The 57,671-nt window shown below is 45.1% G+C and carries 57 protein-coding genes and 3 tRNA genes (2 of these 60 cut by a window edge); 17 read left to right on the top strand and 43 right to left on the bottom strand.

The window, feature by feature from the left end; genetic code table 11:
- From HFN16_RS15000 to HFN16_RS14980, 5 genes are all read right to left on the bottom strand, one after another.
- Nucleotides 1–869, bottom strand: the beginning of a protein-coding gene (locus tag HFN16_RS15000) for an ATP-dependent RecD-like DNA helicase (protein ID WP_168891528.1). 1,339 nt of this gene lie to the left of the window's left edge; the window shows 869 of its 2,208 coding nt (coding positions 1–869); it begins with the start codon at nucleotides 867–869; its stop codon lies off the left edge, out of view.
- A 17-nt stretch (nucleotides 870–886) separates the two neighbouring features.
- The gene (gene recR / locus HFN16_RS14995) at nucleotides 887–1,492 is read right to left on the bottom strand and encodes a recombination mediator RecR (protein ID WP_168891527.1); all 606 of its coding nucleotides are present in this window, start codon (nucleotides 1,490–1,492) and stop codon (nucleotides 887–889) included.
- Nucleotides 1,493–1,606: 114 nt separating this feature from the next.
- Complete coding sequence (locus tag HFN16_RS14990; RefSeq protein WP_210772269.1) at nucleotides 1,607–1,909, bottom strand: YbaB/EbfC family nucleoid-associated protein; 303 nt, start codon at nucleotides 1,907–1,909, stop codon at nucleotides 1,607–1,609.
- A gap of 43 nt (nucleotides 1,910–1,952) precedes the next feature.
- Nucleotides 1,953–3,893, bottom strand: a complete 1,941-nt coding sequence (gene dnaX / locus HFN16_RS14985; protein ID WP_168892384.1) for a DNA polymerase III subunit gamma/tau — start codon at nucleotides 3,891–3,893, stop codon at nucleotides 1,953–1,955.
- Between the two features lie 255 nt (nucleotides 3,894–4,148).
- Nucleotides 4,149–5,072 (bottom strand): branched-chain amino acid transaminase, encoded by a 924-nt coding sequence (locus HFN16_RS14980; RefSeq protein WP_168891525.1) that lies wholly within the window; start codon nucleotides 5,070–5,072, stop codon nucleotides 4,149–4,151.
- A 219-nt stretch (nucleotides 5,073–5,291) separates the two neighbouring features.
- Here HFN16_RS14980 and HFN16_RS14975 point away from each other — a divergent pair, with 219 nt between their 5' ends.
- From HFN16_RS14975 to HFN16_RS14950, 6 genes are all read left to right on the top strand, one after another.
- A complete protein-coding gene (locus tag HFN16_RS14975; RefSeq protein WP_168891524.1) occupies nucleotides 5,292–6,503 on the top strand; it encodes an aminotransferase class I/II-fold pyridoxal phosphate-dependent enzyme in 1,212 nt (403 codons plus the stop codon).
- Between the two features lie 2 nt (nucleotides 6,504–6,505).
- On the top strand, nucleotides 6,506–7,804 hold the full coding sequence (locus tag HFN16_RS14970) for a homoserine dehydrogenase (RefSeq protein WP_168891523.1): 1,299 nt from the start codon (nucleotides 6,506–6,508) through the stop codon (nucleotides 7,802–7,804).
- 10 nt (nucleotides 7,805–7,814) lie between these two features.
- Nucleotides 7,815–9,011, top strand: coding sequence for a cofactor-independent phosphoglycerate mutase (locus HFN16_RS14965; RefSeq protein WP_168891522.1), 1,197 nt, complete (start codon nucleotides 7,815–7,817; stop codon nucleotides 9,009–9,011).
- Nucleotides 9,011–9,430, top strand: a complete 420-nt coding sequence (locus HFN16_RS14960; RefSeq protein ID WP_168891521.1) for a thioesterase family protein — start codon at nucleotides 9,011–9,013, stop codon at nucleotides 9,428–9,430. The genes HFN16_RS14965 and HFN16_RS14960 overlap by 1 nt, the downstream gene beginning before the upstream one ends.
- A gap of 62 nt (nucleotides 9,431–9,492) precedes the next feature.
- On the top strand, nucleotides 9,493–10,278 hold the full coding sequence (locus HFN16_RS14955) for an amidohydrolase family protein (RefSeq protein ID WP_168891520.1): 786 nt from the start codon (nucleotides 9,493–9,495) through the stop codon (nucleotides 10,276–10,278).
- 102 nt (nucleotides 10,279–10,380) lie between these two features.
- The gene (locus HFN16_RS14950; protein WP_168891519.1) at nucleotides 10,381–10,605 is read left to right on the top strand and encodes a YgdI/YgdR family lipoprotein; all 225 of its coding nucleotides are present in this window, start codon (nucleotides 10,381–10,383) and stop codon (nucleotides 10,603–10,605) included.
- Nucleotides 10,606–10,646: 41 nt separating this feature from the next.
- Here the strand turns inward: HFN16_RS14950 and HFN16_RS14945 are convergent, their stop codons facing one another.
- The 14 genes from HFN16_RS14945 to HFN16_RS14880 form a co-directional block, all read right to left on the bottom strand.
- Nucleotides 10,647–11,060: a bacteriohemerythrin gene (locus HFN16_RS14945; protein ID WP_168891518.1), complete on the bottom strand. Its 414-nt coding sequence runs from the start codon at nucleotides 11,058–11,060 to the stop codon at nucleotides 10,647–10,649.
- A gap of 54 nt (nucleotides 11,061–11,114) precedes the next feature.
- Complete coding sequence (gene dgt / locus HFN16_RS14940; protein ID WP_168891517.1) at nucleotides 11,115–12,389, bottom strand: dGTP triphosphohydrolase; 1,275 nt, start codon at nucleotides 12,387–12,389, stop codon at nucleotides 11,115–11,117.
- Between the two features lie 94 nt (nucleotides 12,390–12,483).
- Nucleotides 12,484–13,194, bottom strand: a complete 711-nt coding sequence (locus tag HFN16_RS14935; RefSeq protein WP_210772206.1) for an amino acid ABC transporter permease — start codon at nucleotides 13,192–13,194, stop codon at nucleotides 12,484–12,486.
- A 59-nt stretch (nucleotides 13,195–13,253) separates the two neighbouring features.
- Complete coding sequence (locus tag HFN16_RS14930) at nucleotides 13,254–14,015, bottom strand: basic amino acid ABC transporter substrate-binding protein (protein ID WP_168891516.1); 762 nt, start codon at nucleotides 14,013–14,015, stop codon at nucleotides 13,254–13,256.
- A gap of 63 nt (nucleotides 14,016–14,078) precedes the next feature.
- A complete protein-coding gene (locus tag HFN16_RS14925) occupies nucleotides 14,079–15,614 on the bottom strand; it encodes an ABC transporter ATP-binding protein (protein ID WP_168891515.1) in 1,536 nt (511 codons plus the stop codon).
- A gap of 4 nt (nucleotides 15,615–15,618) precedes the next feature.
- Nucleotides 15,619–16,536 (bottom strand): ABC transporter permease, encoded by a 918-nt coding sequence (locus tag HFN16_RS14920; protein WP_168891514.1) that lies wholly within the window; start codon nucleotides 16,534–16,536, stop codon nucleotides 15,619–15,621.
- Nucleotides 16,537–16,546: 10 nt separating this feature from the next.
- Nucleotides 16,547–17,611 (bottom strand): ABC transporter permease, encoded by a 1,065-nt coding sequence (locus HFN16_RS14915; RefSeq protein WP_168892382.1) that lies wholly within the window; start codon nucleotides 17,609–17,611, stop codon nucleotides 16,547–16,549.
- A 16-nt stretch (nucleotides 17,612–17,627) separates the two neighbouring features.
- Entirely contained in the window at nucleotides 17,628–18,764 is a 1,137-nt protein-coding gene (locus HFN16_RS14910) for a BMP family ABC transporter substrate-binding protein (protein WP_210772205.1), read from the bottom strand.
- Nucleotides 18,765–18,884: 120 nt separating this feature from the next.
- On the bottom strand, nucleotides 18,885–19,367 hold the full coding sequence (gpt, locus tag HFN16_RS14905) for a xanthine phosphoribosyltransferase (protein ID WP_168891513.1): 483 nt from the start codon (nucleotides 19,365–19,367) through the stop codon (nucleotides 18,885–18,887).
- Between the two features lie 65 nt (nucleotides 19,368–19,432).
- Complete coding sequence (locus tag HFN16_RS14900) at nucleotides 19,433–20,884, bottom strand: FAD-dependent oxidoreductase (protein ID WP_168891512.1); 1,452 nt, start codon at nucleotides 20,882–20,884, stop codon at nucleotides 19,433–19,435.
- Nucleotides 20,877–21,572: a TVP38/TMEM64 family protein gene (locus HFN16_RS14895; protein WP_168891511.1), complete on the bottom strand. Its 696-nt coding sequence runs from the start codon at nucleotides 21,570–21,572 to the stop codon at nucleotides 20,877–20,879. The genes HFN16_RS14900 and HFN16_RS14895 overlap by 8 nt, the downstream gene beginning before the upstream one ends.
- 8 nt (nucleotides 21,573–21,580) lie before the next feature.
- Nucleotides 21,581–22,525 (bottom strand): glucokinase, encoded by a 945-nt coding sequence (locus tag HFN16_RS14890; RefSeq protein ID WP_168891510.1) that lies wholly within the window; start codon nucleotides 22,523–22,525, stop codon nucleotides 21,581–21,583.
- Between the two features lie 94 nt (nucleotides 22,526–22,619).
- Nucleotides 22,620–23,486: a MotA/TolQ/ExbB proton channel family protein gene (locus HFN16_RS14885; protein WP_168891509.1), complete on the bottom strand. Its 867-nt coding sequence runs from the start codon at nucleotides 23,484–23,486 to the stop codon at nucleotides 22,620–22,622.
- Nucleotides 23,487–23,503: 17 nt separating this feature from the next.
- Complete coding sequence (locus tag HFN16_RS14880) at nucleotides 23,504–24,226, bottom strand: OmpA family protein (protein ID WP_168891508.1); 723 nt, start codon at nucleotides 24,224–24,226, stop codon at nucleotides 23,504–23,506.
- A gap of 186 nt (nucleotides 24,227–24,412) precedes the next feature.
- On the opposite strand from HFN16_RS14880, the gene HFN16_RS14875 reads away from it, so the two are divergent.
- Both HFN16_RS14875 and HFN16_RS14870 read left to right on the top strand, forming a co-directional pair.
- Complete coding sequence (locus HFN16_RS14875; protein WP_168891507.1) at nucleotides 24,413–25,030, top strand: Maf family protein; 618 nt, start codon at nucleotides 24,413–24,415, stop codon at nucleotides 25,028–25,030.
- A 2-nt stretch (nucleotides 25,031–25,032) separates the two neighbouring features.
- Nucleotides 25,033–25,506 carry a phosphatidylglycerophosphatase A gene (locus tag HFN16_RS14870; protein WP_168891506.1) on the top strand — a complete coding sequence of 158 codons (474 nt, stop codon included), beginning with the start codon at nucleotides 25,033–25,035 and terminating at the stop codon, nucleotides 25,504–25,506.
- Nucleotides 25,507–25,622: 116 nt separating this feature from the next.
- On the opposite strand, the gene pal is transcribed toward HFN16_RS14870, so the two are convergent.
- From pal to cutA, 12 genes are all read right to left on the bottom strand, one after another.
- Nucleotides 25,623–26,183, bottom strand: a complete 561-nt coding sequence (pal, locus tag HFN16_RS14865) for a peptidoglycan-associated lipoprotein Pal (RefSeq protein WP_168891505.1) — start codon at nucleotides 26,181–26,183, stop codon at nucleotides 25,623–25,625.
- A 123-nt stretch (nucleotides 26,184–26,306) separates the two neighbouring features.
- On the bottom strand, nucleotides 26,307–27,617 hold the full coding sequence (locus HFN16_RS14860) for a PD40 domain-containing protein (RefSeq protein WP_168891504.1): 1,311 nt from the start codon (nucleotides 27,615–27,617) through the stop codon (nucleotides 26,307–26,309).
- 5 nt (nucleotides 27,618–27,622) lie between these two features.
- Nucleotides 27,623–28,477 (bottom strand): TonB family protein, encoded by an 855-nt coding sequence (locus tag HFN16_RS14855; RefSeq protein ID WP_247648349.1) that lies wholly within the window; start codon nucleotides 28,475–28,477, stop codon nucleotides 27,623–27,625.
- Between the two features lie 33 nt (nucleotides 28,478–28,510).
- Nucleotides 28,511–28,927, bottom strand: coding sequence for a protein TolR (gene tolR / locus HFN16_RS14850; protein ID WP_168891502.1), 417 nt, complete (start codon nucleotides 28,925–28,927; stop codon nucleotides 28,511–28,513).
- A gap of 9 nt (nucleotides 28,928–28,936) precedes the next feature.
- A complete protein-coding gene (gene tolQ, locus HFN16_RS14845) occupies nucleotides 28,937–29,644 on the bottom strand; it encodes a protein TolQ (RefSeq protein WP_168891501.1) in 708 nt (235 codons plus the stop codon).
- Between the two features lie 103 nt (nucleotides 29,645–29,747).
- On the bottom strand, nucleotides 29,748–30,398 hold the full coding sequence (locus HFN16_RS14840) for a histidinol phosphate phosphatase domain-containing protein (RefSeq protein WP_168891500.1): 651 nt from the start codon (nucleotides 30,396–30,398) through the stop codon (nucleotides 29,748–29,750).
- A gap of 6 nt (nucleotides 30,399–30,404) precedes the next feature.
- Complete coding sequence (locus HFN16_RS14835; protein ID WP_168891499.1) at nucleotides 30,405–30,896, bottom strand: bifunctional nuclease family protein; 492 nt, start codon at nucleotides 30,894–30,896, stop codon at nucleotides 30,405–30,407.
- On the bottom strand, nucleotides 30,890–32,239 hold the full coding sequence (gene miaB, locus HFN16_RS14830; protein WP_168891498.1) for a tRNA (N6-isopentenyl adenosine(37)-C2)-methylthiotransferase MiaB: 1,350 nt from the start codon (nucleotides 32,237–32,239) through the stop codon (nucleotides 30,890–30,892). The genes HFN16_RS14835 and miaB overlap by 7 nt, the downstream gene beginning before the upstream one ends.
- A 73-nt stretch (nucleotides 32,240–32,312) precedes the next feature.
- Nucleotides 32,313–32,897, bottom strand: a complete 585-nt coding sequence (locus HFN16_RS14825) for an adenylyl-sulfate kinase (RefSeq protein ID WP_168891497.1) — start codon at nucleotides 32,895–32,897, stop codon at nucleotides 32,313–32,315.
- 3 nt (nucleotides 32,898–32,900) lie between these two features.
- Nucleotides 32,901–33,983 (bottom strand): phosphotransferase, encoded by a 1,083-nt coding sequence (locus HFN16_RS14820; protein ID WP_168891496.1) that lies wholly within the window; start codon nucleotides 33,981–33,983, stop codon nucleotides 32,901–32,903.
- A gap of 32 nt (nucleotides 33,984–34,015) precedes the next feature.
- Nucleotides 34,016–34,948, bottom strand: a complete 933-nt coding sequence (locus tag HFN16_RS14815; RefSeq protein WP_168891495.1) for a carbohydrate kinase family protein — start codon at nucleotides 34,946–34,948, stop codon at nucleotides 34,016–34,018.
- 78 nt (nucleotides 34,949–35,026) lie between these two features.
- Nucleotides 35,027–35,341, bottom strand: coding sequence for a divalent-cation tolerance protein CutA (cutA, locus tag HFN16_RS14810; RefSeq protein WP_168891494.1), 315 nt, complete (start codon nucleotides 35,339–35,341; stop codon nucleotides 35,027–35,029).
- A 133-nt stretch (nucleotides 35,342–35,474) separates the two neighbouring features.
- Between cutA and nth the strand changes: the two genes are divergently transcribed.
- Genes nth through HFN16_RS14795 form a run of 3 tightly spaced genes read left to right on the top strand, consistent with a single transcriptional unit; the run spans nucleotide 35,475 to nucleotide 37,883 of the window.
- Nucleotides 35,475–36,110: an endonuclease III gene (gene nth, locus HFN16_RS14805; protein ID WP_168891493.1), complete on the top strand. Its 636-nt coding sequence runs from the start codon at nucleotides 35,475–35,477 to the stop codon at nucleotides 36,108–36,110.
- A complete protein-coding gene (gene tgt / locus HFN16_RS14800) occupies nucleotides 36,111–37,229 on the top strand; it encodes a tRNA guanosine(34) transglycosylase Tgt (RefSeq protein ID WP_168891492.1) in 1,119 nt (372 codons plus the stop codon).
- A 3-nt stretch (nucleotides 37,230–37,232) separates the two neighbouring features.
- Entirely contained in the window at nucleotides 37,233–37,883 is a 651-nt protein-coding gene (locus tag HFN16_RS14795; RefSeq protein WP_168891491.1) for a YdcF family protein, read from the top strand.
- Here the strand turns inward: HFN16_RS14795 and HFN16_RS14790 are convergent.
- The 12 genes from HFN16_RS14790 to lysS form a co-directional block, all read right to left on the bottom strand.
- Entirely contained in the window at nucleotides 37,880–39,259 is a 1,380-nt protein-coding gene (locus HFN16_RS14790; protein ID WP_168891490.1) for a YhjD/YihY/BrkB family envelope integrity protein, read from the bottom strand. The two genes, HFN16_RS14795 and HFN16_RS14790, sit on opposite strands and share 4 nt — an antisense overlap.
- 78 nt (nucleotides 39,260–39,337) lie before the next feature.
- Complete coding sequence (locus tag HFN16_RS14785) at nucleotides 39,338–42,490, bottom strand: AsmA family protein (RefSeq protein WP_168891489.1); 3,153 nt, start codon at nucleotides 42,488–42,490, stop codon at nucleotides 39,338–39,340.
- A gap of 2 nt (nucleotides 42,491–42,492) precedes the next feature.
- The gene (locus HFN16_RS14780; protein WP_168891488.1) at nucleotides 42,493–43,380 is read right to left on the bottom strand and encodes an ARMT1-like domain-containing protein; all 888 of its coding nucleotides are present in this window, start codon (nucleotides 43,378–43,380) and stop codon (nucleotides 42,493–42,495) included.
- 129 nt (nucleotides 43,381–43,509) lie between these two features.
- A complete protein-coding gene (lpxI, locus tag HFN16_RS14775) occupies nucleotides 43,510–44,343 on the bottom strand; it encodes a UDP-2,3-diacylglucosamine diphosphatase LpxI (protein WP_168891487.1) in 834 nt (277 codons plus the stop codon).
- Nucleotides 44,344–44,351: 8 nt separating this feature from the next.
- A complete protein-coding gene (gene lpxA / locus HFN16_RS14770; protein WP_168891486.1) occupies nucleotides 44,352–45,161 on the bottom strand; it encodes an acyl-ACP--UDP-N-acetylglucosamine O-acyltransferase in 810 nt (269 codons plus the stop codon).
- A complete protein-coding gene (fabZ, locus tag HFN16_RS14765; RefSeq protein ID WP_168891485.1) occupies nucleotides 45,161–45,631 on the bottom strand; it encodes a 3-hydroxyacyl-ACP dehydratase FabZ in 471 nt (156 codons plus the stop codon). The genes lpxA and fabZ overlap by 1 nt, the downstream gene beginning before the upstream one ends.
- Nucleotides 45,612–46,658, bottom strand: coding sequence for a UDP-3-O-(3-hydroxymyristoyl)glucosamine N-acyltransferase (gene lpxD, locus HFN16_RS14760; protein ID WP_168891484.1), 1,047 nt, complete (start codon nucleotides 46,656–46,658; stop codon nucleotides 45,612–45,614). Before lpxD ends, fabZ begins: the two co-directional genes overlap by 20 nt.
- 5 nt (nucleotides 46,659–46,663) lie before the next feature.
- Nucleotides 46,664–47,182, bottom strand: a complete 519-nt coding sequence (locus HFN16_RS14755; RefSeq protein ID WP_168891483.1) for an OmpH family outer membrane protein — start codon at nucleotides 47,180–47,182, stop codon at nucleotides 46,664–46,666.
- A 32-nt stretch (nucleotides 47,183–47,214) separates the two neighbouring features.
- The gene (gene bamA / locus HFN16_RS14750; RefSeq protein WP_168891482.1) at nucleotides 47,215–49,932 is read right to left on the bottom strand and encodes an outer membrane protein assembly factor BamA; all 2,718 of its coding nucleotides are present in this window, start codon (nucleotides 49,930–49,932) and stop codon (nucleotides 47,215–47,217) included.
- Complete coding sequence (locus tag HFN16_RS14745; RefSeq protein WP_168891481.1) at nucleotides 49,922–50,605, bottom strand: ABC transporter ATP-binding protein; 684 nt, start codon at nucleotides 50,603–50,605, stop codon at nucleotides 49,922–49,924. The genes bamA and HFN16_RS14745 overlap by 11 nt, the downstream gene beginning before the upstream one ends.
- Nucleotides 50,598–51,827 carry a lipoprotein-releasing ABC transporter permease subunit gene (locus tag HFN16_RS14740; RefSeq protein WP_168891480.1) on the bottom strand — a complete coding sequence of 410 codons (1,230 nt, stop codon included), beginning with the start codon at nucleotides 51,825–51,827 and terminating at the stop codon, nucleotides 50,598–50,600. The genes HFN16_RS14745 and HFN16_RS14740 overlap by 8 nt, the downstream gene beginning before the upstream one ends.
- Before the next feature lie 29 nt (nucleotides 51,828–51,856).
- The gene (lysS, locus tag HFN16_RS14735) at nucleotides 51,857–53,365 is read right to left on the bottom strand and encodes a lysine--tRNA ligase (RefSeq protein ID WP_210772268.1); all 1,509 of its coding nucleotides are present in this window, start codon (nucleotides 53,363–53,365) and stop codon (nucleotides 51,857–51,859) included.
- 277 nt (nucleotides 53,366–53,642) lie between these two features.
- On the opposite strand from lysS, the gene HFN16_RS14730 reads away from it, so the two are divergent.
- The 6 genes from HFN16_RS14730 to HFN16_RS14705 form a co-directional block, all read left to right on the top strand.
- Nucleotides 53,643–53,718 (top strand) — tRNA-Asn (locus HFN16_RS14730).
- A gap of 152 nt (nucleotides 53,719–53,870) precedes the next feature.
- Nucleotides 53,871–53,946 (top strand) — tRNA-Asn (locus tag HFN16_RS14725).
- Between the two features lie 182 nt (nucleotides 53,947–54,128).
- Nucleotides 54,129–54,204: transfer RNA gene (locus HFN16_RS14720), tRNA-Asn, on the top strand.
- Between the two features lie 438 nt (nucleotides 54,205–54,642).
- A complete protein-coding gene (locus HFN16_RS14715) occupies nucleotides 54,643–55,629 on the top strand; it encodes an HlyD family efflux transporter periplasmic adaptor subunit (RefSeq protein WP_168891478.1) in 987 nt (328 codons plus the stop codon).
- Nucleotides 55,626–56,564, top strand: a complete 939-nt coding sequence (locus HFN16_RS14710) for an ABC transporter ATP-binding protein (protein WP_168891477.1) — start codon at nucleotides 55,626–55,628, stop codon at nucleotides 56,562–56,564. The genes HFN16_RS14715 and HFN16_RS14710 overlap by 4 nt, the downstream gene beginning before the upstream one ends.
- A protein-coding gene (locus tag HFN16_RS14705) for an ABC transporter permease (RefSeq protein ID WP_168891476.1) crosses the window boundary here: on the top strand, nucleotides 56,564–57,671 show its 5' portion. Its footprint extends 26 nt past the window's final position; 1,108 of the gene's 1,134 nt are visible here — the first part of the coding sequence; the start codon lies at nucleotides 56,564–56,566; its stop codon lies off the right edge, out of view. The genes HFN16_RS14710 and HFN16_RS14705 overlap by 1 nt, the downstream gene beginning before the upstream one ends.

Raw genomic sequence — 57,671 nt, 5'->3', positions numbered from 1 at the left:
TAGAAATGCATGAGATACACGGCGTCATTTAAGTGCTGCTCTGGCAAATCCTCTATGCGAACCCGTTTCTTTTCTTCCAAAGAGAACAAGGCCAGTTCAAGCTTATTAAAATCTCCAGCACCTAGCATCTTGGCCACTTCGTCCAACAGCTTGTCCTTAAGGATAAACATGTGTCCACCGCGCTCGCAATACTGGAATAGGTGATACACAATTGCAGCCTCGAGCCTCTGGGCACAGTCAGAAGCAAATCCTAACTTCATAGCCATTTGATCAGCTGTTCGAAAACCAACACCTCTTATTTCATATGCAAGATCATATGGATTTTCACGTAGCTTAGACTCAGCCTGTGCACCATATATATGGAAAATTTTCCCAGCAAATGTAGTCGGCACTTTGTGGGTTTGAAGGAAAACAAGCAGATTTTTGATTTCCCGCTGCTTCCCCCACGACTCAATGATATCTTTAAGTTTTTTCTTTGAAATGCCTCTGATGTTGAGCAATTCTTCGGGGTCTTCATCTAGTAGATCAAGAACTTCAACACCATACTCTTCCACCATGATGGAGGCAGTTTTTTCACCTACGCCTTTAATAGAGGACTGAAGGAACTTGATGACTCCATTTTCAGTGGCAGGACGAGCCTCTTCAAAAGTTTTAACCTCGAATTGCCGTCCGAACTTTGGGTGGGTAGTCCATTTTCCATGTAAATCTAGTGTTGAGCCGCCAACTAGCTCACCCATAATGCCCACGATGGAGATTGACCCCGGTTCATCTTTAACTCGCACACGGGCTATGGTGTAACCATTATCCTTGTTATGATATATGACGGATTGAACTTCCGCGCCGGAAATATAGGTAAGTTCTTCGTTCATGTAGGTCGTTGTCCACGCTAAATTTTTTGTCGATGTACCAAGGATTGCTTTAAAGTTTCCTTGTCCATGAACTTGACCTCGCCTCCCATGGGGATGCCTTGAGCCAAGCGACTTACGTTCACATTGTGGAAATCTGTTTCAACCATGTTTTTGATATACGAAGCCGTGGATTCAGCATCTAAGGTAGCACCGAGAGCCAGAATCAACTCATGGACGCGACCGCTACTAAGATGACGTCGCAAACGATCTATCTCCAACTGACCAGGATCTACTCCATCCAACGGAGACAGCAAGCCCCCCAATACAAGATATTTCCCTTTATAGATGCCCATCGCTTCCATGGCGAGCAATGCATCCCACTCCGGGACCAAACAGAGTTGGTCGTCGTCACGGGTTGAATCGGCACAGATAGCACAAGGGCTGGATTCGGCAAGACAGGCACAATCGTCACACAGACAGAGGCTTTTTCTGAGGTCAAGAATAGACTGACCAACAACGCTAGCCTTTTCCATGGGCATTTTGAGTAGAGTCAGGGCTATACGGAGTGCGGACTTTGGGCCAATGCCCGGCAGAGAGGACAATTGCTCCACCACCAACTTAAGTGGGCCAGGAAGATTCTGCAATGACAACTCCTTAGAAATGACGCACGCAGCGTTGTAAGACAAAAGCTAGAAACGAAAGTACCGTGCGCATGGCGCACGGTACCATCCTAAACGATCAAATAGTTCTAGCGACCTTTAAAACATGCCAGGGATGCTCATGCCCCCGGTAATGGAGGACAACTCCTTTTCCATCACTTCCTTGGACTTTTTGAGTGCTTCATTAGTGGCAGTCAGCACCAAATCCTGAAGCATTTCTTTGTCGCCGGATTCCATAACAGAGTCTTCTATAATAATTTCAGACACCTCCTGACCACAGTTAGCCTTAACAGTAACCATGCCGCCACCACTGGATGCTTCCACGATGGTCTGCTTTAACTCTTCCTGCTTATCGCTCATTTTGCGCTGCATAACCTGGGCCTGACGGATCATTTCTTTCATGTTCATCGTATATTCTCCTAAAAATTATATATTGAAGTTACTGCTAATTACGTGAAGCAACAGACATCAGCTGTGCACTGAATTCTTTCATAATCTTGTTCACTCCAGGATGAGCTTCTGCCTCTTCCCGCAATAGCTTGTCCGACTTGCGGACAGCAATATCACCTGTTTCGACTTTAACTTCAACCATGGGACCAAAGTACTCCCTAGTAAATCCATCCAAAGCCAAAAGCACTTGTTTATCCGAAAGCTGTTCACAAAGCATGCGCGACGTACAACGGATCACCAATTCCTTCCCCTTGAATTCCCCAGCGGCAGCTCTAAGTCGATTAGCCTTGACCGGCGACTGCCCGTTTTTGGACTCCACGTATTGCAGAAAACCAGACCAATTGCGTGATCCGGGAGGAACAGAAACCGACTGTTTTGCCATAGCCTCTGAAGCTGGATCCTGTATTGTTTGACCTGCTACGGAGATGGTCTCAGATGATGAGACTTCCTTGGATTCAAGAGTTGACTCAGGTTGAACTTTCTGTACTGACTGAGAGGATGTGACCTGTTGAGAAGCAGGCTCAGGTTCTAACGGAGCCCCCTCATTCGTCGGCGGTTCCGATTGAGGTGGCACATCACGCGACGGTGAAGACTGACGCTGCATCTGTGGATGTTGAACTGTATTCACCTGTTGCATAGACGAGACTTGCTGTGCCGTTTGTTGCTGTTGCGGGTTAAAACCCTGTCCGCTTTGCCCACCACCGCCTTGTGGTGTGAATCCACCCGGTCCACCTTGAGGAGAACCATACCCTCCACCGGGAACACCACCTTGCCCGCCCATCGGACGTTGGGGAGATTTATTCTGAGCTGGAGAAGCATCACCAACATTTTCCAAATTAATAAGATCCGGAAGACTTGTAAGGTTCAACAGCAATAATTCCAGAGCTAATGCAGGCTCAAGGCTGGTCATAACGCGACGTTGGCCGTCCAAAGTCATTTGCCAACAGGCATGAATGTGCGCAGGCTCGAATTTTCCAGCCCACCCCATCCATCCTGCAGCTTCATCACCGGATAAACCGAGTAAAGGCAAAGCCTCTTGGCCCGCCTGACGCAGCATGAACATGTTGCGCCAACAGTTGGTCAACTCACGAAGGAAAAAACCGAGATCCAGCCCTTGGTCTAGCACCTGCCGCAGAACCATACCCACGGAGACAAGATTTCGTGCATGCATGGCCTCCATAAGCTGGAAAAACACATCTTGCCCGGCCAACCCAAGGAAACTGCGAACATCTTCTTCGCGCAAAACATCCGATCCCATGGCAAGAGCCTGGCCCAGTAGGGACATGGAATCACGCACACTACCGGCACCGCGCTTGGCAATAATCTGAAGTGCTCCCGGTTCAAAGGGGAGTTCTTCCATGTTCATAATGTTTTCAAGATGGGCCACTAATTCCTGCTGAGACAACATCTTATAGATATAATGCTGACAACGACTAATGATTGTGGCCGGGAATTTGTGCGGCTCAGTGGTGGCCATGATGAAGGTTGCTCGTGGTGGCGGCTCTTCTAATGTCTTAAGAAGCGCATTAAATGCCTCTTTAGTGAGCATGTGCGCCTCATCAATTATGAAGACCTTATATCGACACTCTACCGGTGCGTACCCGATGTCTTCTTTTAAACGCCGAGCGTCATCGATGCCGCGGTTGGAAGCGCCATCAATCTCAATAACATCTACAGCAACACCAGCCGTAATCTGTCTACAGTTCGAACACTCGTTGCACGGTTCAGCCGTGGGAGCATTTACACAGTTAAGCGCCTTGGCAAAAACACGGGCAATAGTCGTTTTACCGACACCACGCGTACCTGAAAAAAGATAGGCCGGAGCAACTTTATCCGATGCTGCCGCACGAGAAAGGATCGCCTTGATGGCTTCTTGACCGGCAACATCGTGAAATGTTTGCGGACGATATTTGGCAGTCAAATTCGATGTGCTCATAAAAAAACCTGAAAGTTTGGCGCGGCCAGAATATCCAGCCGAAAAAATTGGATAAAGACAAGAAGAGTCGGGAATCACTTGCCGAATCTAATCTCTCTTACCAGATGATAAAGTGATTTTCTAGACTTTCTATCAAGCTCAAAACTGCGCGTTACGTCTCAATGGGCGCACAGCGCTGCACCCAAAAAGACCAAGTCAGGCGTGAGGTTGACTCACGCCAAAACTTGGTCGTTAATAATATTAAAATTTAAGATATTATACGGAGTAACGATGCAGCCAGTGCTCGTAATCAGGATTTTCACCCTTCACAATCTTGAAGTATTCAGTCTGCAAAAGCTTTGCAACAGGGCCAGCCTTGCCGTCTCCAATCTGGCGACGGTCGATAGAACTGATAGGAGTCAATTCAGCTGCTGTTCCAGTGAAGAAAACTTCATCAGCTACATACAACATGTCGCGAGTTAAGGGTTCTTCGCGAACTTCGTACCCCAGATCGTTAGCCAAAGTCATAATGGAATTGCGAGTCAATCCACCCAAAACCCCGTCCTGATGAGGCGTGTAGATAACGTCGTTGACAACCATGAAAATGTTCTCGCCGGACCCCTCTGAAACGTGTCCTGTTGTGTCAAGTAAAATGGCTTCATGGTAACCGTCAGCAACAGCTTCTGTTTTGGCCAATACTGAATTGACGTAGTTTCCACAGGCTTTAGATTTGGTCATCATGACATTAACGTGGTGACGATTAAACGTAGAACACTTGACGGCGATACCTTTTTCCAAAGCGTCATCGCCGAGATATGCACCCCAAGGCCAGCAAGCAATAACCGTACGGATCGGGTTGTCACCAGGGTGAACCCCCATTGCACCTTCACCAATAAAGACTAGCGGACGCACATAAGCACCAGCAAGTTTATTCAACTTCAAGGTCTCAACTGCAGCTTCGGTCAGTTCCTTTGCTGTATAGGGAACAGTGATACCCAAAATTTTAGCAGAATTTACCAAGCGAATCATATGTTCTTCCAAGCGGAAGACTTCGGAGGAGCCATCAGCGCATTCATATGCGCGGATTCCTTCAAATACACCTGCGCCATAATGTAATGTATGGGTCAAAACGTGAACGTTTGCTTCATCCCAAGGGACCTGTTTGCCATCAAACCAAATGGTTTCGGACTTCTGGACCATCAAACTCTCCTTCATATACCGCGCGAGTCGCGGATCTTTTTTTATTATGAACAAATGACGCTATGGAAAAGTCTTTCCAAGGTCAAGACAGTTTGACAGCCGGAAAGGTAAAAACACTATTGTCATATATTATATTTCGTTGATTTTCATTTTGACAGCGCCCCACCCCATGAGTAAGAAATTGTAATTCTACTATATATTATTGAGGAGTTTTTTATCATGTCAAAATTTGCGAGAGTTGATCGACTGCCCCCCTATGTTTTCGCCCAGGTTAACGAGCTGAAGATGAAAATGCGTCACGCGGGCGCGGACATCATCGACCTGGGCATGGGCAATCCCGATGTGCCAACCCCAAAGCCTATTCTCGACAAACTGACTGAAGCGGCGTATAAGCCGGGAAACTCCAAATATTCAGCATCAAAAGGCATCAAAGGACTGCGTAAAGCAGCCTGTGATTGGTACTTTCGCCGATATGATGTTTCTCTAGATCGTAATCAAGAGATATGCGTGACAATGGGAGCCAAAGAAGGTCTGGCGCACTTGGCATTGGCTATGCTCAGCCCTGGCGACGTCGTTCTAGCTCCGGATCCAGCTTATCCGATTCATCCGTATGCTTCTATCATCGCTGGTGCTGATGTTCGACGCGTCCCCATAGGGCCTGGACAAGATTTTTTTGAAAATCTTGAAACCGCTGTCAAACACACTTGGCCCAAGCCAAAGTTGTTGATCATTAACTTCCCTCATAACCCGACCACCCAGTGCATTGAGTTGCCCTTCTTTCAGCGTATTGTCGATTTCGCCAAGGAACACGACCTTTTTGTCATCCACGATCTCGCTTACGCCGACTTTGTATTCGATGGGTATCAGGCTCCTAGCTTCCTTCAAGCCGAAGGAGCCAAGGACGTTGGCGTAGAGTTCTTTTCCATGACCAAGAGCTATTCTATGGCGGGGATGCGTGTTGGTTTCTGTGCTGGTAATCAAGAAATGGTGCAGGCTCTGACCCGCATCAAGTCTTACCTCGACTACGGAATATACCAACCGATTCAAATTGCAGCCGCCTGTGCCCTTAACGGTGATTTGGACCCGGAACCAAAGTTCACTCAAGATGATATGGACAACGCCGTTCAAGGAATCATGGACGTTTATAAAGATCGACGTGATGCTCTGTGTGATGGCCTCAACCGTATCGGTTGGGAAGTAACACCGCCTAAAGCAACCATGTTCCTTTGGGCTGAAATTCCCGATGAATTCAAAAAAATGGGGTCTGTTGAGTTCGCCAAGATGCTGCTCAAGGAAGCCGAAGTTGCGGTCTCTCCAGGTCTCGGTTTCGGCCAGTACGGCGATGACCATGTACGCTTTAGCTTTGTAGAAAATCGTCACCGCACCAATCAGGCAGTACGTAACCTTCGAAAATTTTTCTCTAAGGGGTAATAATGGAATCCATTAAAATCGCCCTCGGTGGCTTCGGAACAGTCGGTTCTGGATTGGCCAAAATTCTTGATATAAATGCAGATCGAATTTTCAAACGACTCGGCAAAAAGATCGAGATCACATCTGTGCTTGTGCGCGACTTGAACAAGAAGCGCGCATTCAATCCAGGCCCAAATGTAACTTTCACCGATGACCCCGAAGTTCTGGTCAACGACCCGAATGTGGACATCATCGTTGAACTTATGGGGGGGCTGGATACTGCGAAGGATTTAATTCTCAAGGCCTTTGCCGCAGGCAAGCATGTTGTGACTGCAAACAAACACTTATTAGCAGAACATGGGCTAGAACTTTTTGACGCTGCCCGCGACAATCACATGGGCCTTATGTTCGAGGCCAGCTGCGCAGGCGGCATCCCTATTGTCCAAACCCTTAAAGAAAGTTTGGCTGGGGACGAAATAGTCAAAATGCTTGGCATTATGAATGGCACTGCAAATTACATTCTATCAGAAATGACTACTAAAGGAATGGATTTCCAGACTGCTTTAGCCGATGCACAAGACCTCGGCTATGCCGAGGCGGACCCCACTTTTGACATCGAAGGCTTCGATACCGCTCATAAGCTGTGTGTCCTCATTCGAATGGCCTATGGTGTAGATTACCCCCTTTCCGACATTCCGATACAGGGTATTACCAACGTAACGCCTATGGATATCGAATTCGCTCGTGAATTTGGCTATCGAGTCAAACTGCTGGCCCATGTCATGAACGTGGACGGCAAGTTGGAAGCTGGCGTACACCCTGCTCTTGTGCCTTACACCTACCTACTGGCTCGAGTTGGTGGCAATTACAATGCCGTGCGTCTAGAAGGCAATGCGGTTGGCCCCATAATGCTGCATGGTCAAGGGGCTGGAGACTTACCCACCGGTAGCGCTGTATTGGCAGACATTATGAATCTAGCCAAGAAGATGCGCTGCTCCGCCTTCGATCCGGACAACAGTGGTTTCAACAACCAGCCTATTGCTAAAGCTGACATACTTCCTCCCGAAGAGTCAGAATCGAAGTACTACTTCCGCTTTACTGTACAGGATCGCACCGGCGTCATGGCCGCCATCACCAAATCCATGGCCGAGCACAACGTATCCATTGCCCAAGCTGTACAAAAAGGTGAATCCGGAGCCGAGGGTGTTCCATTAGTCATTATAAGCCATGAAACCTCAGCCCGAAACGTGGATGCTGTTATTAATGAAATTGACGCCATGGACTTCACCGTTGAACCGTGCGTGAAGTTCCGCATATTGTAGGATATAAACAGTGAAACTACTCTATCTTATCGCGGACGGCATGGGAGGTTGGCCCTTGAAGGAACTGGGGGGCAAGACGACCATGGAAGCTGCAGACACACCAAATATGGACGAATTGGCACGTACCGGCATCGTTGGTCGCGCCCAGACTGTTCCTGAAGGCATGCTGCCAGGTTCTGACGTTGCTAACATGGCGCTACTCGGTTTTAACCCAACGACTTATCATACTGGCCGTGGCCCTATTGAAGCCGCAGCTCAAGGCCTTGAGCTCGCCCCTGACGACCTTGTCTGGCGGCTCAACCTAGTCACTGTTTCTAAGCTTACCATCGATGGATACATGCGTGACTATTCTTCCGGTCACATATCCTCCGATGTCTCCCGACCGGTGATAGAAAAGTTGCAAGACAAGCTAGGCAATGACACGTATCAATTTATCCCAGGTATTCAGTATCGACATCTGTTAGTCCAAAAAGGCGGTGCAAATACCGATGACGCAAATATTGCTATTAATCCGCCACACGACATTACCGATAAACCCATAAAGCTTGACCTGCGTAAATATTCCAAAAGCCCTCTTCTTTGGGATCTGCTATTTGAGGCCAAAGAACTTCTGGATGACCGTGACATCAACATGTCGATGGCCAACTCCATTTGGCCCTGGGGGCAGGGACGTCCGCTCAGTTTGCCAAACTTCAAAGAAACGTTTGGAATGAATGGCGCTGTTATTTCTGCTGTGGACCTGATCAAAGGACTTGGCTACGCCTCTGGGATGTCAGTCATTGATGTTGAAGGCGCAACCGGACTACTTGATACAAACTATGAGGGCAAAGTCGACGCAGCCTTGGAGTTCCTCAAGGACAACGACTTTGTGTTCGTTCACCTAGAAGGGCCAGATGAGTGCGGTCATGGTGGTGATACTAAAGATAAAGTGGAAGCAATTAGCCGTTTTGACGCTAATGTGGTTGCGCCATTACGAGAAGCTCTAAAAAATGAAGAAGTAGCTTGGATTATTACGTGTGATCACTACACACCTATCGTGGAGCGTACACACACTACAGATCCCGTCCCCTTCATCATCAACGGCCCAGGCTGTAAGGCCTCTGGCGTGAAGACTTTTTCCGAATCTACTGCCAAATCAACGGGGCTAAAGTTAGATAAGGGCTACGAGCTTCTGTCTTATGCCATCGAAAAAATCGGATTGAAGTAATGGCTCCCAAGATTGAATATGTTACCGGCCAAAGCTGGTATAATCACTTTGTTTCTTACGGTGAAACCGATACCATGGGGGTGCTCTATTATGCAGAGTACCTCCATATTTATGAACGTTCACGCAGTTTTTTCATTCGTGAACATGGTATGAGTTATGCCGAAGTTGAACAGCGCGGAATCATCCTACCTGTTCGCGAAGCGCAGTCACGTTATCGTGTGCCTGTCCGATTTGATGACGAAATATTCATACGTGTGGGCATAAGTGAATGGAAACGAGCCTCGATGAAGTTCTCTTATGAAGTCTGGAATATAGAAAAATCTATTCTACATGCTACAGGTATGACCGAACACGCTGCCGTCAATTCTCAAGGAAAGCCTGTACGTATCCCTGAATGGCTTAAGGAACTCTTTGTATAATAAAATGATTTAAGTGTGAAACAAGCGTTTACAGTCGCCCAATGATCTGGCAACCTCCTCGAATGTTTATCGACGTCCACACACACGTTTTTCATCCTAAAATTGCTGATAAAGTCCTTGCGCAGCTTGAAGGTCATTACTCCATTACTCCTGTAGGAACAGGACTTGTGGACGATTTACTTGACCGCCTGAAAGCAGCCAATGTTGACAAAGCTGTCGTTCTTTCTGCGGCAACAGACCCATCACAGGTTATCCCGGCTAATAACTGGGCTATCCAGATGAAGAAGGAACACGACGCACTTATCCCTTTTGGCACCATTCATCCCGACTTTGATCGGGTAGAGTTTGAACTTGATCGTTTAGAACGCAACAACATTAAGGGCCTAAAATTTCACCCAGACTTCCAAGGTTATCGCATGGATGACCCGAAGTTATTCGACGTAATGGAAATGATAGAAGATCGTTTTATATGCCTTTTCCACGTCGGAGACATACTTCCACCGGCAGAGAATCCCTCTTGTCCCCAAAAATTGGCTGCATTGCGTAAAATGTTTCCCAAACCAGCGATTATTGCAGCTCACATGGGAGGCTACCGTCATTGGGACCATGTAATCGAACACCTCGCCAATACAGATGTATTTGTTGACACATCGAGCGCCATGGATTTTGTAAGTGACGAAAAATTAAACACTCTTTTCCAGGCCTTTGGTACAGAAAGAATTCTTTTTGGTAGTGACTATCCATTATTCGATGCAGGTACAGAGATTGACCAGCTCAAAGCACGCCTTTCACTTTCTTCTGTTGAATTCGAAAATGTTATGTCAAACGCCACCCATCTGCTTATCTAGGCGCACAATTATTGATATCACCATTATTCTTCCGGAATAATGTTGCAATACAAGTAAAATTTACTGTATAAGAAACAACCTATTCAACCAAAGAGGATAGATATGAACCGTTTCTTAACTATAATGTTTGCACTGTTATTAACATGTGTGCTGGCAGGCTGTGGAGCAAAGACTTATCAGGTAACCACAAAGGCTGGCAAAACATACACGGCAAAAGGGTCACTGGAATATGATGTCCAAAGTGAGACCTACAAATTTAAAAACGATGATGGTAAAGAGGTTATCCTCAACCAAGAAGATATCGAAGTAATACAAGAGACTAAATAAAACAGAAAGTCCCGCTTCTAGCGGGACTTTTTTTGTGAACTCTAAAAGACTTTGTTCCGTTTAAAAAAATCCTTATACATGGCGTCAGTTGTACATAAATGGTCAGTAGTCCAATCCCTCAGGAAATCAAATACCTCAATATCCATAGTTTCCCAATTTGAAGAGTATTCTTTGATAAATATGGAGACTTGATTTTTTATTCGATGATGTTCTTCGATATGCTCAACTAACGCTTGATGAGAATAGCCATATGTTTTGAGCAGTTCCTCTTCATATGAAAAATGGTACTCAACATATCTTTCTAGTTCATAAAGAATATCCAAAAGTACTTGAAAAGCACTGTCATTCATAATCCCTAAGAACAACCTATTAGTAATTTTTACTAATTCTTTATGTTGGGCATCAATTTCTGCAACACCTACCGAGTGATCTTCAGTCCATTGAATTTCAGGCATGATCATCCCATGCTATTTTTTGTCTGTAGTCATTAATCAAGCGACACGACTCTATTAAATCAAATCATTAATAGAACCAAAATCAGGATCAAAGAGGCGTTTATAGGTCCGAACAACAAAGCCATCTGTCATGCCAGATAAGTAATCACACAACATTCTTCGTTTTATATGATCGTCCTGACCAGACAAAGCATGATGATAATGTGCTGGCAATAGCCGAAAACTTGGCTTTGCCGAATGCACATACTCCTCCTCCATTACGGAAAAGACTTTGCGTAATATTTCACCTCCCTTGTACTCTAACTGATGTACTTGTGGAGTATAAAAAACAAGATTAACGGCCAACATCTTGAGCAATTTGCACAAATTTTTGCTTTCATTATCCACGGAGATATCGAATCGGTATCGATTGGTTTTATTCGATAGTAGATTACGTCGCTTGATTAAAGTAGTCGAATGGATAAATTGCCCGATCAGACGAGCCAGAAACGCACTAAAACTCTCATCAATTATTGCATCGCATAGTGATCCAAGAAACGAGTGGTCATCTCCCGTATAATCAATTTCTTTTTCTTCAATCCAATTTCGAATTTTTTTGATAGTGATGAATCCGGCACGAATGCCATCATCAATATCATGTATGGAATATGCAATATCATCAGCCCAGTCCATAATTTTACATTCAATCGACTTGAATGAATTCAACTCTCTTTCACTGGTAAAATGAGAATCAAAAGGCACTTCTGGACTAACAAAATCGAGAATATCTCGCTGGAAATCATAGACAAAATGATTCTTTTTCTTTTCTGAATTAGAAAATAGAGTTTTATATTTGAGCATTCCATCAAGAAAGGCTCGAGTTGGATTCATGCCTGCCCACTGAGTCCTATTTCGATAAAATAGGTCAACGAGGATTCTAAGATTCTGAGCATTACCCTCAAAGCCTCCAGAATTAAGCATCAATTCATTGAGAACCTCTTCACCTGCATGCCCAAACGAAGGATGCCCAATATCGTGAGCCAAGCAGATCGATTCAACCAAATCTTGATCAATATAAAAACTGGAATTCAATACATCAGAAGATCGATTCAAATGATTTACAATTGATCTTCCGATCTGAGAAACTTCCATAGAATGAGTCAATCTTGTTCGATAAAAATCAAATTCACCAGATAGAAATACTTGTGTCTTGTTTTGAAGACGTCGAAAAGCAGGTGAATATATGATTCGATCACGATCTTGTTCAAAGGGAGTACGTCCTTTGACATTCTTAGACTGTCCACGTCCAATCCACTCAGTATCAAACTCTGTGTAATAACAATTGTTCACTGTGCCTCCTTAGAGCATTGAAAATATGCTGATCTATGATCGATGAACAAAAATCAAAGGAAATCCAAAGCTCTAATTAATATCACTACTCTAATTAACCCAAATCAGGTATCTTTCCAGCATCCTCCCGAGCACCACTACCGGCATGAAGCTTACGCTCTAACGCGTTGAAAAAACGAGAGAATGTGAAAGTAAGTGTTAGATATATACAACCTGCACCTACCAAGAATGGTACATATGTATAGTAACGAGCTCCAAGAACCTTAGCAGAGAACATGAGTTCTGCCACACCAATAGTGGAAATAAGTGAAGAATCCTTCAAAAGAACAATCAGTTCATTACCTAAGGGTGGAATCATACGTTTAAATGCCTGAGGCAGAATGACAAAAATCATAGATTGCGTATGAGTCAAACCTGTACTACGCGCAGCCTCCATTTGTCCCTTGTTGATGGATTGAATACCTGCGCGAATGATCTCAGCATTGTATGCACCACTATTGATACCGAGTGCAATGATACCAGTGATCAATGGGTCTGGGGTTATACCTTCTCCGGTAATCATCATATAAATTTGGGGAAAACCGAGATAAAAGAAAAAAATCTGAAGCAGCATCGGGGTGCCGCGAATAATCTGAATATATAAATCAGCGACAATTCGAATGGGCAACCTGCGGCTAATGCGACAGGTTCCGGCAAACACGCCCAGTACAAGCCCCATGGCGAGAGCACCAAAGGTAACCTGAAGCGTTGCTGTTGCTCCATTCAGGAGCATTTCATAGTGTTTAAAGACCAGAGAAAAATCCACGCCGACTCCTCGGAAAAACAGCCGGGCAGGAAACCTACCCGGCTGATTTTAATACAATCTTACAGGCCCCATTTCTTGACGATAGCGTCGTAGGTGCCGTCCTTCTTCACTTCTTCGAGAGCCTTATTCAAAGCATTAAGCAAGTCGTCATTACCCTTGCGGGAGATCATGGCAAACTCTTCGAAGGAAAGAGGCTCACCAGCACGCTTGAAAGTGCCCTTCTTGACAAACTCTTCGGCTACAGACAGGTCTGCGACAACAGCGTCGGCAGCCTTATTGTGAAGCATCATGAAAGCAATGTTATAGGTCTCGGGTTTGACAACACTGGCACCTTCGATTTTATCAGCCTGCTGCTCGCCGGTAGTGCCCAGCTGTACGGCAATCTTTTTACCCTTAAGGTCAGCGGGAGAACTAATATCTGAATCAGTACGAACAACCAGAACCTGACCACTGGCTATGTAGGGTTTTGAGAAACTCACGGCATTGGCGCGCTCGGGAGTAACGGAAAAACCAGACATACCCATGTCGACCTGCCCGGACTGGACTGCGGTAACAATGGCAGCAAATTCCATGGTTACCCAGTTGATCTTAACCCCCAGTTTCTCGGTAATAGCATTAAGCAGGTCAACATCGAAACCGATACGCTCACCAGTATCGCCAATTGATTCGAACGGAGGATAGTCAGGGCTGTTGCCTACGGAGATTACCCCGGCCTTCTTGACCTTTTCCAAAGTGGAACCGGCAAAGGCGGACGCAGTAAATGCACCCAACAAGAGGGCCAAGGCCAACATAATGGTTGCATTAAACTTATTAAACTTCATTTCCAACTCCTTGAATTAAACAGTATTCAAACTCGAGACATCTCGAAATATAAGCGTTTCCCGCTAGTCGACTACACCAGCCATAAGCGGGCCGATTTTGTTAACAGTATCGGGGTCAGATGTAGGCAGGATGCCGAGTATTTCACCACGATAAATAACAGCGATTCGATCTGCCAATTGCAAAGCCTCATTCAAATCGCCGGTCACCAACAGAATGCCTGCCATGTCTCGAGCAGCGAGCAAACGGTGCCAGACTTCTTCTGTCGCAGAAACATCCAGTCCCTGAGTGGGTTGTTCGGCAACTATCAGACGCGGCTCACGGAAAAGCTCACGAGCAAGCACTGCCTTTTGTAGGTTACCACCAGAAAGCTGCCAGGCTAGGGCGTGGATACGTCCCGGACGAATATCAAACTTCTCGATAAGATCGATAGTATCTTTCTCAGCCTGCTTCTTGTCCAGGAACCACCCTTTGGCAAAGCCCTTACGGGTAGTCAACAGCAGGTTGTCCACCAAATTCTGATTACGCAGTGTAGCCAAGCCAAGACGATCCTCAGGAATATAGCACATGGAACGGTTCCAAGTGGATTCAGCAAAAAACTTACGCCACGGCAGGCCCATGATAAACACGGTATCCACAGGCGGCTTAATTAAGCCAGTAATGGCTTCCACCAATGGCTTTTGACCGTTTCCCGCTACACCGATCAGAGCTACGACCTCACCCTTACGGACTTCCAGATCTATTTCACGCAAGCCCAGACCATTCATATTTTTGATTTCTAAAACCGGGTCACCGACTTTCATAGGCTCACGGTCCACTTCAAGCAGAACTTCTTTGCCTACCATGCGGGAGGCAAGATCTGCCTTGGATTCGATACCCGTAGGATCAAGCTCGCCCTCAATTCTACCGCGCCGCAGTATGGCAATTTCATCGGCCAAGGCAATTACTTCTTCCAGCTTGTGACTAATAAAAATGATGGACTTCCCCTGCTCGGTCATACGCCAAAGTGCATCAAAAAGCTTTGTCGTCTCTTCTGGTGTAAGCACCGCAGTGGGTTCATCAAAAATGAGGATACGACTCTCGCGGTATAAAAGCTTGAGAATTTCCACAACCTGCCGCTCTCCCATGGAGAGATCAGAAATATGTGCAGCTGGATCAATTTCTAAGCCATATTCTTCGGCCAGCTTGCCCACGCGTTCTTCCATCTCTTTGGGCTTGATGAAAAGACTGCCCTCCTGCCCAAGAAGCACATTTTCGGCCACGGTCATGCAATCCACCAACATAAAATGCTGGTAAACCATTCCTATACCTGCAGCAATGGCATCCTTAGAAGACTGAAAACGTACAGGATTCCCATTCACCTCAATGTGCCCTTCGTCAGGACGATAACGACCAGCAAGCATGGACATCATGGTAGACTTGCCAGCGCCATTCTCGCCTAGAAGCGCTTTAATGCGACCCGGGTAGATATCGAGGGTAATGGAATCATTGGCGGTCACAGAGCCAAAACGCTTGGTTAACCCTTTGAGGCTGACTACCGGTTTGGCATCCTCAGGCAACTTACGCACCCCCTCAGGACGGACGAAACGAAAAGCTTCCATAAGTCTATCCCTCCGGCTCAATGTTGGTACCCAACGCGGCAGGTGCGTCGATACGACGACCACGGGCTGCAGATAGGATCAAAACAAGAATGGTCAAAATATACGGCAGCATCAGCAGAAGAGAGGATGGTAAATTGGTACCCATTGCCTGCAAACGCAGTTGGAAAGCCATAACACCGCCAAAGAGATAGGCACCTGTCACGGCACGGCCAGGGCGCCAGAAAGCGAAAATGACCAAGGCCACCGCAATCCATCCACGGCCACCAGAAAGGCCGTTTGTCCAAAGATGAGTATAAGCCAGTGAAAGATAAGCACCACCTAGGCCAATGAGAAAACCGCCCGCGATAACGGCAAAGTAACGCAGTCGGATGGGTTTCAAACCGGCAGCTGCAGCTGCTGCTGGCATCTCGCCAGTAGCTGAGACGTGTAGACCGAAGCTAGTACGTCGAAAGAAAAACCAGAAGATAAATGGTATGACAAATGAGACATATACAAGCATGTCATGCTGGAAAAAGATGTCACCAATGACGGGAATCTGTGAAAGCAGCGGAAAGTCAAATGCATCGAAGCCCGGCGCTGGTAGGCCTACATAGGGAACACCCAGAAAGTTCGTCACACCTACGCCGAGAATGGTCAGAGCAAGACCTGAAACAACTTGGTTTCCGAGGCATGTTATGCAAACGAAACCGTGCAAAGCAGCCATTAACATGCCAGCGCCACCACCTGCAAAAAAACCAAGCCACGGTGAACCAGTTACCATGCTGGTAGTAAAAGCAGCCAAAGCCGAAACAGCCATGATGCCTTCAACACCGAGATTCAGCACGCCGCCCTTCTCAGTCATCATTTCACCAAGGGTGGCGTAGAGAATCGGCGTTCCAGACTGCACTGTGGCAGCAAACAGCGGTATCAGAAATTCCCACATAGGCTTCTATCTAGTCCTGCGAACGCGGTTTGCGTTCCAGTTTGTACATCAGGAAGAACTGTCCTGCCAAAACGGTCAACAAGATCATGCCTTCCATGATCGTGCCAAAGGCTGCCGGAATTTGGAGCTCCAGCTGAAGGTTTTCTACCCCCACACGGAGGGCTGCCAGCAGGAAAGAGGCGAAGGCAATGTTAAGCGGCTCCAAACGGGCCAACCACGCCACGACGATGGCGGTGTAGCCATATCCTACCATAAGACTTGGTTGCAAACGATTAAGAACGGCAGATGTTTCGATGCATCCGGCCCAACCAGCGAAACCACCAGACAGCGCCATAACGAGCATCACAAGCATTCCGTATCGAATCTTGGCATACTTGGCCACGCGAGCACCTTCGCCACTGGCTTTGAGCTCGAAACCGAGTCGGGTAAAACTCATAAAAGCCCACAGGCCGACACCGACGACAGCACAAAATGCCAGTCCCCAATGGACCTTGCTGCCCGCGATTCCAGAAATCACGGCAGACGGCGAAAATTCGGGAGTCATGGGGAAGCCAAAGCTAGTAGGGTCCTTCCACACGCCAAACACAAGGTAATCGAGGAGTAATATTGCGATGTAGTTGAGCATCAGAGTTGAAATGATTTCATTAACCCTAAGCTTCAACCGTAGAATTGCAGGGATGAGTGCCCAAATACCACCGAGAACAAAAGCCATGATGAACATGAGTGGCATTAGGACAATCGCGGGCATGTTCGGAAAACTTAGTGCCATCCATGTGGCACCGATTGCACCTAGGGCGAATTGCCCCTCTGCACCGATGTTCCAAATCTGCATGCGGAAGGCTACGGCTACACCTAAGGAGCATAAGAAAAGAGGAATCGCCTTGAGAAGTGCACCTTCAAGAGCCCACAAATGACCAAAGCTTCCTTGCCATAGGATATTAAGCCCTTGCAGAGCATCCTTGCCCTGCCCCCAAAGGAGCAAGGCACTCACTGCGAGGGAAAAGAGCAGGGCGCCCAGGAAAATAACCAGGGCGCCCCACTTCCAGGGTTCTTCTCGTTTTCTGATCTTTAGCACGTAGTGTCCAAAGTTTTTATTCGGTGGTTCCAACAACGCCTTCGACAAACCAAGTCATGCCAAGCAGATCACCGTCAGGAGCGGTGGTTCCTTCTGCGATAACCACTTCACCCTTCTGGTTCTTGATAGGACCGGCAAAGATGGTGTCGTTGCCAGCTACGAGCTTGGCCTTCTCAGCCATAACCTTAGCCTTGACGTCCTCAGGAACCATGGGCCCCATGGGGGCGATATCAACAACGCCGTCAGCCATGGACCACCAGATGGACTGGTCACCCTTCCAGGTGCCGTTCTTAACTTCTTCCACAGTCTTCACGTAAACCGGAGCCCAGTTCCAAATAGCGGAGGTCAAATGAGCCTTAGGAGCAAAGGAGGACATATCAGAGTTGTAGCCAACGGAGTAGGCACCAGCCTCCTGAGCAGCTTCCTGAGGAGCTGGGGAATCCTGATGCTGGGCGATCACATCACAACCGGCGTCCAGCAGAGACTTAGCTGCGTCCTTTTCCAATGCGGGATCATACCATGTCTTGGTCCAGACAACGCGGACTTCTGCGTCCGGGTTCATCATACGAGCACCGATGGTATATGCATTGATACCGCGAATAACTTCGGGAATAGGAAAAGCTGCCACGTAACCAAGCTTATTGGACTTGGTCATAGCGCCAGCGACCATACCGGTGAGGAAACGGGACTGATAGATGCGGCCGAAGTAGTTATTCACGTTTTCGGACTTCTTGAAGCCAGAGCAGTGCATGAAATCAACTTCGGGAAATTCCTTCGCGACCTTGATAGTCGGATCCATGTAGCCGAAGCTGGTGGTGAATATTACATCAAAGTCTTTACGGGCCATGTTACGAATAACACGCTCAGAGTCAGCTCCCTCGGGTACAGACTCGACAAAAGCCGTCTCAGTCCAATCCAGTGCGTCCACTGCTTTTCGCCCCTGATCATGAGCGTAGGAGTAGCCTGCATCACCAACTGGAGAAACATAGACGAATCCAACTTTGATTTTCTTGGATTCTTCCTTGGGAGCTTCAGCCTTTGGCGCAGGGGCCGGTTCAGGCTTTTTCTCCTGGGGTGCTTCGCCACAGGCGAAGAGAGACAGCATCATCGCCATAGAAGCGACGACGACAAACAGTTTCAGCATCTTTTTCATGGGGAACCTCTCCGTTAACATTAAGATCAAACCTCAATATCTCAGCACGCCTTTTAGGGCAACACCCTTTGAAAAGCGATGTACTCTTTTCCGCAAAATATCTGACAAACTTTTTTCGCTTTAATCAACAGTCTGGATAATAGGTTCCACAAACTGAGAAGCAGCATCCCATGGAAAGAGAATCCATGTATCCTGACTAACTTCTGTAATATATGTTTCCACCATTGGACGCCCTTCAGGCTTGGCGTAAACTGTAGCAAAATGAGCATTTGGAACCATTTCTCGCACGACTTTGGCGGTTTTGCCGGTATCGACAAGATCGTCGATCAACAGCCAGCCCTCGCCGTCATTTTCAATGGTTTTAAGAATGTTGGCACTTCCCTGGTCTTTCCAATTATAACTGGAAATACAGATTGTATCGATTAGATGTATTTCGAGTTCGCGGGCAAGAATAGCTGCAGGGACTAAGCCGCCACGAGTGATGGCGATAATTCCTTTCCACGGCCCCTTCTCCATGAGACGCCAAGAAAGAGCCCGGCAGTCACGATGCAACTGCTCCCAAGATACCGGGAACATTTTTTGGTATCGGCTTTTGTCACCCATAGGGAATCACCTCAAATTTTCAATTTAAGCAAAATGAAGGTGGTCACTTACATAGGTTTGACCATTTAATCAAGGGTGCAGGCCCGGCCTTTGTAATCAAAAACAAAGCTCAATGTCTTACGAACTTTATCTGAGAAGATTTTACGAGAAAGCACCTTTCCTGCTACTCTTTTATTGATTTCGCTAACAGTTGGATATGGATGAATTGCTGAAGCTAGAGTTGTAAGCCCTGTATTGGCATTCAATGCAGCCACCCACTCAGCAACGAGCTCTCCAGCATGATGGCCAACGATTTGTACGCCAAGTGGTTTCTCTTTTTTATCCAGTACAAGTTTGATTCGTCCTTCAGAGGCTCCTTCTGCCCTAGCGCGATCATTATCAGAAAACTCTTCTATCCAAACAGAATATTCAATTCCCGCCATCTTTGCTCTTTTCTCGTTCATACCAACACTGGCAAACTCAGGCTCAGTGTAAGTACACCAAGGCAACCAAGTATAATCAGCTTTCCGAGGCAATCGGAATACAATGTTAGATATAATGATGCTCGCTTCATACCCTGCAGCATGTGTAAATTTGAACTGGCCAATCACATCACCCGCTGCAAAAATATGCTTACATGAGGTGCGCATTCTGTTGTCTACAGCAATTCCTCGCAAATCATATTTGACACCTGCATTGTCCAACATAAGACTCTCAATACTCGGCTTACGGCCAGCAGCAATAAGTAATTTCTCCGTACATATAATATGAGCCTCCCCTCCCTGCTCATAGACGATTTCAGTACCACAACTTGTCTTTCTTACAGCAGTAGATTGGGTATTCAATTTCAAATCAATGCCCTCTTCACAAAAAGCATCTTGAACGACAATAGCCATGTCTTCATCTTCTGCAGACAAAATCTGCCCACTTCGTTGAAGAATGATTACTTCTGCCCCCAAACGAGAAAAGGCCTGTGCCATTTCACAAGCAATAGGACCAGCACCCAAAACGGCCATTGATTTCGGTAATTCATTAAGACTGAACAAGTCCTTATTGGTCAAATAATCGACATCTTCAATTCCAGCTAAAGGCAACCCTGCAGGTTCAGAACCTGTAGCAATTACCCAAAATTTAGCTGAAACTCGTTTGCTATTGAACTCAACGGTATGCTCATCAACAAAATAGGCATTACCAAATTCCACTTTTACACCTAACCCGCAGAATCGTTCCACCGAGTCATGAATTTGAATAGCCTCAATGACATTCTGAATTCGCTCTGCCACCTTGGAGAATTGAATAGGTGGCAGATCAACCTTTGGCAGACCATACCGTTCAGCATTTTTCATTTTATGATAAACTGAAGCGGTTTTTATCAAAGTCTTACTCGGCACACACCCGTAGTGAAGACAGTCTCCTCCAAGCTTTGACTCCTTTTCAATCAGTAGTGTCTTTACACCTAGCTGAGAAGCTCCGGATGCAACCGTTAGTCCTGCTGCTCCACCGCCGATGATTCCTAAATCATAATCAAAACTAACCATTTGATCTCCTAGATTGAAACCAACCAAGGACTTTCTTAACCACAAGAGGGAAAACACCTAAAATAGCAAAAGAAATAATCAAACTTGGAGATAAAAGCCCTGAAAGAGACTCCAATTCTCCCAACTCCTTACCTGCATTGACATAGACAACAGTTGCCGGAAACATGCCCAATTGAGAAACCCAATAGTATGTTTTTAAATGCATTGATGTAAGGCCAATGACGGTATTGATGACAAAAAAAGGGAAAACCGGAATTAAGCGCAAGGTGAATAGATAGAACGCGCCATCTTTTTCAATCCCATCATTAACCTTCGCCAGTTTGTCACTAAATCTACTTTGCACCCAACCTCGTAACAAATATCGAGACATCAAAAAAGCTACTGACGCACCAATAGTGCTAGCAAAAGAGACAACGACTACACCAGTTACCAGCCCAAACAAAGCACCTCCTGCCAAAGTAATTACCGTAGCTGCCGGTAGAGCCAAGGCTGTAACCACAACGTATAGCAGAAAATATGCACCCAAGACTACAAAGGTATGTTTGTCATATAGTCCTTGGAATTTTTCGCGAGATTCTTTGAGATATTCGAGAGAAAAAAACTGCCCCAAATCAAACAGAAAATAACAAGCCACAAGTACAATAATGACTGAAATAATTGAAAGCCTCTTCATGGTAGCAGTCTGCATTAACGCTCCTATCTACCAAGCAATTGCATGGCGTAGAGTCCTGCACCAAGCAACCCGCTTTCTTCGTTGGTGTTCAGTTTAATAGGTACGGAATATAAGAATTCTTCATACACATGAGAATTATGAAACTCCTCAAGAAATTCGGGGACATTCACAAACATAGGATTTTTTGCAGCTATCCCACCGGCAATATACAAACCACCTTTACACATCAGCGCAATAGACCAATTACGACAGGCTCGTGCATAAAATCGAGCATACCACTTAGTGGTTTCGCTTTCCGGTGTGATTGCTTCAGAGATATCAGCAGGAGACTTGTCTTCTCCTGTCAAAAATTTGTGAACAAGCTGCAAACCAAGTCCCGTGACAACACTGTCCCCCTCGGCCCAATTGCGTCCACTAGCCCGTCTATTAAACTCTGAATATTCCGCCTCTTTTTTGCCAGTAAATGGGAAAGCCATATGACCGCCTTCAGAAGGCAACGCCACCCATTCATTCTCACCCTTAATTAGTGCTGAATAGCCAAGCCCAGTTCCAGCCCCAATGACGCCAATCACGCCATCTTCCTCTTCACCACCTTGAAGAATCATTGCATCCTTTACAGCACGAGTGCGACAGGCATATGCTTGTGCCGCGAAATCGTTGATAAGGCATGCTTTTCTCACCCTAAAATCAACTTTACGAAGATCTACTCCCCAAGGAGCATTGGGAAGATAGGGGCACTCTACACCATCACGGACAGCACCAGCTACCGCAAGAGCTGCACTATCGAACCCACCAGGCTTAGCTTGAAAATCACTCTCCCAAAGCTGTGTTAACAGCTGTGCAAAGGATTCTGCCCCATGGGTTTTGAGCCAAATGGAATCTTCCATCACAAGCTCACCATTTGCGTCGTCAAACAAGGCGAAGCGACTATTAGTTCCGCCTATGTCCGCTGCCAATATTTTCGCCATTTAATACAAACCTCCGTCGGCGGAAGAATATCATAACCCCGCAAAAAGAAAAGGAGCCCGAAAGCTCCTTTTACAATTGAATCGATTAATCTAGTTATGCAGCTTGTTCAGAATCATTTAAATGATCGGCAGGGTCCACGACCTGTTCAGCAGGACCTTGCCGCTTCTGTACATATTTACGCGTAATACGTCGTAGTGTTTCAGTCTTACCCTTTCGCTCACTCGGACTTAAGAAAGAGGTAAGTTTTCTTTCCAGCTTGTATGAATTTTGCTCCTTACTTATCGCCACAACACCTTCCATCACCAGCTTTTGATTCAAGAGTTCAGCTCTCGTAGAATAATTAATATTTTCTGCAATTGGCGAAAAGATAAGATTGCTCAAAACCAATCCGTATAGTGTCGAAATAAAAGCAACTGGAATATTTTTTAAAATCACTGCAGTGTCATTGATCCCCATAAGAAGACCAATAAGGCCAATTACACTTCCTGCGACACCAAATGCAGGAGCCATCTTTGCCATGGTTTGAAAGAATCTTTCACTTTGCTGTCGTCGCAGGTTAAAGAATGCCATCTCCGTATTCAATGTTTCACGAATTTCATCTTCTTTATAGTTATCAACCAGAAGAATAAGTCCATTTTTAAGGAAAATAGATGTATCGCCGTTCTTTGTACGTTCAAGGGATAGTATCCCATCAACCTTACTCTTGACTGATAAGTCAAGTAGCGTGGTGACAATCTCTTCTGAGGTAACATGCCCGCTAGTGTAAGCATTTTTTGCGACCATAAATGCATTTTTAACATGTTGTACAGGATAGCTGATGAGCATTGCTGCAGTCAGTCCAGAAGCAACAACTAGGAAAGCTGCCACATTCCAATATGCAGCGGCAGCACCAGTCAGCAAGAAACTACTGACAAAAATAAATAGACTGATGATAACGCCAATTAAGTTCTTTTTATTCATGAGAGCCTCCAATCGACTTAGTTCTCATTTGTGATGATTATTTCAACACGTCTATTCATTTCTTGGTTAGCTTCAGATATCCCCGGTAATTCTGGCGCATACGCCCCTCGCCCTGAGACAACAATTCTTCGAGGATCAATCTTAAATTCACTCATCAAAAGATCAGCCACATCATCCGCACGACGAGAAGATAGTCCAAAACTCCTGCTGCCTTCAGCCTCATCAGCAGAAGCGTATCCGATTACGTGGACCATCCCCACACTCAAACGAATAACTTCAGCAATTTCTCGCAAATATGTTAATGCATCAGATCTCAACACATCATCGCCTGCAGCAAAGAACATTTCCCCCCGCAATGAAATACGAACACGATTTGGCCCTTCTCTCATGACAGATATCCCTTCGGCACGATTACGGTATAATACTTTCTTCCCAGCTATTCGTACGTTACTAGAGGCTCCTGTTGAATCAACTCGACTTGATATCTGCCCAATCAACCCTATTAATGGGTCAAGAGTACTTGTTGACTGTGCATTGCCACGACTTTGATCACTAAACAGAACTTTTACATCCTGATGCGTACTGGCATAGACGAATAACACTACAAACAAGACGAACATGACCATCATCAAATCAGCCCATGGTACCACCCAATCATTCATCCCACGAACGGTAATGTGATCGCCAACCTGCTCAAAGGAGGTAAAATCAGAGCCATTGTTTTTCTGTATTTCCTGCATAATTTCTCCTGCATTAGTACGCGCATGTGATGAAGCAAGAAATCTGCCACCGATGTAAGATGCTTATTTTATTTAAACATTTAGCATTAAGAAACATCAATCCACAAAATTCAAAGCCAAAGCGACAAAAAAACGTCGCCTCCGCTCAATTGACGTACTTCAGAATATGAGAGAGAAATCGACATTATGAAACAGACAATCATAGGCCCATTCAAAACGAACACTACGATTATTCTAGCATCAGGCTCTCCTCGTAGGCGTGAGTTACTTAACGATCTCGGGCTAAATTTCGAAGTGCATCCCAGTGAAGCAGAAGAACCTGCGCCATTGATAGGTGAAGAACCAACAGCCTATGCTCTCAGGATGGCTGAAATGAAAACAATCGAGGTTTCAAAATCTTACAAAGGGAAAGTGATACTTGGTGCAGATACCATAGTGGTGCTAAATGAAGATATTATGGGAAAACCCGAAAATGAAGCTGATGCTTTAGAGAAATTAAGTGCTCTCTCGGGGAAAACACATCAGGTGATCTCGGCATACTGCCTGATACTTCCAAGTGGTGAAATTGTATCTCATGCCGTAACAACGGATGTCGACATGCGAATTTCTTCAAAAGCAGAACTAAAAGGCTACATTGCTACTGGCGAACCAATAGATAAAGCCGGTGCATACGCCATCCAGGGCATTGGAACCTTTCTCGTCACTGCCATCCGCGGTTCATACACCAATGTTGTAGGACTGCCCGTCGCTAGGGTCCTTGATACGTTACTTCAAAATAATATAATCGAAGCAAGAGAGGGTTAACTGTGGCAAACACATCCCCATCTGATAAACTGGCAACCTCCCTGGCTACACTCGGACCAATCGGTCATTTCCCTAAAGCTCCAGGGACTTGGGGGGCACTAGCAGCTATTGTTGCTGCGCCATGGCTATTCCTCTCATTTCCATTATGGGGGCGTATTCTTATACTCATAATGCTTCTTGCAATAGGAACATGGGCTTGCAACCGAGCAGAGAAGGTTCTTGGCAAAAAAGATCCAGGCTGCATTATCATTGATGAACTCTTTGGCCAATGGCTCACCCTACTCTTTTTCTCAGGTATCCCTATCGGGTTTATTGTCATCGGTTTTATTCTGTTCCGAGTTTTCGATATATTCAAACCTTGGCCTGTACGGTGGGCTGAAACTGCATTTTCAGGTGGCTTTGGTGTTATGATTGATGATGGTGTTGCAGGACTTTATGCGCTGATATGTTTACATTTCATTGTTTGGGTGTTCTAAATCAATTCCTACAATTATCCAAATGCATCTGTTAATTTGAAGAACTCCTTAAGTATTCAAAACAAAAGCGCCGCCTTCCGATTGGAAAGCGGCGCTTAAATTGTACCTAACACTTCTTACTGAACAACAAACTCTGCACGACGATTCTTTGCCCAAGCTGTTTCATTATGAGCTGGATCGACCGGGCGCTCTTCACCAAAACTCACAAGAGACATACGTTCAGGATCAACACCAAGAATTACAAGATGCTCATACGCTGCACGAGCACGACGCTCACCGAGGGCCAGGTTATATTCCTCAGTGCCACGTTCATCACAATGCCCTTCAATAACCACACGAACATTCTTATAACGACGCATAATGTTGGCCTTCATAGCAAGAATGGCACGAGACTCTTCAGTCAATTCATAGGAGTCAAAAGCAAAATGGATTACCACACTGGTAAGCTCCTCAACAGCCTCAGCCTTAGCACGAGCTTCTGCTTCAGCAGCTAAAGCTGCCTCATCAACCTTAGGCTCAGCTGGTGGCGGCGGAGGCGGCGTCCACTCGGTGTTATCCTTAACCTCTACCTGAGCACCGGGAGGGGTGCTGGTCGTTTTTTTCTTGGCGCAACCAGCGCCGATCATCAGCGCGAGAGCCAAAAAGACCATCAGTGCAAGGTTCCATCTAAATTTCATGCCGTCTCCTTCTGTAGAGCCGTGGCCCGGCCATTATGATTTAGGCTAACTAAAGCCAATGCGGTTACCGTGCTATAGGTGTACTCTTTTTCCAATAAAAATCAACCCGCTGTCAGTGACAAATCACCATTGAAGCGAAGTATCCCATGCCGGAGCGAAAGCAGCACCTGCCCCAGTAGATATCTTACGAGGAGTATCCCCATGACGGGTAGTCAAATAAAGTTTATACTCACCTGCACGATTAGAAGCGAAAGCAACGAAATATCCATCGGGACCAAAGGCTGGATATTCATCATTTCCAGGACCGAAAGTCAGCTGTTTTTCACGACCTGTTGATAAATCATGCAAGTAAATACGATGCCCGTTGGAAGTACGATGGGTATATGCCACATAACGGCCATTGGGACTAATACACGGATGAGTATTATACTTGCCAGTAAGGGTTACTCGGCTAATTTTCCCAGACTTGATATCCATTAAATAAATGTGGGGATTCCCCGCTCTACCTGAGGTGAAAACCATAAGATTACCAGAACGATCAAAGCTCGGAGAAACATCAATGTAGGGACTACGTGCCAACATACGCTTAGGCTTAATCTTTGAGTCTAACTCATAGATGTTGGTGGCACCATTTCGATTGAGAGCTACAGTTAGTCTGTCATTAGGGCCAAAGACAGGACTAATAACTGTCTGCCCAAGCCCTTTAGTATAAAGATGAATCTTCTTAGCCTTGCTATCGTATACGCCAAGTTCATGTCGCGTCTTACCAATATGAGTAAAAGCGATCTTGTCCCCCTCCATGGACCATGCAGGACTTAGATTGAATCCGCCAAGTTTGGTGATACGCTTCAACTCACGGCCTTGAGGTAGCACTGTATATATTTCTTTAGCCTTACCTTCTTGACGCACAAAAGCGATTGGGGAATCAAAGAATCCCTTCTTACCAGCTAAAGCTTCCAAGAAGGCTGAACAGAAACGATCTGCTGCCATCGCCAAAGTTGTTTTGTCTACATCATTATAGGACTTTCCAACCACACGACGCCCACTAAATGTCTCATAGACACGTGCTTCAATATAATTCCCATTCCAGCCAGTAGTCATACACAGATCGACACGGGCTAACTGTAAGGGCTTAAAATCAATATCGCTACCTTTCACCCCCTTACTAGGATCCCCTCCTAAAAGTTCACTCGTAGAAATCAATTTGAGGAAAGGAATATAGCTTAGGTTGTTGGCAACCAATTCCTCAAAAGCTTTTGCTGAAGCATTTGGTATGGGATTACCATCGAGCCCTTTTGGAGGAAGAAGAACGATATTTACCAGCCTCTGACCAGGCCCGTGGATATCTACAGTTAACGGACCTGCGGCATAGGCAGAAAAAGCCACAAATATGGCAAGGACGCTGACAATTGATGTGAGTGCTATGCGTTTCATACAGTTTACTCTGAGAGTTCCTGACTGTTAAAATTGATGCGTAGAATACGATCACGATCTGTCCTAGGTCGCTCTACATATTCCGTTTCACGAATAGCCCTTAATGTCGAATTATCAAACTCGCCATTTCCTGATGGGGCTAGAATTTTCGATGATAAAATTTTGCCTTCTTTATCAAGGACGATTTCTACAGTAGTTATGAGGTTTGCTTCTCCTGCAAAGGTAGGATAACGCCAATTTTTCTTAATCGCAGTCCCTACAATCAATGCGTAGACTTCAGACAACCCTGAACCAACACCGCCTTTAAAACCACCCTGTTGCCCGCCCTCAACACCCTCATCTTGTCCGCCATGAGAGTATGTTTTGGCCCCCGCCTCTTTTTTTAAAGCAGCCAATTCGTCCTGAAGAGCCTTTTGCTTCTTACGCTCCTGTTTTTTTACAGTAGCTTTGGCTGCTGCAAGAGCTTCCATTTTTAACTGCTCAGCCGTCTTTTGAGGCTTAGGTTTTGGTTTAGGCTTTTCTTCTTTCTTTTTCACGACCTTTTTTTCAACCTTTTTAGGGCTGATTTTTTCTTCCTTGGGTTCGATTTTGGGCTCAGACTTGGCTTCTACTACGGGGGCTTCCTTAACTTCTGACACGGGTTCAGATGTTGCCTCGACCACTGGAGCCTGAGGCTCGGCAGGAATTTCTTTAGTTGGCGCCTCTACTACCGGTGCAGGAGTGGGAGGTGGAGCCAGAGACAACAAATCTACAGTATACACAGGGCGGTCCATATTAACGCGCACATCTGTCGTAGATGCCCAAAAAAGTGCATACGCCAGAAATCCCACATGAAGGAGAAGAGAAAGAAATAAGCCCAAGCTTAGCCGCATAACAATCGGGTCCCTTTGGGATTACTTTGTATTTTCATTTTTAGTCTGCTCTGCGACAATACCAAGACGATCAATACCAGACGCCTTAATCTCTCCCATTACTTGAACCACAGTGCCATAAGGAACTTCTTTATCGGCACGCATGAAAAGCTGCTTCTTTTGTTTTGAAACAAGGCGCTTCAAGTGATCTTCAAGTTCTCCTAAGCCGACTTCATATTCGTCAAGAAAGAGCTCTCCGCTCTTCTTAATTGATAAAACTAAATGCTCAGAATCTTGTGGTAAATTCTTAACTGTTCGAGTCGTGGGTAAATCAACTTCTACCCCCTGTGTCATAAGCGGAGCCGTAACCATAAAAATGATTAAAAGTACAAGCATGACATCTACAAAAGGCGTCACATTGATCTCATTGAGAAAGCCGCCACCAGTCTTAATAGCCATAGCGGCCCCCTACGCTTTTTTTTCGCCTTTGGAAGCCCAAGCAATCTCACGCTCAGCGCGATTTAAAAACGCTCCGGCAAAATCAACCATACCGGACTCGACCTCATTGAGCTTACCAAGGAAATAGTTGTAAAAAATGGTGGCCGGGATAGCGACTAAGAGACCAATAGCAGTGGCAATAAGGGCTTCAGATATTCCAGGGGCAACAGTCGCAAGTGCAGCAGACTGCGCCAATCCGATTGAATGGAATGAGTGCATAATACCCCACACAGTGCCAAAGAGGCCGATAAACGGGGCCGCATTGGCGCAAGTGGCAAGAAATGGCAAGTTACGAGTTAACCCACGCATTTCTTTTGAAATTCCCTGTTTCAATACACGACGAAGTGTATCTTTAACCAGTAACCGCTTTCGTTCACGATTAACATCAGCCTTTTCCAATAGACGAAATTCATGCACCGCTAGGGTTGAGACTCGAGCCAAAGGTGATTGATCCTTGGAACCAAGTGCCTTGAGGCCCGATGTAAGGTCTTCGGCATCCATAAAGACATCATACCCTCTAATGACCTTTTTTCGCGCAGTGCCAATCGTAAAAAACTTAAAAAAGATAATGGTCCAACTCCAAATAGACATTAAAGCCAAAAAAATCATGACCATTTTTACGGCTAGAGTGGCTCCCATCAGAAGTGTAAGGATATTGCTGTCAGGCAAAAAATTCATTTGATCACCCGTTATTGTTTGGGCTGAAAATGCCCTCTATTTGTGAAGAAAGCCGCACCATTCTGGCTACGGCTTTTTACTAATTGATTCTTCGACAATTGCCCTATTTCATACACCGCTGCACGATTTCCCAGGCATTGGCTTCAGTCTGACGATATTCCTCAAGTGTTAAACCAGCACCAAGAGCAATTGTTTTACGCAAATCTTGTCCTATTAGGTCACGAGGAGCATGAGCATCGTTGTTTACGACTAGTTTTGCCCCATGTTTACGGGCTAAGGCCACAACATGACCGTTGGTATAACTATGGCCGCCACGTGTTGTGATCTCAAGAGCCACCTTTTTTTCTACAGCAAGGGCCACCTCTTCATCTGTAATCATGCCGGGATGAGCCAATACGTCTACACCAGCCTCAATTGCTGCTAGATTGGTTCCGGGTGCGACAGGTTCAACAGGTGTCTCGCCATGCATAACAACCACTTGTGCCCCGGCCTCTCGAGCTTTACCGACCATCTCGCTAATTAAAGCGGGGGGAATATGGGTCAACTCTACACCTGCAAGCACATTGATATCATAGAAATGTCCATGTTTCTTGACGAAACGGAGAACATTGTCCAAAGAATGATACATATTAGACTCATCTGCATGATCAGTAATGCAAATAGCCTTGTAACCCGCAACTTCTGCGCGGCGAACGAGTTCAGCAGGGATGAGCTCCCCATCACTAAAAACACTATGGGTGTGCAGATCGATCATTGTAGCCTACATTTTATATTTTGTATCATCTTCAGATAGCTTGTTCAGTTCATCCATCCACTTATCGGAATCCTGGGTCTTGATAACAGTTTCGGCATCTTCAATAATTGGAGCCCCTGCCTTTTCAAAGACAGAGCCACCGACATATATGGCGCATTCTGCACGAACAGCCAAAGCAATCGCATCTGAAGGACGACTGTCCAATCGAATAGTCTTACCCTCAGTTGAAACGACGATCTCGGCAAAGAAAGTGCCATCCTCAATATCAGTCACCTCAATACGCGTCACCTTGCCACCCATATCATGAATGCTATTAAGCAACAGATCGTGAGTCATTGGACGAGGGAATGGGGTATTGTTCAGAGCCATTGAAATGGACATGGCCTCCATGGCTCCAATCCAAATAGGTATGGCTCGATCCTGCTCATCCTTGAGGACTATGATAGGCGATTTATTTTGTTCATCCATCGCCATACCAAAAATCTCGACTTTTACCACGGCGTACCAATCCTTTCACCAACCAGCGAATGTTTCTTGGCTTCGGTGATGCGTACAGGCACCATCATACCGACAAGTCCATTGATCTCGGACATCGAAAAATTAATGATGCGCCCGGCAGGATCACGTCCCTTCCACCAAGTTCCGCTTTCATCTTGTTTACGGCTGAGTCCCTCAACAAAAGCCACAGTTTCCCGAGATTCTAAATTCTTTAGACATTTTCTAGTAATATTATTTTGTAAAGTCTGCAAGCGCATCAATCTTTCTGATGCCTCCTGTGGGTCCACTTTAGGTTCCATATTCACCGCAGCAACCCCGGGACGGTCGGAGTACTTAAATGAAAAACTGGATTCATATCCCACTCGCTCCACCATTTCCAAAGTCTGTTGGAAATCTTCTTCAGTCTCCCCAGGAAAACCGACAATGAGGTCTGTAGTCAATGCAATGTCAGGCCGAGCTTCTTTGAGAGCGTCCACAATTTCAAGATAGCGCTTGGTGTTATATTTGCGACGCATGGCCTTGAGTATAGAATCCGAACCAGCTTGAAGCGGCAGATGGAGCGATGGACACAAGTTGGTCAGTTCACCAAAGGCTTTGATGACTTCTGGAGCAATATCCTTGGGGTGAGATGTTGTGAAACGAAGTCGCTCCAGTCCATCCAATGCTGCCACACGATACAACAAGTCCGCGAAGCTGACACCTACCCCTCCCTTGTCCATCCCAAAGCTGTTGACGTTCTGGCCAAGGAGAGTGACCTCACGCACTCCTGATTCAACTAACGCACGGCACTCCTCAACTACGGCATCTGGATGACGAGATTTCTGGCGACCACGAGTGTAAGGTACAATGCAATAAGAGCAAAAGTTATCGCACCCCTGCATGATGTTGACAAAAGCCTGTCGATTCTCAGAAAGAGTCACAGTGCGCTCTTCCGGATTCTCGCGCTCTTCGTAGATGGACACAAAATCAAGCAGGGCCACTCGTTCATCGCTACCCTCTGCGATACGCTCCAATGCGTTGGGGGCATTGGCAATACCATCAGAACCAAAGACCAGTTTTACAAAGGGAAAACGTTCAAAAAAACCGCGGCCCACCTGCTGAGCCACACAACCGCCGACAGCAGCGAAGACGTCTTCATCACGCCTTAAATGCGCTGCAATGCGTCCCAACTCACTGTACACCTTCTGTTCCGGTTTATCGCGCACAGAGCAAGTATTTAGAACATATACTTGTGCCTCATCCTCGTCTGCAGCTTCCCAGCCGCGACTCTCTAGAGCGCGGGTAAGCCAATCAGAATCGTGCACGTTCATTTGACACCCAAAGGTGGTGATGTGAAATTTCATATAGTCATTGTCCTACCCTGATACACGGGCAGTTGAAGGTTTTGTTTACTTAGTATCCAGCTACACCGCTGAACTAAGCATCGGATAGCCAGCTGTCCAGAAAGTGCAAGGCTTTTCCCAATGTTTCTTCTTGTGAAAGCCGTGTGCTATCGATAACCAGTTCCGCATCAGAATTTTCCTCAAATGGAACATCAACCCCGATGACTTCTCCTAGGCCAGGCCACACCTGACCAGTTTTTTTTCGTTCCAATGCCTTATGATACAATCCAGCCAGAACTTCCCCATTTGGCCGAAGCGATTCACGACGTACAGCCTCCTCCAAATCGCAATAAATATAGATTTCCGCAAACCTTGAAATCTGACATCTCGCCCTATCTCGCATAGCCTTTCTATAAGCTGAACCGTCAATGATAACGCATTCGCCCTGCTTCACCAATGAGGCTGCCTCATCAGCAAGCAGGGCATAGGCTTCCTCTCTCTCGCGAGCAGAATATGTTGGTTCAGGGAAGTACGTTTTGCGCCGCCTATCCATAGCAAGGATTGTCACCGTAATTCCTTTGGCTTTAAGATGGTCAGCTATCCCACGAACGAGCGATGACTTGCCACTTCCCGGCAAGCCAACGACCCAAATGGCCCATGCATTCTTGCCAAAGACCATTGGTTACTCCATGTAACGGTTAATGTTCTGCCAGTCGAAAACATCGTCTTCAAGAACATTGACAATGAAATTGAATAGCCGCTTCCGCACTGACTCAGGATGATCGGGGTACCATTCTGGCGAAGCGATGACGAGTCCTCTGAAAACAAAGAACGGGCCAATGACTTCAAGCACCTCTGTATCCCCAGTGCATTCGAGATATTCTTCGAAATAAACTTTATAAAGAGTCTCAAATGGACCAGCCAGCCGATCTTGTTGATAAAGACTCCACAGCAAGTAATTGACCGCCATACTGGCCAGATCGCCACCAGGCTCTCCCCACTCGCCTCGACTCCGGTCCAAAACTGAGAAATCGCCATCTTCGGTCACCAGTACGTTCCACGGATGAAAATCACCATGAACCGCACTCAATCGGTGAGAATACTCCTTGAGCTTCCATCGCCAATCAATAAGCCTTTTTTCCACCGCGACAAAACGCTGATCAGAAAAAAAAGAGAATGGATGAGGATAAGCCTCATCAATAAGCCCTAATATGCACTCACTGGAACCAATCAAATTTCGAATACGCCTAAAATAAAGATGAGGGTCATCATTCTTGGCGCTGTGAACATTTGCAAGCCAACGGGCAAAGTTGCGCGAAGTGTCTATATCAATGTCCAGAAGACCTTTCTTCCGGATACGCTCTAAATTGAGAAAATAGTCGTGTCCTTCAAGCTTTTCATTAACGATAAAAAATTCCTTGGCAGTCTGAACCGGAATTAATTGGTCATCACCGTCCACGTACCCCAGTCCTAGTGGGCGCACATGGCATTCCATACGGGCTGAAGTCTCATACTGAAACATGAGAACAGCTGCACGATCCCAGTAAAACTGATGACCGTATTTATCCCCTTTCATAATAGAGATGACAGCTTCTCGCTCTTTGCCCCCTACTTCAAAATTAATGAGCAGAGGTTTTCCGTAGCCGAAGCCCTTCATCCCCTGCTCATCAAGATTGCCAATATCCCCCACTCCCAAGAGTTGTGCGTCATGTCCGAAAGCACGCTTAAGATATGCCTTTATGGATTCGATCCTCAATTCGATCATGACGCGCCTCCTTGGCGAGTATGGTAATCGTACTACATAGAGCCGAAAGTCGCCTCGTAACGGTTTGTGAACTCTTCAATGGTGAAAGAGTGCTCCTGCGTCCCCTTACACTCAACTGCGTACGCTGCACACACGGACCCCAGTTTGGCGGCTTCAGCAACGGTCTTGCCCATCGAAAGCCCCTTCAGTAAACCCGAACGATAGGCATCGCCAGCCCCGGTGGGGTCAGCAACTTCGGAAACCGGACAGGGGGCAACCATGGTCTCTTCGCCTTTACTGTTCACAATGGATCCTTCTTCCCCCAAAGTAGTAATCAGGTAAGAAACTCGATCTACAATGTCGTCCTTAGAAAGCCCTGTAGATTTCATGACCATTTCCAGTTCATAGTCATTTGTAATTAGAATTTCAGCACCTTCAAATGCTTCGGCAAGTTGCTCACCAGAAAATGCAGGGATCTGCTGACCCGGATCAAATATAAATGGAATGCTATTTTCGCGATAATACTTAGGGTGGTCCATCATATCGTTCAGGTTGCCGGGAGAGATGATACCCAATCCCTCTGCCTTATCCACCTTCTCCATATCATACTGACTGGGATACTTCATCGCACCAGGATTGAAACCGGTAATCTGGTTATCCGACTGATCAGTAGTGATGTAGGCCCCAGCTGTGAATTCCTGTTCAACGGTACGGATTCCTTCGACGGTGATACCGTGTTTCTGCAGCCAAGTATCATACGATGCGAAATCTTTACCGACCTGACTAAGCAAAATAGGCTTTTCGCCCAGCAAGGCCAAATTATAAGCAATGTTACCACCCGTACCGCCAAAGCGTTCGGACATGCCATCCACTAAGAAGCAAACATTCAAAATATGAATTTTATCCGGAAGGATATGGTTGGAAAATTTGTCGGGAAAGGTCATGATGCGATCAAAGGCAAGAGACCCAGAAATATAGATTTGCATTCTTCCTCCTGAAGATTCCGTTTTATTGGCCGTGAGAGTAAAGGGTTGCGCCTTTAGAGTCAACGGAACCTGCTACAGCTACTTTGTCTCCTGCACGATCCAAGCAAGAAAATCTGGATTCCCGCCCTGTATGGGCAAAGCGGCTATGCAAGGGACGTCATAGCTGTGAATTGCCTTTACTGCTTCAGTCAACTCGCCGACTAGGCTCGACTTGGTCTTGGCAATAAGTACGACCTCGTTAGCCGTCTCCACTTTGCCCTCCCACCAATACATAGTTTTCATACCATAAATAATATTGATACATGCAGCCAAGCGACGTTCAACCAAGACGGTTCCGATGCATTCAGCTTCCTTTTCAGTTTCACACGTCATATACACGAACATTTTCGTCATGATATCTCTCCTTGATAATCAATATGGAAATGATACATGCTTCCATGACCAACGCAACGACTATCCAGAATATTTGTGACTTGAGACTCTATCTGAGTGGTGCTAACCAAAGCCCGCACACTTTGGAGAGAATATGAAAAAGAAAGAACGCGCTATCGAAATCTACGATCGTTTGGCAAAACGATATCCCTTCCCGGAACCGGCCTTAACCTGGTCCACACCTTGGGAACTTTTGGTGGCAACCGCCCTGTCCGCGCAATGTACGGATGAAAGGGTCAATATGGTAACCCCGGTCTTTTTCGAGCGCTGGCCCTCTATTAAAGACGCGGCTGATGCCGACGTCACCCAAATTGAAGAAGTGGTTCGTTCCACCGGATTCTTCCGCAACAAGGCTAAAAATATTAAGGCAGCTGCAAACCGCATCATGGAAGTGTATGATGGTGAAGTGCCAAAATCCATGGCCGAATTGATTACTTTGGGCGGCGTAGCCCGTAAAACGGCAAGCATCGTTCTGGCCAACGCCTTCAACATAAATGAAGGCATTGCCGTAGACACTCATGTGAAACGCCTCGCTTTCCGTATGGGATTGACTTCCAAAACTGATCCCAATCAGGTGGAAAAGGACCTCATCCCCCTGTATCCCCAAGAGGCATGGGGAGACATCAATCATTATCTCGTTTTCTTTGGTCGGGAGGTCTGCCCTGCCCGCAAGCCAAAATGTGACGAGTGCGAATTAAACGACATCTGCCCGAAAAAGGGAGTTAAATAAATGAGTACCCCCGGTGAATTCAAAGTCCACTGTACTGACGGCCACGCGCGCCGTGCCACCCTTAGCACTGCCCATGGCGATATCCAGACCCCAATTTTCATGCCTGTAGGCACACAGGGAACAGTCAAGAGTCTGACGCCCTTGGACCTTGAGGAAATGGACGCACAGATCATCCTAGGCAACACCTACCACCTCTATCTACGTCCTGGAGACGATCTGGTTGCACGACGTGGCGGTCTACACAATTTTTCCAATTGGAAACGCCCTATTCTCACAGATTCCGGTGGCTTTCAGGTATTCAGCCTCAAGGAAATTCGTAAGCTCACCGAAGAAGGCGTTGAGTTCCGCTCTTACATTGACGGCTCCAAACATTTCTTTTCACCAGAAAAGGCTATCGACATCCAGAAGAACCTCGGTTCCGACATTATGATGGTGCTGGATGAATGCGTTGGTTACGGCGCAGACAAAGACTACACTAACAAATCGCTGGAGATGACTACCCGCTGGGCCAAACGTTGCCGTGAACACTACCCAAAGGGCAGCGGCGGCCAAATCATGTTTGGAATTGTCCAGGGAGGTTTCTACAAGGACCTGCGCGAGAAGAGCCTTGAGCAACTTCGCGAAATTGATTTCGAAGGCTTTGCCATTGGCGGTCTATCCGTTGGGGAATCTTCTGAGGAGATGTATGAAATTCTGCACCACATAACGCCCAAAATGCCGGAAGAAAAGCCTCGCTATCTCATGGGGGTTGGAACCCCACTCGATCTACTAGAAGGAGTTTCCGCCGGCGTAGACATGTTTGACTGCGTACTCCCCTCCCGCAACGCACGCAACGGCACTCTTTTTACCTCGCAGGGTAAGATCAATATAAAACGCGCCGAATACGCGGAGGACGACTCTCCACTTGATGCCAACTGCAACTGTTACACTTGCCGCAACTTCACCAAAGCGTACCTGCGACACTTATATCAAGCCAAAGAGTTGCTCTCGTACAGGCTGAACACCTATCACAACCTGTACTTCTATCTAGACCTTATGAAACAGGTTCGGGCAGCGATTGAGAAAGGCTCCTTTGCCGAACTCAAAGCCAAATATGAAGCGGCATACGCCCCCAAATAGAGTATGGGCAAGCTCATCCGATTGATACTTCAAATGGTCGGCGCGCTGACAATACTCGGCGCGCTTGCCACATTTATTCTTCTCGCTTTCGCTGGAAGTTGGATGAAAGTTAATGATAGCCCTATCAAGGCAGACTATATTCTACCACTTGCTGGCGACCAACACCGGATGCTCAAGGCCATCGAATTCTACAAACAAGGGTATGCCCCTATCATCCTAATCAGTAATGCCTTAAAGCGACCACCGAGTCCTTTACAGCAACTGCATTGGGAAATGGGGTATCCCAATTATTCCCGCGAAGAGTATTATAGTAGGCTTATCCCTTTGCTGGGAATAAATAATATTCAATTAGAGGAATTTGGGCATGGCCATATCAGCACAATGGAAGAGGCTGAGGCACTTAAAAAGCATCTGAAAGGCAAAAACAAACGCCTGCTTATTGTAACCTCCCCCTACCACGCACGGCGGGCCAAAATGATCTTTATGGAAATACTCCCCGATTGCGATATAGTTGTAGCATCGACCGAGATTGGATCTTTCAAAAAGAAATGGTGGACGGATCAGATTTCTGCGCAAACATTAGTCATGGAATTCGCCAAGACACTCCACTATCTATTGGGTGGTGTATTTCGCTCCACCGATGAAGCCACTTAAAAAGCATCCTCCTCTGGAATGATATCAAGCACATAAGCTGGGTATTTCTCAGCACATTCCAGCAACGTCATGTTGGCTTCACTCCCCATTGTGGCTTCACCAAGTTTTTCAAACAGCTTATCAAGAAAACCGAATTTTTCAGCAAACTCTTGAAATACCCGATTATCAGCATCCATATTCACAACCCGAATAATTTCAAGAATTCGCACCTTGTCTAAGGCTCTCGCAGGAGCATAAACCTCTTGCTCTTGATTTTCGGTAAGAACCGTGTATCCAGCCTTCTGAAGCAGTATAAAAAGGTCAGAGACCAGTGAAGTTGGGGCCATGAGGCCATCTGATATTTCTTCAACTGAAGGCAACTGCTGCCCCCTATGAAATCTCTTTGTCAAAACAATCATCATTAGCACTGCTATCTTTTGACGCTCAAATGGCGTTGCTTCTCCAAAGTACCTTTGTTTTACAAACGAATTAATATTCTGCCACGAGTAGCTTACCTCTGCACCAAGCAGCACAATCACCCAACTTATGTAAATCCACATAAGTAAGACGGGAAATTGAGCAAAACTTCCATAAATGGCATTGTACTTGGCTGCACCGATTTGCCAGTGGATATATCCCCACTGAGCAAGCTGCCACAGGATGCCGCCGACCATCCCTCCAATTAACGCTGAGCTAAATTTCACACGCACATAAGGAATGAAAGCATACATCATAGAAAAGGCGAAGATGATTAGCATGTAAGGAGTCATCTTGAGAAACATTGCTTCAAGATAACCAATAGCCTCAACACTCAGGACTTGAGCCACAATTTCTTGCTGCTGAAGGCTGACGTTAAAACTGGATGCTACAAACAATATAATCGGACCAAAAACGATAACAGGGAAAAAATCCGTGACTTTACGCCAAGTGGATCGTCCTTTCTGTACATGCCAAATGGTATTGAAAGCTTTTTCAATCGTACCAATAAGGGACAGCACTGTGAAAAGTAGAGTAGCAACTCCAACCCACCCCAAAGCCTGAACGTTAGTGCGGTCGATATACTCGATGATTTTATCAGCAACTTCAGGTCGACCTGTGGTCAATCGAAGCACCCACTCTCGCATCATTTCAGAATTTTGTAATCCAAACCCTTTGGAGATAGAAAAAGCAACGGCCAGAAATGGCACTATAGAGAGAATCGTAGTAAACGTTAGGGCTGCCGCACGAATGATGCACTGATCTTTAAAAAAGCCAAAACCGATTAGATAGCTCAAGCGACATGCACCACGCCAAATCTTGATATGAAGAGGTGTGCCTGGAGCATTCCGCTTCCAGATACTCTCTGAAAAGTGTTGCTTGAAATCCAACTTGGTCTTCACGATTTTGGCTGGTGTCATAATCACTCCATTTCAGAAAGTCATAGAATTAGCACTATTGAACTTACATCATTGCTTCGTATTCAGGCAAGATATTGGCTATTGAAAAAGGTCTCGAAGAAAATTGAAAGATTTCTCAGGGAGGCTCAAAATGTTTCGGACAGTCTTATCTAAAATCTCACCTGTTGGTATATGAACCTTCGGATCACTCAGTTTACCCTGCAACTGCAGGGTAACACTTGGAACGACGACAAAGTCATTTCTTATCGTCATATCTATGATATTATCAGGCAAACTAAAATAACCTTGCCCATAGGACTGTAATACTGGTGGAGCTTCTAAACGGAACTTATCGATTTTAAAGCTCCCCTTCTTTACAGTAAACTCGCCAACCGCTTTATGAAAACTGGTTCGTCGTTCCACTTCTTTGGGAGAAGGCAGCATTGTATCATTATGCCTAGAGACTTTGGATGCAGGTTTATCATATCCAGTAAATTTGAAGGAACCATTTCTAATTCTAGCCCACGCCTTACCATCAAGATTGGCAACAATTTCATCATCAGTCCTACCAAAACTGATCAAGTCGAAATCAATATCTCCCTCTCCACGAATATATTCTCGACTAAACATATCTTTTAGAAGACTACCAGATTGAAGATCCTCAACATGCAACACAAGATGAGTGGACAAATTATTCTTCCCAACTTTACCTGTCCAATCAGCGGTTAAAGCACCACCATGAACCTTTCCTGTTGCCTTGGAAATATGAATCCTGCCATCATCAGCCTCCACAACTGCAGATAAACCACGAGCACGAATTTTCGCCAACTTAAATTCTTCAAACCATGCCTTTCCATTAAGTCGCAACATGCGCAAAAAGGTTAGTGGCAAATCTACTGGTGGAGCTTTTGGAAGAACGTTTTCTTCTCGCCTGCCTTTGATGGATAGAGAACGTGACGGAGGAAGATAACGGTCGAGATCAAAAGAACCAGCAGCCAAAGAAAATGCCAGCATAGGATTCTTGAGTCCATGCCCAACGACGTTACCATTGAATGTCATACCATCCAGTTGCCCTTCAAGATTGGTAAGACGAAATTCTGTATCATTAACAATAAAATCAGCTTGCAAACTAGCCGAGGATAATGCCTTTGGATCCTTTGTTTTTATTGCAAATTTGGAAAGTAAAAAGATCATACGTCGCACATTAGCGTTGGGAATTTCCAAGCGACCTTTGCCTGTCACCGTACCATTACTCTTGCTAAACTGAGAATTTCCACGAATAGTCGTCTCAAGGGTGCGTACAGTTATTTCGCTAGCATCGAACCGATTCTCATCGGTATCAAAACGGATCAATCCACTCCCATTAAAACGACTATTCTGTGCAGAAAATAACGGTCCAGAAATATTAGTTTTCGCCAACAGGCCACGGCTCATCAGGTAATTGCGCTCTACCGATGTACTAATTGGGCCACTCAAGGAAGCCGAAAAATTCCTTACTCGCTTTGTCCCAAGACTCTTTACACTAACGTTTGTATCAAATTCAAAATGCTCAGTCCCATTTCCATTTCGAGGCATAAATTTAGTCACAAGATCTAATGAGGTATATGGATAAGCATACATGATACCATCGTGTATGTAGTCAATCTCTCCATTCCCCAACACTAATTCAACGTCACCACTAAGATGTCTAAGTACACCGATTGAGCGTTCTGAAGGGGGACAATCCATCCGCTCAACGCTTAGAGTCAGACCAACACTCCCCTCACCTCTCACAGTCAACGTTCCCGTGTCGACATTAGGAAAACCTTCTTGAGAAGACTTTGCCCTTAACGACATGTTTGCGGCAAATGTTGGTACTTTGCCGTTCTCATTTACCCCAACTCGAAACTCAGCATTTCCAGATAAATCCCTAACCCCATGAAAGCCAGCGACCACATCAGCCTTTATCGCATCACTCTCCGTATCAACCGTTAGTCTTACATTCGTCAGCTTTTGATCCAAAACAGTAAAGCTACTCGCTAAGACATTGCCATTCCCATTAAATTGTTCCCAAAAAGACAAGTAAAAATCACCCCAAACAAATGGAGTTCCAGTTCTAAACAATGGAAGATAACGATCAAGATCAACATCAGTAGCTCTCAAAGAGAATGAACTTTTCGGATGTTGAAAGTCCTCAATTTTAAAATGACCTTGAACAGAGATGTCATCCACTATGGCTTGTAATTGATTTAGTTCTATGCCGGTGTCATTCACCTTAAAAAAACTGGTAAAAGAGCTGCTCTGCAGCCCTTTGATCTCCGAAATAGGAATGTTTGGAAAGTACCTCAATAGGATGTCTGCAGGCACAAATGATCTAACTTTGATATGCCCTTGAGCTGATAAATTATCTTCCCAATCACCACTCTTGAGACTGGCTTCTGCACGCACACCAAGAAAACGCATACGGACATCATCCAAGAATATAGAACGTTTATCTCCATCCACAACAAGACTAGCTGTTATCTCACCAGGGTTAGCCCCCTCTGGTAGAAAATCTCCCCCAACAGACGCATAAATATTTGAATCTGTTAAAAGAATATGTCCATTCTGACTGAAATCCAACACTCCTTTCAAAATGAAATCAGACTTTACGGCACCATTTTGCCAAGAGAAGTTACTTTTGGCTGAAAAAGAAATATCATTCCCTGGCGCAATCTCTCCAGTTCTCAGTTCAATACCACTGAACGAATATGCATCACTATCATTTTCATCACGAAAAACAATTGAAGCACTAAGTACTTCGAAACCATCCAAAGAGATAATTCTAGCAGATTCACTCTTGTCACTATATTTCGAATAAGTAGCGATTTGATTATCAATTAGCTTCTGCCAATTTAATATTCCATCTCTGCCAAGAACAAGGTTAACTACCATGCCCTCAACAACAATCGTTCGTAACTCCAAACGTTCAGATAAAAGGGGCATCAAACGCGCGCTAACTTGAAGATTATTGAACTTCGCCAAAGGCAAAGAATCACCATCGCCACCTACAACTAAATCAATTATCTCAAGTGATATTGTTGGATACAGAGCAATATTAAACTCTCCTTCCAAGGTTACCTTTTCACCTGTCACCTGTTCCAGCATGCCGACGAATCGCTCTCGGAATTCGTCAGTATCAACATAATATGATGCCCAAAAGAGAAATATCGCCAGTACAACAATAACAATGGCACAGAACTCCAAAAATAAGACCAGAGAGCGTCTGACCATATCTACCTGCAACTTTCTCCGTCCTTCTGGGTGATATAAAATGCCGAACTATTCAAATCTAACCCAGAATCCTTCGCAACTCGTCTACACTTTACTTTAAATGCACAAAATATCTCAGGCCAGTTACCCTCAAGAGCCTCAAAGTTGCCTTGGCCTTTGCTGATAATTAAATCAGCATCTTTCATCCGATCTATGAACTCTGGCAAGCATCTGTTCAATACTGTGCCAGGAGTATCAACACCGCTTTCCACAACTCGGCATAATTTAGTCATGCCAACCATTTCAGCATCAGTATAAGTACAATCATTAATTACAGGCTTTGAACGCACAGCATAGGTGACGTCGCACTTTTTTTTCTGCAACTCTTCAACAAGCAACATATCAAGAACAATTTCCCCTGTATTATCACCCAGGATAAGAATATTCGCGCCAGGGAGAAGTTTGGCTTTAAACTCAGATAAGACATCATCAGGGAGTGATTCCGAAACATTCGCCAATTCAGCCTCCCAATCTACATCCAGATCAATGCCACGATCAATATAGTTACCGATTATTGCCAGTTCCAAACTCAAGGCAATGGGGTCGCCTTTTGGCTTAGCCCGCTCTGCCTCAACCAACTGCTTTAAACTGGGCAAGAGTTCCATAACACGAACATTGGCCGCCTGCTTATCATCATAGTAGAGATCACCACACTCCGTTTGCTCGCGAATCATTTCTGTTAAGTGTCGAGCAATAGCAGGTGGAGGAGAACTAAGGTCTAGTTCACCCAGCATACGCCCCCAAGTCACTAATATTTCGTAATGCTTAGCTTCATCGTCAGGACAGGCAAGCCGAGCTTCCCTGAGTGCCATCTTCATAAAACATGGCATGCATTCTAATGAGGTGTTCATTCTTGATCCTGTTGAAATACCATCGAATGGTTCGGAATAAAGTTCCAAATAGTTCAACAAGTAATCGCATAACACCCAGTCCATTGCAAGACAGGATGAGATGAGAAAGAATGTTCAAAAAGATGAGGACTAGGAGAAGAATTTTTCGGAAGAAAGACCAACCACAGCGATGCCGTGCTTATTCGCTAAGGAGATCGCTTGTTCACGATCAAAAAAGAGAGATTTTTCGGCTTCTACACCGAGACAAGTGGCGCCACCGTCGGCCATAGCTTTAATAGTGTCTAAACCGAGACTTGGAAGATCAACTTCTTCCTGTTGGCCAGGTTTGAAGACCTTAATGACTACACATCCCTCACCACCAAGTTTACACCCTCTCTGAATGGTAGCATCGGTACCTTCGAGAGCTTCAACAGCAGAAACGATACCTTCCCGTACGACTAAACACTGTCCGATATCCATTTCACCGAGGTTTTTAGCAATCTTCCATGCGAAAGCAAGATCCTCCCACTCTCGGTCGTCGGGCTCACGCTGAGTAAGAGTTCCTTCAGGAGTTAACAGATCTGGAAGGAATTCGTGCGCAGGGACTACTGGCATACCTTCCCGTTCAAATTCAGCAGCCAAGCTGCCGAGGATGGCTGAATCGCCTTTGTTTTTCTGCTTAAAAATAAGCTTAATGGCACGCATATCCAAATGACGAACATCCATAACTTTCGGCTTATTAATAGTCCCAGCCATGAGAATCTTATCCACATTATTGGATTTGAAAAAGGAAATGAGCTTGCCTAATTTGCCCAGCTTAAGTTCTTGCCAAACATCAGCGTACTCAATTACATCCATATTAGTATGCCCAGTGAAACCGGCCACCACCAACCTGCTCCCCATGGCTTTAACGCCTTGAGCAACAAGAATAGGAAACTGTCGGCCTCCTGCAATCAGGCCAATGGTGGTCGGACTCTTATCCATAGAATGATTTAGTCTGAATTACCGCTACGCTGCTTGTGATCAGGAGTCACACCATTCTTGCTCTCACGAACAAACTGGACCAAACGCTCCACTTCAGGAATTCCCTGAATTTCCTCTTCTACCCTCTTAAGACTTTCGTCCTTCTTAAGGCCGGATCGGAAAATAATCTTGTACGCTTTTTTTAGACCTTTACAAGCCGTAGAATCAAAACCATTTCGACGAAGGCCTATCAAATTCGGCCCAAAAAGCATACCCCGAACTCCATGAGCAAGCATAAATGGTGGAACATCAAGCTTGTACCCACTATGACCACCAAGAAAAGCATAATCGCCAATTCTGATAAATTGTTGCACTGCGGACATGCCACTAATAATGACGTTACGCCCAACTTCGACATGACCTGCTAATTGAACAGAATTTGCAAGAATGACGTTGTCACTAATATTGCAATCATGGGCTACGTGCGAATAAGCCATAAGCATACAACCAGAGCCTAGGACGGTCTGTCCTTCGCCTTGGACGGTCCCACGGTGGATAGTGACACATTCTCGAAGAATATTATTGTCACCTATGCGTGTATAAGTCTTCTCACCTTTGTACGCAGTGTGCTGAGGCTCACCACCAATTACAGCTTGTGGATGAATATGATTGTTGGCCCCCAACTCAGTGTAATCTTTGATCACAACATGAGACTCAAGAAAAGTACCATCTCCGACTCTGGCATCCTTGCCAACAACAACGTACGGACCGATTCGAACATCCACCCCAATCTCTGCGGAGGGATCAATAATGGCAGTAGAATGTATATCGGTAGCCATTACATATCCCCTTTATCAGCTATGGCAGCAGAAAACTCACCTTGGGCTGTAACTTGCCCATCTACTTCTGCTATACCCCGCATGCGCCAGATATTCATTTTATGCTTCTCATAAAAGACTTTAAGAACCAGCTTATCTCCTGGAACAACCGGACGTCGAAACTTTACTTTGTTCAAGCCTGTAAACAAAAAGACCTTGTCTTCAAGAGGCTCGTCGAAAGAGTTAATTACAAAAACTCCACCGGCTTGAGCCAAAGCCTCAAGTTGTAAAACTCCTGGCATAACCGGTAATCCGGGAAAGTGCCCCTGAAAAAAAGGCTCATTCATAGTCACGTTTTTATATGCCGTTAGGCTTTCACCTGGAACGATGTCTGTCACCCGGTCAACCAGCAAAAATGGGTATCGATGAGGCAACATATTCATGATCATTTTAATATCGAGGTAGGACTCGTTATTCATTGTCTCCACCATTTGCTGCGGCTTTTTTTACCACTTCAAGTTCTTTTTCAAGCTTTTTTACTCGTTTGAATAAATCTGGCAACTTAGGCATGCATACACCAGCCGCTTTGAGAAAGGTGCCAGCTGGCATTGCCGGACTCCCGGCTAATTTGCTGCCTGCTGGTGTTTTTCCAGAAATGCCACTCTGAGCGCCAATCATGGCGCCATCACCAATTACAGCGTTATCTGCTACGCCGACCTGACCTGCGAGCACAACTCCATTCCCAACTTTGGTACTGCCGCCTATACCAACCTGACCAATAACCAAGCAATGCTGGCCTATCTCAACATTATGGCCAATTTGCACAAGGTTATCAATTTTTGATCCCATTCCAATTCGCGTGGTATCGAGGGCCGCCCGATCAATGGCAGTGTTTGAACCAATCTCTACGTTATTCTCAACGACAACATTGCCAATCTGAGGAATCTTCATGTGGCCTCCTGGAGTCTGGGCATAACCATACCCATCACCACCTAAAACAGCCCCAGGCTGAAGAATAACATTATCCCCTACAACTAGCCCCCCCATAACCACAGAGTTGGGGTAGAGTAAACAATTGGATCCAACAACGGTCTTTTCGCCAATATAGCAACCAGCAAAAATCGTTGTACCAGCGCCAATCTTTGCCCCTTCACCAACAAAGGCAAACGGATAAATCGTTACGTCTTCAGCGAGCTCAGCATCTGCATGTACGAATGCGAGGTCACTAACACCGTGAAGACATCCTTGTGGTTCTGCAAAAAAATCTACGATCTTTGCTAAATCCATATAGACATTAGAACTAACAAGTGCAGTGTTGACCTTGTCGGCATACGGGCCGGAAGTGAGAACACATCCGGCCCGAGTCGTCTCTAATTGAGCTACGTATTTTGGGTTAACCAGGAAAGAGATTTCTTGTGGCCCGGCCTTATCAAGAGTGTTCACCCCGACAATTTCGAAATCCTCTCCCCTGTATTCCAACCCAAGCTTGTCGGCCAAAGCCGATAACTTGATTTGCATATGCTCTACTTGCCTGCTTTCTTGAGCTTATTCAGTTCGTCAACAACATTATTCGTAATATCAACAGCATCAGAAACAAACAATGTGACACCACGCATTTCAAGGATCATAGAATAACCATTAGCTTTACCATATTCATTGATGACCTTAATAATCTTTTCAAGAATAGGCTGTTGAAGCTTTTGAGTTTCAGCCTGAAGTTTCTGACGAAATGCTACTGCGCTATCCTGGTGATCACGAACTTTACGACGATACTCACGCTGCTTATCCTGCTTAGCTTCGAGCTTAAGAGCAAGGTCTTGGTTCTTCAACTCAGATTCCAATTTTTGAATTGCTGCAGCTTCCTTCTCAAGTTCCTTTTGCAAGGGCTCAAATTTTGCCTTCATCCTTGCTTCCATGGCTTTACCATAGTCACAATTAACCAAGACACCCTGCATACTCACAGCACCAATCTTAGATTCGGCAAAAGCTACAGTCTGCATGCAAAGCAGCAATACAACAGCTAAAAACAATACTTTTTTCATCTTATATCTCCTTAACATATTATACTTTTATACTAGAATTGTTGCCCCATCAGCAGTTCGAACTTATGACGTCCACTAGTTCCAACTTTATCCAGACCGTAACCGTACATAAAACCGATTGGTCCCATTGGCGAATACCAGTTCAACCCAGCACCAACACTCTTGTACAAACCGATCAAAGCAGGCTTATTTCCTTCTCGAACCTGCGAAGAAAACATCATTTCCTTTTCATTCCAAGCATTACCTGCATCAAAAAATGCCAAGGTGGAGATACCGTACTCTTTACTAAGCATACGTTTAAACTCTAAGTTTAAATAGAATGCCTTATTTCCACCCTCGGTTTTACCTTCACCATCCAAGGGAGATATTGCCTCATTCGAATAACCTCGTACTGAGCTGAGCCCCCCTAACTCAAAACGCTCATCAGCCGGGATATCGCTTCCTCCAAAGTTTTTATGCACAAAGCCAGCCCAAAACTTTGAATGGAAAACAACTTCTTCAAAGGCAGGAGTCCACCAATTATATTCACCCGTGTACTTTACGAAATCGTCAGTACCTCCGATTGGTCCACCAGCAAAGTTGATACTGAAAACTGTACGTGTGCCTGTACGTGCATTTTGATATGAATCACGCGTATCCCGAGCAATTGTACCTATAAGCTTACTCAAGAAATGAGCACCAGAATCATCTTTGATCGTTGTTGATGCGTCGTCATCGATGTCATCCAAAACATAATATTCTGCGTTATACCCCCACGACACAGCTGAGTACTCACCAATAGGATACGAAAAGTCAAACACCCCACCAGTGCTCTTTTTATCGTAAGTAGAAAACTCTTCACTACGATTATATATTTCAGCACCAAAACCAACATCAGTATCATTCACTCTTGGATTCTTAAACTGAAGAGCAAATGCTGTTTTCTTTCCGCTAAAAGCACCATTTAAGCTAAGTCCATACCCCTTACCAAATAAGTTACTTTCTGCAATATTAGCTGCAAAATACACGCTATCGTAAGTCGAATAACCGATACCGCCACTGATTTGGCCTGTAGGTTTATCTTTCACCTTAACTACCAAATCCATCTCTTCCGGGTTACCTGTTGGCACTGGAGAGACGTCAACCTTCTCAAAGTAACCCAGATTATTAAGGCGTTGAGTGGAGCGAGTAAGTTTCTTTCCATTAAACATATCACCGTCAGCAAGTCGCATTTCACGCATAATAACATTATCACGTGTAACAGTGTTACCTTCGACAAGTACTCGACGAATATGTACCCGTTGGTGCTTCGTTATGTCATAGACAACATCTACTATTTTCTCTTCCGGTTTATCTTTAATATTAACCTTAACATCGGCGTAAGCATAACCATAGTTATTATAGTGTGTTGTTAGCTTGTCTACGTCCTTCTTAAGCAAGGATCTATCAAAGTAATCGTTATCCGCATTAAGCTGATCGATGCTGATAACTTCAAGTAGCTTTTCATTCTCTTCGATCAGATCACCTTTGAAGAGAACGTTGCCCATTTTGTAACGTTCGCCTTCCCAAACTTGATAAACGACATCAATGCCTTCGTCTTTGATATCCACTTGAGGACGACCAACCTTGACATCAATGAAGCCTTTGCTCTGATAAAAGGCTTGTATAGCAGCAGCATCACGATCAAGAAGCTCTTCTTTAAGTACACCAGAATTAGATATCCAAGAGAACATGCCGCGCTCTTTAAGTGCCAAGACGTCCTTAATATCATCAGGGTCCATCTGTTTAGCACCATCAATTACCACATTCTGAATATAAAGTTTTGGCCCCTCATCAATCACGAAGGTTAAACGAGCTACACCTGCTCCAGCATCCTCTACTTCATGGGTAACTTTAGCCTTGTAGTATCCATCTCGACGGTACATTTCGCGAATAAGGCGAATGTCATCCGCCAATACTTTTGGGTTTACCACACCACCTTTTTTAGTAGAAATAGCTTCGATAATGTCTTCAGAGTCAATAGCATCAGAACCGCGCACACCTAATGCCTGAATGCGAGGCTTTTCTTTAACGGCAAAAATAACCTTTTTACCATCTGGTATGGTGTCAACCTTGACTTCTACGTCATCAAAATAGCCAAGATCATAAATATTTTTTAATGCCGTATTAACTGACTTAGCAGTTAGCATGTCACCCTTTTGAAGCGTTAGACGCATAAGGACGACATCCTTGTCCAAGACCTTTGTGCCTTCAACATCTACCTCTGCGATTATATCAAGACGAAGCAAATCCATCTTCATCCTATCTACAAGGTCATCTACAGCGGGCAAAAGGTTAATCAACCCCTCTTTAGTGACAGATATTTTCTTACCAGGTGCATTTCCGTAAGAATCGACCAAACGAGCATCTAAAGTTAGGTCATCACCAATCTGATTTAAGGAGCCATATACAGAGAAACTTGCTCCAGACAAAAGTCCCAGTTCTCGTGCATTTTTAGTTGAAATAGAGGATATCCCTTTTTCGTCGATCAATCTTCCGATCGCTTCTATATCGACGACTTCAAATCCAGCCTCCTTAAGACGATCAGACAACAGTTCAGGAAGACTCTCTTTGAGATAAGAAAGATCATCCCCAGCATTAACGGTAAACGGTAACACCGCAACCTTCACATCCTGGGTGACCTTATCTGCAGCTTGAACAGTAGCGCTGAGAAAAATAATCAATGAGACCAGAGAGATAGTCACAAAGCTGCGGAATTTACTAATGAGCATACAGTTCTCCTGAACGCAATTCAACGCGTCGATGCATCATTCCAGCCAAATCTGGATTATGCGTCACGACTACGAATGTCATACCCAATTCATTATTAAGAGAAACGAGAAGATCACCGATCATTGAACCAGTTTCCTCATCTAAATTTCCCGTCGGCTCATCGGCCAAAAGAACTTTTGGCCTCAGCAAAATAGCTCTGGCAATTGCGGCTCTTTGCCGCTCCCCACCGGACAAAGTCGTCACTTTATGCTCGAGTCTATGTGCAAGTCCGACCATATCAAGAGCCTCCTTTGCCAATTTGACACCTTCAGTACGCCCTATTCCGGCAATAAGAGCAGGCATTGCCACATTCTCAAGAGTTGAGAACTCAGGCAATAGATGATGAAATTGAAAGACAAAGCCAATTTCTTGATTTCTAAGTTCAGCTCGTTGCTTATTACCTAAGGAGTTCAAATTGACACCATTCAACAAAATGTCACCGGCTGACGCCGTATCTAGCGTGCCAAGCAAATGCAAAAGGGTCGTTTTGCCAGAACCTGACGCCCCAAGTACTGCAAGTGACTCCCCCTGCTCTATAGTCAGATCTACATTTCTCAGAACTTTGACAACCTCAGAGGGACCATCAAACTCCTTATCCACTGCAACCAATTGATATATCGGTTCTTTATTCATAACGCAAGGCATCGCTTGGACTTAAAGACGCAGCCCTTCGAGCAGGATAAATGGTTGCCAAAAAACATAACAAAAAGGCTGCAATACCAATGGTAACTAAATCAACAGCCTCTAGCCTAACTGGTAGATAGTCTACAGGATACACATTGCTAGGCAATTTAATAAACTGATACTTTTTCAATAAAAGACTAAGCGGAACACCTATTAAAAAGCCAAGAGAGGTACCAACTAAACCAATAAAAGTCCCTTGCAGCATAAAAATACGGCGAATACTAGCGGTGTCTGCACCAATAGACATAAGTACGGCAATGTCCTTGGTTTTCTGTATTACCAGCATAACAAGTGTTGTGACAATGGAGAAAGAGCCAACAAGAACAATCATCGCCAAGATGATGAACATCGCGGTCTTTTCTAGTTCCAATGCGGCGAAAAGATTAGCGTTCATCTCCTGCCAATGACGTACATATACAGTAAAAGAACCGATCTTCGTTTTCAACACTTTGGTTATTTTTTCAACATTATAGACATCATCAACCCTAATCTCCAATCCAGAAACGACATCTCCCTTAAATCCCAATAACTTTCTTGCTGCGGGAATAGTTACATAACCAAGAGAAGAATCGTACTCAAACATACCGGTACGAAAAACACCTGCGACTATAAACCGCTTTACTCTTGGAGTAAAACCAGCAGTCCCAGAACGTCCCGATGGTGACAACAGATTGACTTCGGAGCCTTGAGTCAGTCCTAGTCTCTTAGCCAACTCTGATCCAATTATTATCCCTGGAACCTGACTTCCCGCTTCAAGGTTAGCCACATCGCCGCTGATCATATCTTTGGACAGACTTAATACGGAATCTGAGGTATTAGGATCAATGCCACGAAGAACGACACCTTTAACGCCGGATCTGGTAGATAGCATAACCTCAGAATAGACAAAGGGCGTCACGCCTGTGACGCCCGGAACTCTAGCTGCTTCATCGGCCAGTTCTCTATATTCCTTAATTCCACCACGAAGAGAGGTGACCAAAATATGAGAATTGACACCAAGAATTTTCTCACGGAGATCATAAGAAAATCCATTCATCACCCCAATAACGACGATAAGTGCACCAACTCCAATCGCCACACCACAAATAGCAAAAAGCGAAATGATAGATATGAACGACTGCTTCCGCAGAGCGAACAAGTATCTCAGTGCTACGAACGATTCGAATCGCATGAATGGATTCTTAATGGGGGCCCGAAAGCCTACCCAACCTCCGGTCTAAGCAACGGGAAAAGAATTACTTCACGAATGGAGGCACTATCAGTCAACAGCATGACCAATCGATCAATACCGACTCCCTGCCCGGCAGCCGGAGGCATGCCGTACTCGAGAGCACGAACGTAGTCATCATCCATGAAATGAGCTTCTTCGTCGCCAGCCTCTTTTTCCTTCACCTGCTCTTCAAAACGACCACGCTGATCAACAGGATCGTTAAGTTCAGAGAAGGCATTCGCTAATTCTCGTCCCGTCATGAACAGTTCAAAACGGTCCGTGATATCTGGATTTTCTTCATTCCTACGGGAAAGAGGAGAAATATCAGTTGGGTAATGATAAATAAAATGCGGTTGAATAAGTTTAGGCTCGACAAGCAAATCGAAAAGCTTGGCCTGGAGCTTGCCCAGCACCTCCCCTTCGACGACTTTCTCTCCCTTCTCCTTCACTAGCGTCTTGCATTTTTCATAGTCCGAATAAACGTCCTCAGGAACACCGCCAATCTTCTCAAGAGATTCATGGAATGCCATACGAGTCCATGCACCAATGGACAAATCGATTTGCTCACCTTGATATGGAACCACAGAAGAACCTGTCACTTTCTCGGCAATGCGGGAAAACATCTCTTCTGTTAAATCCATAAGATCTTCAAAGTTGGCATAAGCCCAGTAAAACTCGAGCATTGTAAACTCGGGATTGTGCTGAGTCGATATACCTTCATTGCGGAAGTTGCGATTGATTTCGTACACGCGCTCGAAGCCACCTACAAGCAGGCGCTTAAGGTAGAGTTCTGGTGCAATGCGCATATATAATTTCATATCAAGCGCATTATGATGTGTCTCAAAAGGCTTAGCAGTAGCACCACCTGGGATGGCTTGCATCATGGGAGTTTCAACTTCCATGAACCCCTTCTCATCAAGGAAGTTACGAAGCTCACGCACAATAGCTGTACGCATTTTGAAAATTTCCTTGGTGCGTGGGGTAACTATCAGATCAACATAACGCTGGCGGTAGCGGGTCTCAACATCTTTAAGTCCATGATACTTCTCGGGCAAAGGACGCATTGACTTAGTAATCAATTTAAAAGACTTGGTCTTTACAGTGAGTTCACCAGTCTTGGTACGGAACAGCGTTCCAACGAGCCCTACGATATCGCCAATATCGGTTTTTTTGAACTTTTGGTATTTCTCAGTGCCAAGATCATCTCTGGCTGCATAAACCTGAATCTTTGCACTCTGATCTTGAAGATGGAAAAAAGTGACCTTGCCAAATGAACGGTATGAAACCACTCGACCGGCTATAGCGTATTCGGCGTCCAACGTTTCAAGAACTTCAGCATCAGATTCTTCGTGCTGTTCCCAAATTTCACAAATCTGGTTCTCTCGTTTAAAGTCGTTGGGGTAGAGGTGAATATTTTCGTCCAAAAGACCACACGCTTTTTCTACACGGGTCTTAATGACGGCGTTCAACTCGTCCTTGGCTTGCAAGGCTTCGAGCATGGGCATGAACCGAGTCGCGTGTTCGGACTTGGTTGCGAGCTTGATTTTCTTGTTCTTTTTTTTATTTTGCGACAATTTTTTTATCCCTGGCTCTTGCGAAGTCTAGAAAAATACAAGAGACGTTGAATGCGTAAGCTATATATGGACTCCCGTCAAGAAAATGGACTCCCTTTAATATGATTTTGCACACTCCCCATTATTCGATATTTTAATCGTTTTTTCACTTGACCACTGCAAGACTTTTCCATAAATAGTCTCTCGCTTCGACACCAAATGTTCCCCAGTAGCTCAATCGGCAGAGCGGGTGACTGTTAATCACTAGGTTCGCGGTTCAAGTCCGTGCTGGGGAGCCACAGATATTCAAAGGCCCTTGTTTTTTCAAGGGCCTTTTACTTTTGTAATACTCTTCATATATATCATTTAAATATATAGCAATTTAATCAAAAAAACTCTTGACTCTTCTTGAACTATTACATAGTAATTCTCTCGTCTTAACGACACACACTCCCCAGTGGCTCAATCGGCAGAGCGGGTGACTGTTAATCACTAGGTTCGCGGTTCAAGTCCGTGCTGGGGAGCCATACAAATTAAAGGCTCTTGTGAATTCACAAGAGCCTTTTTTCTTTAATCATTAATTAGTAAATTTATTGTTTTTTGAATTCCTATAGGACTCCATTTTTTTTCAAAAAAAAGCTTGCCTTGAACTTTTGTTTTGGATAGAAACATCTCTTCGCAAGACAGCACAGCTGTTGAAGCGAGATACTCCCCAGTGGCTCAATCGGCAGAGCGGGTGACTGTTAATCACTAGGTTCGCGGTTCAAGTCCGTGCTGGGGAGCCATCGACAAAACGTCCCCCTAATCAATTTGATTAGGGGGACTTTTTTTATCTTTTGTTCTTTACCGTAACCAATTGGAACCGCTCTCTCAAAATTGAGGTATTCACATAAAAGGAGCTTGAAGCCCATTAGTGATTCGGTTACAAGCTTCTTCTTATGGACACTTTGACTATCGCATCTATCATCGTCGGCGCAGGCGCAATTTTGGTCTTTGCCATTTTTGCTCGTACTCCTAAAACCAGTTCGACTAATCGTCCAAGCATTAACATTGACTTCGACACAGCAAAAGAACGAGAAGATAAAAATCGCTACTTCAGTTAGACCCACTCAACGATACTACCACCTAAAAGCCGCGCATCGCGCGGCTTTTTTTTTGAATTATTGAATTTTAATTCTTGCTGACGTATTTTGTTACAAACTCAACAATAACACTACGTCACCATGAAACAAATTATATACACTTATCTGACACTCATCCTCATGTTGATATCAGGATGCTCCGAAGCGAAAAACAACCTTTTTCAAGGTTACGTGGAAGGCGAATATGTTCATATTGCTGCCCCACTTGGCGGCTATTTAACAACCCTATCAGTTCACAGGGGGCAACAGGTTGTACTTAACGAACCTTTATTCGTCCTTGAACGAGACTTTGAACGTGCTGCAATGGATGAAGCCACCCATGCCCTACAAAGTGCACTAGACAATCTTGCAAACCTTGAAAAAGGGCAGCGCCCGTCAGAAATAGCCTCCATTGAAGCCAAACTAAAACAAGCAAAAGCCTCATCCAGTTTAGCCCGAATTGAATACAACCGACGGGTCAAACTTATAAAAGAGCAAACTATTTCACAGGAAGAATTGGACCAAGCTAAAAGTGATTACGATCAAAAAAAATACAATGTCCGCAACTTATCTGCACAATTAACCACAGCTCGACTAGGTGCCCGTAGCGATGAAATCCGTTCTGCCGCAGCCCAAGTAAAAAAAGCCAATGCAAAGCTTGACCAAGCAAAATGGAACTTCAATCGCAAATCACAAGTCGCTCCATCGAATGCATTGGTCTACGACACTCTTTTTCAAGTTGGTGAGTGGGTACAACCAGGTCAACCTGTAGTCTCACTTTTACCACCAGAAAATATTGAGATTCGTTTCTATGTACCTGAAGCATTCATTGGAGACCTAGAAATTGGCCAAAAAGTAAACGTGATTGTGGATGGACGGCTTACGCCCACACCAGCAACAGTGTACTATATTTCACCTTCTGCTGAATATACCCCACCTGTGATTTACTCGAGCGAAAGCCGAGCCAAGCTTGTCTTTATGATTAAGGCGAGACCAACGCAAAAATCCAATTCTCAAATTCACCCCGGACAGCCTGTAGATATCACAATTCCTGACCTGTTCCACGAAAAGAGTACCTTGGACAAATGAGTCATTCTCTAGAAACGGCGATTAAAGTCAGCAACCTGACTAAGTCTTTTGGCTCCAAAACAGTAGTTAACTGTTTAAATATGGAAATAAAAAAGGGGGAAATTTATGGTTTTCTTGGACCCAATGGATCGGGCAAGACAACATCTATCAGAATGTTGTGCGGCCTTCTCAGCCCCGACTCCGGTGAAGGGACATGTTTAGGTTATAACATCCGAACGGAATCAAATCTCATTAAGCCTCATGTAGGCTACATGACGCAAAAGTTCAGCTTGTACGAGGATCTAACGGTTCGAGAAAATATTGACTTTGCTGCAAGCGTCTATGGGATTCACTCTTCTTCAGCTGTTGTGACTGAATGTATAGATCGCATGGGACTAACTCCATTTAAGAACCATTTAGCTGGAGCATTATCAGGTGGGTGGAAGCAACGCCTTTCACTCGGCGTATGCACCCTTCATTCCCCAAAACTCTTACTTCTAGATGAGCCCACTGCAGGAGTAGACCCGGGCGCTCGCAGAGATTTCTGGGACCAACTACACTCTTTAGCTTCGCAAGGTATAACCGCCCTTATCTCAACTCATTACATGGATGAAGCTGAGCGTTGTCACCGTCTAGCATACATTGCTTATGGAGACCTTCTCGCATCAGGAAGCGCAGAAGAAATGGTCAGAAACTCAGGCCTAACCACTTGGAGTGTTGTAACCCAAAACAATGAATTAAGCATAAACGATTTACACAGTAAATTGGCCCCCCTTTCCGGGGTAGATCAAGTTGTAGTTTTTGGTAATACTCTACATGTAAGTGGTCGAAACGCTGAACACCTCTTTCACGCAATCTCACCCTTTAACACCCCCCCCTACGACTGGAATCGAATTGGGACCACCTTAGAAGAAGTCTTTATTGATCTCATGCAGCAAAGCAAAGGAAATCTATAATGAACCAATTCTCCCCAATTCGATTTGCCGCTATGATAAACAAAGAATTCATCCAAATGCGGCGAGACAAGCTCACTTTTGCAATGATGATCGGCATTCCGCTTATCCAACTGATTCTGTTTGGATATGCTATAAACTCTGATCCGCGCCATCTGCCAACAGCAGTTCTTAGTGGAGATAATTCTCCCTATTCGAGAGCTATTGTTGCTGCAATGCAAACTAGCACTTACTTTCATATAACAGAACACCCTAGAACTAGAGAAGAAACGCAACGTCTAATTCGCGAAGGCGTCGTTCAATTCGCCGTAACCATCCCTGAAAACTTTAGCCGAGATTTATTACGTGGAGATCGCCCGATATTACTTCTGGAGGCAGATGCAACAGACCCTTCAGCAACAGGTGGAGGAACCGGTGCTTTTCCAGAAATTGTTAGAAGAGCACTATCCAAAGATCTCAGAGGACCATTTGAACACCTGAACCAATCCCCTTCTCCGGTAATCATTCGAATCCACAATGACTATAACCCTGAGAGAATAACTCAGTACAATATTGTCCCCGGACTTATGGGGGTCATACTTACCCTTACCCTCGTCATGATCACATCACTTGCCATTACCCGAGAATCCGAACGAGGGACAATGGAACATCTTCTATCTACCCCCATTCGACCAATTGAAGTAATGCTAGGCAAGATCATCCCTTATATTTTAGTAGGTTATATACAGATGTCTTTAATAACATTGGCAGCTCGTTTCCTATTTGGAGTCCCAATGCATGGGAGTATTCCTTTGGTCTTTGTCCTTTCACTTGCTTTTATCGGAGCCAATCTATCTGTTGGGGTAACGATATCCACAATTGCTCGCAATCAACTTCAAGCCGTACAGATGTCTGTATTCTTTTTTCTTCCATCTTTGCTGCTCTCAGGATTCATGTTTCCATTCAGAGGTATGCCTGCATGGGCGCAATCGATTGGATCTGTACTTCCTCTAACTCACTATCTTAGGCTCGTTAGAGGAATTCTTTTGAAAGGGAATGGGGGTATAGATTCCATGCCACATGTTTGGCCAATTCTTATCTTTTGGGCTACTGTAATAATAATTGGACTCA

It is taken from the genome of Pseudodesulfovibrio sp. zrk46, from assembly GCF_012516435.1.
In the GTDB taxonomy this organism is placed as follows: domain Bacteria; phylum Desulfobacterota; class Desulfovibrionia; order Desulfovibrionales; family Desulfovibrionaceae; genus Pseudodesulfovibrio.
The sequence above is the reverse complement of the archived record's forward strand: the minus strand, read 5'-3'. Positions and strand labels throughout refer to the sequence as shown.

Coding starts and splice junctions, on each gene's coding strand:
- HFN16_RS14990 (WP_210772269.1), bottom strand. CDS start 1,909: ATGAAAGAAATGATCCGTCAGGCCCAGGTTATGCAGCGCAAAATGAGC.
- dnaX (WP_168892384.1), bottom strand. CDS start 3,893: ATGAGCACATCGAATTTGACTGCCAAATATCGTCCGCAAACATTTCAC.
- HFN16_RS14980 (WP_168891525.1), bottom strand. CDS start 5,072: ATGGTCCAGAAGTCCGAAACCATTTGGTTTGATGGCAAACAGGTCCCT.
- HFN16_RS14975 (WP_168891524.1), top strand. CDS start 5,292: ATGTCAAAATTTGCGAGAGTTGATCGACTGCCCCCCTATGTTTTCGCC.
- HFN16_RS14970 (WP_168891523.1), top strand. CDS start 6,506: ATGGAATCCATTAAAATCGCCCTCGGTGGCTTCGGAACAGTCGGTTCT.
- HFN16_RS14960 (WP_168891521.1), top strand. CDS start 9,011: ATGGCTCCCAAGATTGAATATGTTACCGGCCAAAGCTGGTATAATCAC.
- HFN16_RS14955 (WP_168891520.1), top strand. CDS start 9,493: ATGTTTATCGACGTCCACACACACGTTTTTCATCCTAAAATTGCTGAT.
- HFN16_RS14950 (WP_168891519.1), top strand. CDS start 10,381: ATGAACCGTTTCTTAACTATAATGTTTGCACTGTTATTAACATGTGTG.
- HFN16_RS14945 (WP_168891518.1), bottom strand. CDS start 11,060: ATGCCTGAAATTCAATGGACTGAAGATCACTCGGTAGGTGTTGCAGAA.
- HFN16_RS14930 (WP_168891516.1), bottom strand. CDS start 14,015: ATGAAGTTTAATAAGTTTAATGCAACCATTATGTTGGCCTTGGCCCTC.
- HFN16_RS14925 (WP_168891515.1), bottom strand. CDS start 15,614: ATGGAAGCTTTTCGTTTCGTCCGTCCTGAGGGGGTGCGTAAGTTGCCT.
- HFN16_RS14920 (WP_168891514.1), bottom strand. CDS start 16,536: ATGTGGGAATTTCTGATACCGCTGTTTGCTGCCACAGTGCAGTCTGGA.
- HFN16_RS14910 (WP_210772205.1), bottom strand. CDS start 18,764: ATGAAAAAGATGCTGAAACTGTTTGTCGTCGTCGCTTCTATGGCGATG.
- gpt (WP_168891513.1), bottom strand. CDS start 19,367: ATGGGTGACAAAAGCCGATACCAAAAAATGTTCCCGGTATCTTGGGAG.
- HFN16_RS14900 (WP_168891512.1), bottom strand. CDS start 20,884: ATGGTTAGTTTTGATTATGATTTAGGAATCATCGGCGGTGGAGCAGCA.
- HFN16_RS14895 (WP_168891511.1), bottom strand. CDS start 21,572: ATGCAGACTGCTACCATGAAGAGGCTTTCAATTATTTCAGTCATTATT.
- HFN16_RS14890 (WP_168891510.1), bottom strand. CDS start 22,525: ATGGCGAAAATATTGGCAGCGGACATAGGCGGAACTAATAGTCGCTTC.
- HFN16_RS14885 (WP_168891509.1), bottom strand. CDS start 23,486: ATGAATAAAAAGAACTTAATTGGCGTTATCATCAGTCTATTTATTTTT.
- HFN16_RS14880 (WP_168891508.1), bottom strand. CDS start 24,226: ATGCAGGAAATACAGAAAAACAATGGCTCTGATTTTACCTCCTTTGAG.
- HFN16_RS14875 (WP_168891507.1), top strand. CDS start 24,413: ATGAAACAGACAATCATAGGCCCATTCAAAACGAACACTACGATTATT.
- pal (WP_168891505.1), bottom strand. CDS start 26,183: ATGAAATTTAGATGGAACCTTGCACTGATGGTCTTTTTGGCTCTCGCG.
- HFN16_RS14860 (WP_168891504.1), bottom strand. CDS start 27,617: ATGAAACGCATAGCACTCACATCAATTGTCAGCGTCCTTGCCATATTT.
- tolR (WP_168891502.1), bottom strand. CDS start 28,927: ATGGCTATTAAGACTGGTGGCGGCTTTCTCAATGAGATCAATGTGACG.
- tolQ (WP_168891501.1), bottom strand. CDS start 29,644: ATGAATTTTTTGCCTGACAGCAATATCCTTACACTTCTGATGGGAGCC.
- HFN16_RS14840 (WP_168891500.1), bottom strand. CDS start 30,398: ATGATCGATCTGCACACCCATAGTGTTTTTAGTGATGGGGAGCTCATC.
- miaB (WP_168891498.1), bottom strand. CDS start 32,239: ATGAAATTTCACATCACCACCTTTGGGTGTCAAATGAACGTGCACGAT.
- HFN16_RS14825 (WP_168891497.1), bottom strand. CDS start 32,897: ATGGTCTTTGGCAAGAATGCATGGGCCATTTGGGTCGTTGGCTTGCCG.
- HFN16_RS14820 (WP_168891496.1), bottom strand. CDS start 33,983: ATGATCGAATTGAGGATCGAATCCATAAAGGCATATCTTAAGCGTGCT.
- HFN16_RS14815 (WP_168891495.1), bottom strand. CDS start 34,948: ATGCAAATCTATATTTCTGGGTCTCTTGCCTTTGATCGCATCATGACC.
- cutA (WP_168891494.1), bottom strand. CDS start 35,341: ATGACGAAAATGTTCGTGTATATGACGTGTGAAACTGAAAAGGAAGCT.
- nth (WP_168891493.1), top strand. CDS start 35,475: ATGAAAAAGAAAGAACGCGCTATCGAAATCTACGATCGTTTGGCAAAA.
- tgt (WP_168891492.1), top strand. CDS start 36,111: ATGAGTACCCCCGGTGAATTCAAAGTCCACTGTACTGACGGCCACGCG.
- HFN16_RS14795 (WP_168891491.1), top strand. CDS start 37,233: ATGGGCAAGCTCATCCGATTGATACTTCAAATGGTCGGCGCGCTGACA.
- HFN16_RS14790 (WP_168891490.1), bottom strand. CDS start 39,259: ATGACACCAGCCAAAATCGTGAAGACCAAGTTGGATTTCAAGCAACAC.
- HFN16_RS14785 (WP_168891489.1), bottom strand. CDS start 42,490: ATGGTCAGACGCTCTCTGGTCTTATTTTTGGAGTTCTGTGCCATTGTT.
- HFN16_RS14780 (WP_168891488.1), bottom strand. CDS start 43,380: ATGAACACCTCATTAGAATGCATGCCATGTTTTATGAAGATGGCACTC.
- lpxI (WP_168891487.1), bottom strand. CDS start 44,343: ATGGATAAGAGTCCGACCACCATTGGCCTGATTGCAGGAGGCCGACAG.
- lpxA (WP_168891486.1), bottom strand. CDS start 45,161: ATGGCTACCGATATACATTCTACTGCCATTATTGATCCCTCCGCAGAG.
- fabZ (WP_168891485.1), bottom strand. CDS start 45,631: ATGGTGGAGACAATGAATAACGAGTCCTACCTCGATATTAAAATGATC.
- lpxD (WP_168891484.1), bottom strand. CDS start 46,658: ATGCAAATCAAGTTATCGGCTTTGGCCGACAAGCTTGGGTTGGAATAC.
- HFN16_RS14755 (WP_168891483.1), bottom strand. CDS start 47,182: ATGAAAAAAGTATTGTTTTTAGCTGTTGTATTGCTGCTTTGCATGCAG.
- bamA (WP_168891482.1), bottom strand. CDS start 49,932: ATGCTCATTAGTAAATTCCGCAGCTTTGTGACTATCTCTCTGGTCTCA.
- HFN16_RS14745 (WP_168891481.1), bottom strand. CDS start 50,605: ATGAATAAAGAACCGATATATCAATTGGTTGCAGTGGATAAGGAGTTT.
- HFN16_RS14740 (WP_168891480.1), bottom strand. CDS start 51,827: ATGCGATTCGAATCGTTCGTAGCACTGAGATACTTGTTCGCTCTGCGG.
- lysS (WP_210772268.1), bottom strand. CDS start 53,365: ATGCTCGAAGCCTTGCAAGCCAAGGACGAGTTGAACGCCGTCATTAAG.
- HFN16_RS14715 (WP_168891478.1), top strand. CDS start 54,643: ATGAAACAAATTATATACACTTATCTGACACTCATCCTCATGTTGATA.
- HFN16_RS14710 (WP_168891477.1), top strand. CDS start 55,626: ATGAGTCATTCTCTAGAAACGGCGATTAAAGTCAGCAACCTGACTAAG.